General features: G+C 71.2%; 45 protein-coding genes and 2 pseudogenes (1 of these 47 only partly in view). 26 read left to right on the forward strand and 21 right to left on the reverse strand.

Going from position 1 to position 52,022, the window contains the following annotated elements:
- A protein-coding gene (locus J2X68_RS24805) for a VOC family protein (protein ID WP_310434773.1) crosses the window boundary here: on the forward strand, positions 1-309 show its 3' portion. Its footprint begins 120 nt before the window's first position; only the last 309 of its 429 coding nucleotides appear in the window; its start codon lies off the left edge, out of view; it ends in the stop codon at positions 307-309.
- A gap of 126 nt (positions 310-435) precedes the next feature.
- Here J2X68_RS24805 and J2X68_RS24810 read toward each other — a convergent pair whose 3' ends face one another.
- The 3 genes from J2X68_RS24810 to J2X68_RS24820 form a co-directional block, all read right to left on the reverse strand.
- On the reverse strand, positions 436-1,824 hold the full coding sequence (locus J2X68_RS24810; protein WP_310434774.1) for an MFS transporter: 1,389 nt from the start codon (positions 1,822-1,824) through the stop codon (positions 436-438).
- 68 nt (positions 1,825-1,892) lie between these two features.
- Complete coding sequence (locus J2X68_RS24815) at positions 1,893-2,447, reverse strand: methylated-DNA--[protein]-cysteine S-methyltransferase (RefSeq protein ID WP_310434775.1); 555 nt, start codon at positions 2,445-2,447, stop codon at positions 1,893-1,895.
- Between the two features lie 87 nt (positions 2,448-2,534).
- On the reverse strand, positions 2,535-3,407 hold the full coding sequence (locus J2X68_RS24820) for a glycerophosphodiester phosphodiesterase family protein (RefSeq protein ID WP_310434776.1): 873 nt from the start codon (positions 3,405-3,407) through the stop codon (positions 2,535-2,537).
- 274 nt (positions 3,408-3,681) lie between these two features.
- Here J2X68_RS24820 and J2X68_RS24825 point away from each other — a divergent pair, with 274 nt between their 5' ends.
- The 7 genes from J2X68_RS24825 (at position 3,682) to J2X68_RS24855 (ending at position 12,462) form a co-directional block, all read left to right on the forward strand.
- A complete protein-coding gene (locus tag J2X68_RS24825; RefSeq protein ID WP_310434777.1) occupies positions 3,682-4,545 on the forward strand; it encodes an MHYT domain-containing protein in 864 nt (287 codons plus the stop codon).
- Positions 4,546-4,632: 87 nt separating this feature from the next.
- Complete coding sequence (uvrB, locus tag J2X68_RS24830; RefSeq protein ID WP_310434778.1) at positions 4,633-6,777, forward strand: excinuclease ABC subunit UvrB; 2,145 nt, start codon at positions 4,633-4,635, stop codon at positions 6,775-6,777.
- Between the two features lie 160 nt (positions 6,778-6,937).
- Positions 6,938-7,516: a TerD family protein gene (locus tag J2X68_RS24835; protein ID WP_310434779.1), complete on the forward strand. Its 579-nt coding sequence runs from the start codon at positions 6,938-6,940 to the stop codon at positions 7,514-7,516.
- Positions 7,517-7,571: 55 nt separating this feature from the next.
- Positions 7,572-9,581 (forward strand): TerD family protein, encoded by a 2,010-nt coding sequence (locus J2X68_RS24840; protein ID WP_310434780.1) that lies wholly within the window; start codon positions 7,572-7,574, stop codon positions 9,579-9,581.
- A 225-nt stretch (positions 9,582-9,806) separates the two neighbouring features.
- The gene (locus tag J2X68_RS24845) at positions 9,807-10,808 is read left to right on the forward strand and encodes a TerC/Alx family metal homeostasis membrane protein (protein ID WP_310434781.1); all 1,002 of its coding nucleotides are present in this window, start codon (positions 9,807-9,809) and stop codon (positions 10,806-10,808) included.
- 125 nt (positions 10,809-10,933) lie between these two features.
- Positions 10,934-11,248 carry a hypothetical protein gene (locus J2X68_RS24850; RefSeq protein ID WP_310434782.1) on the forward strand — a complete coding sequence of 105 codons (315 nt, stop codon included), beginning with the start codon at positions 10,934-10,936 and terminating at the stop codon, positions 11,246-11,248.
- Between the two features lie 113 nt (positions 11,249-11,361).
- Positions 11,362-12,462, forward strand: coding sequence for an ionic transporter y4hA (locus J2X68_RS24855; RefSeq protein ID WP_310434783.1), 1,101 nt, complete (start codon positions 11,362-11,364; stop codon positions 12,460-12,462).
- Here J2X68_RS24855 and J2X68_RS24860 read toward each other — a convergent pair.
- Complete coding sequence (locus tag J2X68_RS24860; protein WP_310434818.1) at positions 12,452-13,723, reverse strand: MFS transporter; 1,272 nt, start codon at positions 13,721-13,723, stop codon at positions 12,452-12,454. The genes J2X68_RS24855 and J2X68_RS24860 overlap by 11 nt on opposite strands.
- A 101-nt stretch (positions 13,724-13,824) precedes the next feature.
- Positions 13,825-14,871 carry an LD-carboxypeptidase gene (locus J2X68_RS24865; RefSeq protein WP_310434784.1) on the reverse strand — a complete coding sequence of 349 codons (1,047 nt, stop codon included), beginning with the start codon at positions 14,869-14,871 and terminating at the stop codon, positions 13,825-13,827.
- Between the two features lie 98 nt (positions 14,872-14,969).
- On the opposite strand from J2X68_RS24865, the gene aroQ reads away from it, so the two are divergent.
- Entirely contained in the window at positions 14,970-15,443 is a 474-nt protein-coding gene (aroQ, locus tag J2X68_RS24870) for a type II 3-dehydroquinate dehydratase (RefSeq protein WP_310434785.1), read from the forward strand.
- 37 nt (positions 15,444-15,480) lie between these two features.
- On the opposite strand, the pseudogene J2X68_RS24875 reads toward aroQ, so the two are convergent.
- The 3 genes and pseudogenes from J2X68_RS24875 to J2X68_RS24885 form a co-directional block, all read right to left on the reverse strand.
- Positions 15,481-15,870: pseudogene (locus J2X68_RS24875) on the reverse strand (ATP-binding cassette domain-containing protein); the annotation flags it as partial.
- 197 nt (positions 15,871-16,067) lie between these two features.
- Positions 16,068-16,256: pseudogene (locus J2X68_RS24880) on the reverse strand (MBL fold metallo-hydrolase); the annotation flags it as partial.
- Positions 16,257-16,376: 120 nt separating this feature from the next.
- On the reverse strand, positions 16,377-17,000 hold the full coding sequence (locus J2X68_RS24885; protein ID WP_310434786.1) for a TetR/AcrR family transcriptional regulator: 624 nt from the start codon (positions 16,998-17,000) through the stop codon (positions 16,377-16,379).
- A 382-nt stretch (positions 17,001-17,382) separates the two neighbouring features.
- On the opposite strand from J2X68_RS24885, the gene J2X68_RS24890 reads away from it, so the two are divergent.
- Entirely contained in the window at positions 17,383-18,426 is a 1,044-nt protein-coding gene (locus tag J2X68_RS24890) for an NAD(P)/FAD-dependent oxidoreductase (RefSeq protein ID WP_310434787.1), read from the forward strand.
- A gap of 94 nt (positions 18,427-18,520) precedes the next feature.
- Entirely contained in the window at positions 18,521-20,152 is a 1,632-nt protein-coding gene (locus J2X68_RS24895; protein WP_310434788.1) for an MFS transporter, read from the forward strand.
- Positions 20,153-20,621: 469 nt separating this feature from the next.
- On the opposite strand, the gene J2X68_RS24900 is transcribed toward J2X68_RS24895, so the two are convergent.
- The 5 genes from J2X68_RS24900 to J2X68_RS24920 form a co-directional block, all read right to left on the reverse strand.
- Complete coding sequence (locus tag J2X68_RS24900) at positions 20,622-20,753, reverse strand: hypothetical protein (RefSeq protein WP_399040748.1); 132 nt, start codon at positions 20,751-20,753, stop codon at positions 20,622-20,624.
- Between the two features lie 348 nt (positions 20,754-21,101).
- Positions 21,102-21,884, reverse strand: coding sequence for a heliorhodopsin HeR (gene heR, locus J2X68_RS24905; protein ID WP_310434789.1), 783 nt, complete (start codon positions 21,882-21,884; stop codon positions 21,102-21,104).
- A 375-nt stretch (positions 21,885-22,259) separates the two neighbouring features.
- Positions 22,260-23,318: a TerC family protein gene (locus J2X68_RS24910; RefSeq protein WP_310434790.1), complete on the reverse strand. Its 1,059-nt coding sequence runs from the start codon at positions 23,316-23,318 to the stop codon at positions 22,260-22,262.
- Between the two features lie 140 nt (positions 23,319-23,458).
- The gene (locus J2X68_RS24915) at positions 23,459-23,584 is read right to left on the reverse strand and encodes a hypothetical protein (protein WP_310434791.1); all 126 of its coding nucleotides are present in this window, start codon (positions 23,582-23,584) and stop codon (positions 23,459-23,461) included.
- A complete protein-coding gene (locus J2X68_RS24920) occupies positions 23,584-24,198 on the reverse strand; it encodes a universal stress protein (RefSeq protein WP_310434792.1) in 615 nt (204 codons plus the stop codon). The genes J2X68_RS24915 and J2X68_RS24920 overlap by 1 nt, the downstream gene beginning before the upstream one ends.
- A gap of 159 nt (positions 24,199-24,357) precedes the next feature.
- Between J2X68_RS24920 and J2X68_RS24925 the strand changes: the two genes are divergently transcribed.
- Positions 24,358-24,696 carry a helix-turn-helix domain-containing protein gene (locus J2X68_RS24925; RefSeq protein WP_310434793.1) on the forward strand — a complete coding sequence of 113 codons (339 nt, stop codon included), beginning with the start codon at positions 24,358-24,360 and terminating at the stop codon, positions 24,694-24,696.
- A 100-nt stretch (positions 24,697-24,796) separates the two neighbouring features.
- Here the strand turns inward: J2X68_RS24925 and J2X68_RS24930 are convergent, their stop codons facing one another.
- The 3 genes from J2X68_RS24930 to J2X68_RS24940 all read right to left on the reverse strand — a co-directional run bounded on the left by J2X68_RS24930 (position 24,797) and on the right by J2X68_RS24940 (position 26,733).
- Positions 24,797-25,099, reverse strand: coding sequence for a hypothetical protein (locus tag J2X68_RS24930; RefSeq protein ID WP_310434794.1), 303 nt, complete (start codon positions 25,097-25,099; stop codon positions 24,797-24,799).
- Positions 25,100-25,383: 284 nt separating this feature from the next.
- Entirely contained in the window at positions 25,384-26,037 is a 654-nt protein-coding gene (locus J2X68_RS24935) for an MBL fold metallo-hydrolase (RefSeq protein WP_310434795.1), read from the reverse strand.
- 9 nt (positions 26,038-26,046) lie between these two features.
- Positions 26,047-26,733: a maleylpyruvate isomerase family mycothiol-dependent enzyme gene (locus J2X68_RS24940; protein WP_310434796.1), complete on the reverse strand. Its 687-nt coding sequence runs from the start codon at positions 26,731-26,733 to the stop codon at positions 26,047-26,049.
- Positions 26,734-26,956: 223 nt separating this feature from the next.
- Between J2X68_RS24940 and uvrA the strand changes: the two genes are divergently transcribed.
- On the forward strand, positions 26,957-30,019 hold the full coding sequence (uvrA, locus tag J2X68_RS24945) for an excinuclease ABC subunit UvrA (RefSeq protein ID WP_310434797.1): 3,063 nt from the start codon (positions 26,957-26,959) through the stop codon (positions 30,017-30,019).
- Positions 30,020-30,212: 193 nt separating this feature from the next.
- Here the strand turns inward: uvrA and J2X68_RS24950 are convergent, their stop codons facing one another.
- A complete protein-coding gene (locus J2X68_RS24950) occupies positions 30,213-31,136 on the reverse strand; it encodes a carbohydrate kinase (protein ID WP_310434798.1) in 924 nt (307 codons plus the stop codon).
- A 279-nt stretch (positions 31,137-31,415) separates the two neighbouring features.
- A complete protein-coding gene (locus tag J2X68_RS24955) occupies positions 31,416-32,384 on the reverse strand; it encodes a hypothetical protein (protein WP_310434799.1) in 969 nt (322 codons plus the stop codon).
- 139 nt (positions 32,385-32,523) lie between these two features.
- Between J2X68_RS24955 and J2X68_RS24960 the strand changes: the two genes are divergently transcribed.
- The 13 genes from J2X68_RS24960 to J2X68_RS25020 all read left to right on the forward strand — a co-directional run bounded on the left by J2X68_RS24960 (position 32,524) and on the right by J2X68_RS25020 (position 48,389).
- Entirely contained in the window at positions 32,524-32,679 is a 156-nt protein-coding gene (locus J2X68_RS24960) for a hypothetical protein (RefSeq protein WP_310434800.1), read from the forward strand.
- Positions 32,680-32,689: 10 nt separating this feature from the next.
- A complete protein-coding gene (uvrC, locus tag J2X68_RS24965; RefSeq protein WP_310434801.1) occupies positions 32,690-34,792 on the forward strand; it encodes an excinuclease ABC subunit UvrC in 2,103 nt (700 codons plus the stop codon).
- Positions 34,789-35,856 (forward strand): RNase adapter RapZ, encoded by a 1,068-nt coding sequence (gene rapZ, locus J2X68_RS24970; protein WP_310434802.1) that lies wholly within the window; start codon positions 34,789-34,791, stop codon positions 35,854-35,856. Before uvrC ends, rapZ begins: the two co-directional genes overlap by 4 nt.
- Complete coding sequence (gene yvcK, locus J2X68_RS24975) at positions 35,853-36,920, forward strand: uridine diphosphate-N-acetylglucosamine-binding protein YvcK (protein ID WP_310434803.1); 1,068 nt, start codon at positions 35,853-35,855, stop codon at positions 36,918-36,920. The genes rapZ and yvcK overlap by 4 nt, the downstream gene beginning before the upstream one ends.
- Positions 36,911-37,900 carry a DNA-binding protein WhiA gene (gene whiA / locus J2X68_RS24980; protein WP_310434804.1) on the forward strand — a complete coding sequence of 330 codons (990 nt, stop codon included), beginning with the start codon at positions 36,911-36,913 and terminating at the stop codon, positions 37,898-37,900. Before yvcK ends, whiA begins: the two co-directional genes overlap by 10 nt.
- Before the next feature lie 160 nt (positions 37,901-38,060).
- Positions 38,061-41,015 carry a M14 family zinc carboxypeptidase gene (locus J2X68_RS24985; protein WP_310434805.1) on the forward strand — a complete coding sequence of 985 codons (2,955 nt, stop codon included), beginning with the start codon at positions 38,061-38,063 and terminating at the stop codon, positions 41,013-41,015.
- A gap of 229 nt (positions 41,016-41,244) precedes the next feature.
- Positions 41,245-42,255, forward strand: coding sequence for a type I glyceraldehyde-3-phosphate dehydrogenase (gene gap, locus J2X68_RS24990; protein ID WP_057580303.1), 1,011 nt, complete (start codon positions 41,245-41,247; stop codon positions 42,253-42,255).
- A gap of 155 nt (positions 42,256-42,410) precedes the next feature.
- The gene (locus J2X68_RS24995; RefSeq protein ID WP_310434806.1) at positions 42,411-43,622 is read left to right on the forward strand and encodes a phosphoglycerate kinase; all 1,212 of its coding nucleotides are present in this window, start codon (positions 42,411-42,413) and stop codon (positions 43,620-43,622) included.
- Positions 43,623-43,628: 6 nt separating this feature from the next.
- Positions 43,629-44,405, forward strand: coding sequence for a triose-phosphate isomerase (gene tpiA, locus J2X68_RS25000; RefSeq protein WP_310434807.1), 777 nt, complete (start codon positions 43,629-43,631; stop codon positions 44,403-44,405).
- A 127-nt stretch (positions 44,406-44,532) separates the two neighbouring features.
- Positions 44,533-44,763, forward strand: coding sequence for a preprotein translocase subunit SecG (gene secG / locus J2X68_RS25005; protein WP_020131907.1), 231 nt, complete (start codon positions 44,533-44,535; stop codon positions 44,761-44,763).
- Between the two features lie 211 nt (positions 44,764-44,974).
- Entirely contained in the window at positions 44,975-45,310 is a 336-nt protein-coding gene (locus tag J2X68_RS25010) for an RNA polymerase-binding protein RbpA (protein WP_006373288.1), read from the forward strand.
- Between the two features lie 404 nt (positions 45,311-45,714).
- Entirely contained in the window at positions 45,715-47,367 is a 1,653-nt protein-coding gene (gene pgi / locus J2X68_RS25015; RefSeq protein ID WP_310434808.1) for a glucose-6-phosphate isomerase, read from the forward strand.
- Between the two features lie 143 nt (positions 47,368-47,510).
- Positions 47,511-48,389: a hypothetical protein gene (locus tag J2X68_RS25020; protein WP_310434809.1), complete on the forward strand. Its 879-nt coding sequence runs from the start codon at positions 47,511-47,513 to the stop codon at positions 48,387-48,389.
- A 78-nt stretch (positions 48,390-48,467) separates the two neighbouring features.
- Here J2X68_RS25020 and pgl read toward each other — a convergent pair whose 3' ends face one another.
- The 3 genes from pgl to zwf are packed head-to-tail and all read right to left on the reverse strand — an operon-like array spanning position 48,468 to position 51,915.
- On the reverse strand, positions 48,468-49,250 hold the full coding sequence (gene pgl / locus J2X68_RS25025; protein ID WP_310434810.1) for a 6-phosphogluconolactonase: 783 nt from the start codon (positions 49,248-49,250) through the stop codon (positions 48,468-48,470).
- On the reverse strand, positions 49,247-50,395 hold the full coding sequence (opcA, locus tag J2X68_RS25030; protein WP_310434811.1) for a glucose-6-phosphate dehydrogenase assembly protein OpcA: 1,149 nt from the start codon (positions 50,393-50,395) through the stop codon (positions 49,247-49,249). Before opcA ends, pgl begins: the two co-directional genes overlap by 4 nt.
- On the reverse strand, positions 50,392-51,915 hold the full coding sequence (gene zwf, locus J2X68_RS25035) for a glucose-6-phosphate dehydrogenase (protein WP_310434819.1): 1,524 nt from the start codon (positions 51,913-51,915) through the stop codon (positions 50,392-50,394). Before zwf ends, opcA begins: the two co-directional genes overlap by 4 nt.
- Positions 51,916-52,022 lie beyond the last annotated feature (107 nt).

The raw sequence follows: 52,022 nt of genomic DNA on the forward strand, positions 1-52,022 counted from the left end.
GCGGGCGAGGAACCGTTTCCCTCCGTACGCATCAACGAGGAGGCCCTCCTCGACCTCATGCCGTTGCCGATGGCCGAACGGATGAAGATGCTTCCGGGCGCTGCCGAGAGCGCGGGGCACCCCGTGAACCACGTCTGCCTCGCCCTGCCGCGCACCGGCTTCGACACGCTGCTGGCCCGCCTGGAGGAGCGCGCCGTCCCCGTGTCCGACGTCTCGACGGGCTCCTTCGGCGCCCGCGGCGAGGCCACACGCAGCTTCTACTTCCGCGACCCGGACGGCAACGTCATCGAGGCCCGGCACTACGACTGACCTGACCAGGCCTGACCGCAACGGACGGGAACGGACGGGACCGGACCGGACCGTAGGGGGTGCGGCCGGCACCGACCCTGCCGCCCCTGGCCTGCCTGGCACCGACCCCGGCCACGACCGACGTGCCTACGTCTGCCGTACGCCCGGCGGGCTGTCCTCCGGTGCCGTCCCGCTTCCGCCGTCGTTCCCGCGTCCGTCCTCGGCCACGGTCCTGTTCCCGGTCGCGTTCTTGTCCCCGGTCCCGGTCCGGCCGCTCCCGGTCCCGCTCCGGGTGAACAGCACCAGGGCGGCCAGCGGGACGAGCAGGCTCGCCGCGGCGACGTTGAGCCAGGCGTAGCTCGCCTGCGCGACGATCAGCCCGGCGATCGCTCCGCCGAACCCCGCCGAGGTGTTCATGGTGAGGTCGGAGATCCCCTGGGCGGCGGCCCGCGCCGACTGCGGCACCGCGTCCGTGAGCAGCGCGGAACCCGAAACGAGCCCGGCCGACCAGCCCAGCCCGAGCACGAAGAGCCCGGCGGCGGTCTGCCCGTGACTGTCGCCCGCCGTCCCCGCCAGGAACATCGCGACGGCCAGCAGCCCGGCCGCGAGTCCCACGACCGAGAGCCGTCCCACCCGGTCCGCCAGGCGTCCCATCAGCGGCGCGAACGCGTACATGCCCGCGATGTGCCCGCTGATGACCAGACCGATCAGATCGATGCTCGCGCCGTGGTGGGTGAGGTCGAGCGGAGTCATCGACATGACCGAGACCATCGCCGTGTGCGACACGGCCACCGTCACGAGCGCGAGCCGCGCGCGGGGCGAGGCGGCGACGGCCGCCAGACCGGCACGCAGGGAACGGGCCTGCGGGGACCGCTCCTCCTGCGGCGCGAGCGCGCGGGCCGTCAGCAGCGGGTCGGGGCGCAGCAGGACGGCCACCAGGACCGCGGCCAGGACGAAGATCCCGGCGGCCCACAGGAAGGGGCCCGCCGCCGCGGGAATGCCGAGACCGGCGACGCTCCGGCCGGCGGGCGCGGCGATGTTCGGGCCCAGGACGGCCCCGATGGTGGTCGCCCACACCACGTTCGAGATGGCCCGGGCACGCCGCGCCGGTTCGGCGAGGTCGGCGGCGGCGAACCGCGCCTGGAGGTTCGCCGACGACGCCGCGCCGAAAGCGGCCATGCCGCACAGCAGCAGCGGGTAGTTCCCGGCCCGAGCCGCCACCACGACGACACAGGCGCCCAGGGCGCCGACCAGATAGGCCAGCACCAGTCCGGGCCGGCGCCCGCGCGCGGTCATCAGCGCGGCCATCGGCACGGACAGCACGGCCGTACCGGCGACGGTGGCGGTGGGCGCGAGCCCGGACAGCGCCTCGGTGCCGCTGACCTGCCGGGCCAGCACGGCGGACAGCGCGATACCGGTGGCGACGCCGAGCCCGCCGAGGATCTGGCTCGCGACCAGCACCCCGGTCGTGCGGCGCCGCAGCGCGGGCAGGAGGGCGGCGTCGACGGGTGCGGCGGCCCGCTCGACGGCGGTCACGGCCCACACCGGACCGTCGCGCGGCCGTGGCGACGAGCGGGGAATATGGTCACCGGCGCAGTGTCCCCTCAGAACAGCGGCTCGGGTAGTACCCCTTCCAGCGCGAGCAGCTTCCGCTTCGTCTCCAGTCCGCCCCCGAACCCGCCGATGCCGCCGTCGCTCTCCACCACCCGGTGACAGGGCACCACGACCGGCAGCGGATTGGCGCCCATCGCCACCCCCACCGCCTGCGCGGCCAGCGGCTGTCCCACCCGCCTGGCGAGATCGCCGTAGCCGACGACCGCCCCGTACGGGACACCGGACGCCAGCTCGCGGAGCACCTGCCGGTTGAAGCCCGAGATCAGCGACCAGTCCAGGGGCAGCTCGAAGTCCCGGCGCTCACCGGCGAAGTAGGCCTTCACCTGGCGTATCGCCTCGGCCAGGAGCGGGGAGTCGGGCGCTTCGACGGGCTCCGTGCCCCGCCGGGCCGCGAGCCGGGCCAGCGCCTGGTCGCGTACCGCGTCGGTGGCGTGGAACACGACGTTGAGCAGACCCTCGCCGGTCGCTGCCAACAGCAGCGGACCGATGTCGGTGCCGACGAGGGTCCACACGACCCGCTGCTCGTCCTGTCCATGGCTGTCCATGCGCCCACCGTACGACTCCCCACTGACAACGCCCCCGGGCGGCGGCGCGGCCCGCGCCCGGACCGTGCCGCCCGGGGCCGCCGGGCGTCAATACCCGTACAGGGCCCGCCGCACCACGTCGGGCTTGTTGGTGATCACGCCGTCGACGCCGTACCCCGCGACGGCCTCGGCGGTCGCGGGGTCGTCGACGGTCCAGGCGAACACCTTCATCGGCTTGCCGTGCGGTCCGGTGAGCGCGTGCACGACGGAGACGTAGGCGGGGGAGAGGCCGGTGTACGACGGGTTGACCAGATCGGCGAAGCCCGCGCAGCGGGGCAGGTCCGCGAGGGCGGGCCTGCCGAGCAGACCGGTCCGCACCGCGGGCTTCAGGTCGTGGACGGTGCGCAGGCTGTCGGCGCTGAAGCTCTGCACGATCAGCCGGTTTGTGAGGTGCCGCCGGTCCAGCCAGCCCTCGTTGCTCAGCAGCTCGAGGGTCTGCCGCTCGATCCCCGGATACAGCTCGGGGTTCTTGACCTCCAGCAGCAGCTTCTGGTGGTGACTCTCGACACGGTCGACGTACTCCTTCAGCGTCGGTACGCGCGCGCCCGTGTACGCGGCGCCGAACCAGCTCCCCGCGTCGAGCCGGGCTATCTCTGCCGCCGTGAAGTCCCGTACCTTCCACGGGGACCGGCCGGGGAAGACCTCCTCGGCGTCGGTCGTGCGGCGCAGACTGTCGTCGTGGATCACCACGAGTTCGCCGTCCTTGGTGCGCTGGACGTCGTTCTCCACCCACCGGATGCCCAGCGAGGCCGCCTCGTCGACGGCGGCCAGGGTGTTCTCTGGGGCGTGGGCGGAGGCCCCCCGGTGGGCGATCACCGCCGGCCGGAAGGTGCTGCCGGCCCGGGCGTCGTGAACGGGGAGCAGCAGGGCGACGACGCCCAGGATCGCGGCGGACATGGCGGCAACCACGCGTGCGTGCATGCGTACTCCTCGCGTCGGGCCATCACTTACAGCTCAACAGTGACAGCAGAGGGTCGACGGCGGAGGGGGCGCAGGACGACCACACATCGAAAGGGGGACCCGGAGGCCGCTCACTGATGCCGCACATGTGCGACAAGGGCGTGTTTCTTTGCCGGAAAATCGTTCGACCATTCCGGTGGGGGTCATACTCTCTCTCAGCCTTGACCGCGCTCAGCGGTCGTGGGGAGGGGCGCGTTCCAGGACAACCAGGCAACAGGGCGAAGGGCAACCGCGCATGCACGGCACGGTCGACGGTTTCAGCTACGGACTCGTCACACCGCTGGTGGCCTACCTCATGGCCTGCCTCGGCGGTGCCCTCGGTCTGCGCTGCACCACGAGAGCCCTGCTCGTCGCCCAGTCCTGGCGTCCCGGATGGCTCGCCCTCGGCTCGGCGGCCATCGGCTCAGGCATCTGGACCATGCACTTCATCGCGATGATCGGCTTCACGGTCGACGGCGCCCCGATCCACTACGACAAGCCGATGACCTACGCGAGTCTGGGCATCGCCATCGTCATGGTGGGCGTGGGGATCTTCATAGTCGGCTACCGGGGCGCGACCGGGACGGCGCTGTTCACCGGCGGCACCATCACCGGCCTGGGCATCGCGTCGATGCACTACCTGGGCATGGCCGGAATGCGCTTCAACGGCGCCTTCGAGTACAACACCCTCACCGTCGCCACCTCCGTCGCCATCGCCATGGTGGCCGCCACCGCCGCCCTGTGGGCCGCGGCACAGGTCAGGGGCTTCCTGTGGAGCGTGGGCGCCAGTCTGATCATGGGACTGGCCGTGACCGGCATGCACTACACGGGGATGGCCGCCCTGAGCGTCCATCTGCACACGGGGACACCGACCGCGGGCGACTCTCCCGCCGCCCTCCTCGCGCCGATGCTGATCGGCCCGCTCGCCTTCCTCTGCCTCGCCGGCGTCGTCGTGCTGTTCGACCCGCTGATGGTCGTCGGCAAGCCCGACTGGACTCCCGCCGAGCACAAGCCCGGCGTCCCGGCGCACCCGCCGGCCCCGTACCCGTCGCGCCGCACCCCGCTCCGCAGCCGCGGCAAGGTGACGCACCGCGAGTCCCGGACCCCGCAGAACCGCTGATCCCCGTATCCGCTCCGCCCCGGGGCCGGCCCCCGCGAAACCCCTGATCGGACCCCGTTGTCAGTGGGGGGTCGTACGGTTGATGGCATGCGGCCCGTTTCCCACATCGAACGCACGGTGGCGCCTTTCGAGGTCGTCAGTCCCTACCAGCCCAGCGGCGACCAGCCGGCGGCCATCGCCGAGCTGGCCAAGCGCGTCGAGGCGGGTGAGAAGGACGTCGTCCTGCTCGGCGCGACCGGCACCGGAAAGTCCGCGACCACGGCGTGGATGATCGAGAAGCTCCAGCGCCCCACCCTGGTGATGGCGCCGAACAAGACCCTGGCCGCCCAGCTGGCGAACGAGTTCCGCGAACTGCTGCCGAACAACGCGGTCGAGTACTTCGTCTCGTACTACGACTACTACCAGCCCGAGGCGTACGTCCCGCAGTCGGACACCTACATCGAGAAGGACTCCTCGATCAACGAGGAGGTCGAGCGCCTGCGCCACTCGGCGACGAACTCACTGCTCACCCGCCGGGACGTCGTCGTGGTCGCCTCGGTCTCCTGCATCTACGGCCTCGGCACCCCGCAGGAGTACGTGGACCGCATGGTCCCGCTCCGCGTCGGCGACGAGGTCGACCGCGACCAGCTGCTGCGCCGCTTCGTCGACATCCAGTACACGCGCAACGACCTGGCGTTCAGCCGGGGCACCTTCCGGGTGCGCGGTGACACCATCGAGATCTTCCCGGTCTACGAGGAGCTCGCCGTCCGCATCGAGATGTTCGGCGACGAGATCGAGGCCCTGTCCACGCTGCACCCGCTCACCGGCGAGATCATCAGCGACGACCAGCAGCTGTACATCTTTCCGGCCACGCACTACGTGGCGGGCCCCGAGCGCCTGGAGCGGGCCGCCAACGACATCGAGAAGGAGCTGGGCGAGCGCCTGGCCGAGCTGGAGAAGCAGGGCAAGCTCCTGGAGGCCCAGCGCCTGCGCATGCGCACCACCTACGACCTGGAGATGCTCCGCCAGATCGGTTCCTGCTCCGGCGTCGAGAACTACTCGATGCACTTCGACGGCCGTCTGCCCGGCTCCCCGCCGAACACCCTGCTCGACTACTTCCCGGACGACTTCCTGCTCGTCATCGACGAGTCGCATGTCACCGTCCCGCAGATCGGCGCCATGTACGAGGGGGACGCCTCCCGCAAGAGGACCCTCGTCGACCACGGCTTCCGGCTGCCCTCCGCGCTGGACAACCGCCCGTTGAAGTGGGAGGAGTTCCAGGAGCGCATCGGGCAGACCGTCTACCTGTCGGCGACCCCCGGCAAGTACGAGCTCTCCCGCGGGGACGGCACCGTCGAGCAGATCATCCGCCCCACCGGTCTGATCGACCCGGAGGTCGTCGTCAAGCCGACCGAGGGCCAGATCGACGACCTGGTGCACGAGATCCGCACGCGGGTCGAGAAGGACGAGCGCGTCCTGGTCACCACGCTCACCAAGAAGATGGCCGAGGACCTCACGGACTACTTCCTGGAGCTCGGCATCCACGTGCGCTACCTGCACAGCGACGTCGACACGCTGCGCCGGATCGAGCTGCTGCGCGAACTGCGCGCCGGCGAGTTCGACGTCCTGGTCGGCATCAACCTCCTGCGGGAGGGCCTCGACCTGCCCGAGGTGTCCCTGGTGGCGATCCTCGACGCCGACAAGGAGGGCTTCCTGCGCTCCGGCACCTCGCTGATCCAGACCATCGGCCGCGCGGCGCGCAACGTCTCCGGTCAGGTCCACATGTACGCGGACAAGATCACCCCGGGCATGGAGCGGGCCATCGAGGAGACCAACCGCCGCCGGGAGAAGCAGGTCGCCTACAACACGGCCCACGGCATCGACCCGCAGCCGCTCCGCAAGAAGATCAACGACATCGTCGCCCAGATCTCCCGCGAGGAGGTCGACACCGAGCAGCTGCTCGGCTCGGGCTACCGCGCGAAGAAGGACGGGCGGGGCACCAGGGCCCCGGTGCCCTCCCTCGGCGAGAAGGCGGCCAAGGGCGCCAAGTCCAGGTCGGCCAAGGGCACATCCAAGGAGACAGTGCCGACGGACCGCCCGGCCGCCGAACTCGCCGGGCAGATCGAGGAGATGACGGAGCGCATGCGGGCCGCCGCCGCCGACCTCCAGTTCGAGGTCGCCGCCCGGATCCGCGACGAGGTCTCCGAAATGAAGAAGGAACTGCGCCAGATGAGGGAGGCGGGTCTGGCCTGACGGACCCCTGCGACTGCTGTGCCCGGGCCCCGCACGTGCTGTGTTGCAAGACCGACACAAAGTGCGGGACCGGGTACGGCACTGTCAGTGCCTTTGCGTAGGGTTTCCGTCAACCGCGGGCTCGCGGCAACAGGGGACAGCTCGAGAGGGGAATCAGCGCGTGACCGTCAACATGACCAAGGGTCAGGCCATCAGTCTTCAGAAGAACGACGGGGGCAGCCTGACCGCGGTGCGCATGGGTCTCGGGTGGCAGGCGGCCCCGCGGCGCGGCCTGTTCGGCTCCCGGACCCGGGAGATCGACCTCGACGCCTCGGCCGTCCTGTTCGCCGACAAGCAGCCGGTCGACGTCGTCTTCTTCCGCCACCTGGTGAGTGACGACGGCTCGGTCCGTCACACCGGTGACAACCTCGTCGGCGGTGTCGGTCAGGGCGGCGACGACGAGGCGATCCTCGTCGACCTCGCGCGCGTGCCGGTCCACATCGACCAGATCGTCTTCACGGTGAACTCCTTCACCGGCCAGACGTTCCAGGAGGTGCAGAACGCGTTCTGCCGTCTGGTCGACGAGACCAACGGCCAGGAGCTCGCGCGCTACACGCTGGCGGGCGGCGGCGCCTACACGGCCCAGATCATGGCGAAGGTGCACCGCGTCGGCGGGGGCTGGAACATGACGGCCCTCGGCGCTCCGGCCAACGGCCGCACCTTCCAGGACCTGATGCCCGCGATCCTGCCCGCGCTGTAGGGCGGAGAGCGGCACCCGAGACAACACCACACGCGACGCAGGGGGACGACAGTCGATGACGGCCGAGCTGGTGCGGGGGCAGAACCACCCGCTCTCCCAGGTCCGCCTCGAGATCCGGGTCTCGGCCGGCAGGCCGGTCATGGCGGTTGCCACACTCGGTGACGAGAACGGCAAGGTCCCCGGCGTCGAGTGGGTGGCCCATCCCGGCGTGCCCACGCTCCCCGGCGTGGAGGTCTCCCGGCAGGCCGCCGCCGACCACCGCCTCGCGGTGGACCTGGACGCCGTGTCGGCTGCCGTGCACCGGGTCAGCGTGCTGCTCGCGCTGCCCACCGGCGTCGGGGGGCCGGTCAGCTTCGGCTCGGTCGCGGCCCCCTTCGTCGCGGTCACCGGCCTGGACGGCACCGAGGTCGCCACCTACACGATCACCGGCCTGGACGCGGAGTCGGCGGTCGTCGCCCTGGAGCTGTACCGGCGGCAGGGCGCCTGGAAGGTGCGCGCCGTCGGACAGGGCTACGCGGGCGGCCTCACCGAACTCCTGACCGACCAGGGCCTGTCGCAGGCGCACCGCCTCGCGGCGGGCATCAACGACGCCGTGGTCCAGGGCCTGGCCCGCTCGGTGCAGGCGCCGCGCACGGCGGACGGCGACCGCTCCCGGCAGGCGGCCGCGTCCGCCCTCGGTCCGGACCAGGGCGGCTCGCCCTACGGCGCGCAGGGCACCCAGGGCGGTGCCGGCCCGTACGGGGCGACCCAGAACCCGCAGGGCCCCTCGGGCACGGGCTACCCGGCAGGCGCCACGCCCACCGATCCCGACACCACCCAGCCGACGCCCACGACCCCTGCCACCGGTGGTCCGATCGACTACAGCCACCCGCGCCGGCAGAACGCCGCTCCGCCCCCGCCCGCACCCACCGCGCCCCCGGCACGGCCCGGAGAGCCCGCCCGGCCGGTCGCCGGTGACGCGACCGGCTGGTCCATGGACGAGCGGCTCTACAACCAGGTCTGGGGGATGTTCGAGGACCTGGCCCGCAGCACGGCCGCGTACCGCAGCGCCGTCGACTTCGCCGACACGCGGATGGAGAAGGAGCTGGACCAGGTCCTGTCCGACCCGCGCAGCAGGATGGGCGGCCAGGGCGAGGCCGCCCGCGAGGCGGCCCAGGCCAAGCACATCCAGCTCGTCGACCAGGCCCGGGAGGCCCTGGACCGGGATCTCGTCCAGCTCGGCGCCGAGGCCGACGTGGTCGAACCGGCGCTGCCCGCGGCGTACGCGCGCTGGGACAACCCGGTCTGGCACGCCTACCGCGTCCCGATGGAGATGCCCATGGCCGTGCGCCTGGGCGACCTGCACCTTCCCGAGAGCGATCCGCTGCGCATCCCGATGCTGGTCAGGCTCCCGCTCGAACGGGGCCTGTGGATCGACAGCGGGCGGTCGGGCCTGTCCGACGGATCGTTCGCCGACTCCCACGAGCTGCGCCGCCTCGCCATGGAGTCGGCCGTGGCGCACACGGCCCGGCTGCTGGCGGTGCATCCGGCGGACGAGTTCACCGTGCATGTCATCGATGCGGCCGGTTCGGGGGCCAGGGAACTCGCGCCGCTGGTGCAGAGCGGCGTGCTCGCGGCCCCGCCCGCGGTCGGCGCGGCCGGAGTCGCGGCGGTCCTGGGCCGGCTCACCGAACGGGTCGACCTGGTGCAGATGGCGGTGCGCGGCGGGATGGCCGACTCGCTGCCGCCCGGCTTCGACACGGCCCAGCAGCTGCTGGTCGTCAACGACTTCCCGCACGGCTTCGACGACCGTGCCGTGACCCAGCTGCGCTACCTCGCGGACGAGGGGCCCGGCGTCGGCGTCCACCTGATGATGGTCGCCGACCGGGAGGACGCCGACAGTTACGGTCCGTTGCTGGATCCGCTGTGGCGGGCGCTGCTGCGGCTGACGCCGGTGGCCGAGGATCATCTCGCCGACCCCTGGGTGGGGCACGCCTGGACCTATGAGCCGAGCCTGGTGCCGCCCGGCAGCCAGGTGCTCCAGCAGGTCCTCGCTCAGGTCGCGGCGGCTCGCGCCAAGTACTAGTAAAGGGCCCTGACCAGGGAACTTGGTCTTTCTTTTGCCAATCGCTTTACCTTTTCTTGGTGGTTGGGGTACTGTTTTCCTCACGGAGGGGAGTACTCCCTGCTGCGGCGTACCCGTCAATACGGATCAGGCCTGATCCCGGGGCGCCGGCCCGAACCGGGTGGAAGAGACCTCCGGCAGCGCGACGACGCTGATCACCTGCCGTTACGTACTGTCGGAGGCGCAGTGGATGTTTCCTTGGCCCTATGGGTCTTCACCATCGTGGGCCTTGCCGCCCTCATCGGGGTCGATTTCTTCATCGGCCGCAAACCGCACGACGTGTCGATCAAGGAAGCGGGCATCTGGACCGTCGTCTGGATCGCCCTCGCCGGGCTCTTCGGGGTCGGGCTGCTCGTCTTCGGCGGCGGTGAGCCGGCCGGCGAGTTCTTCGCGGGCTTCATCACCGAGAAGTCGCTCAGCGTGGACAACCTCTTCGTCTTCGTCCTGATCATGGCGAAGTTCGCGGTCCCGTCGCAGTACCAGCAGCGGGTGCTGCTCATCGGTGTCCTCATAGCCCTGGTCCTGCGGGCGATCTTCATCGCCGCGGGCGCCGCGATCCTCGCCAGCTTCGCCTGGGTGTTCTACCTCTTCGGCGCCTTCCTGATCTGGACCGCCTGGAAGCTCATCCAGGAGGCCCGGGCCGACGAGGAGGACGAGGAGTTCGAGGAGAACAAGCTGCTCAAGGCCGTGGAGAAGCGCTTCGGCGTCGCCGACCGCTATCACGGCACCAAGCTGTGGATCGAGCAGAACGGCAAGCGGGTCATGACCCCGATGCTGGTCGTGATGCTCGCGATCGGCACCACCGACGTGCTCTTCGCCCTCGACTCGATCCCCGCGATCTTCGGCCTGACGCAGGACCCGTACATCGTCTTCACCGCCAACGCGTTCGCGCTGATGGGTCTGCGACAGCTGTACTTCCTCATCGGCGGCCTGCTGAGGAAGCTGGTCCACCTCAGCTACGGCCTGTCGATCATCCTCGGCTTCATCGGCGTGAAGCTGGTGCTGCACGCCCTGCACGAGTCCGGGGTCCACGTTCCCGAGATCAGCATCCCGGTCTCGCTCGGCGTCATCTGCTCCGTCCTGATCGTCACCACGATCACCAGCCTGCGGGCCTCGAAGAAGCAGGCGGCGGCCGAGGCGGCGCACACCGAGAGCGAAGGCGCTCCGAAGGACAGCATCGGGGCCTGACCACGCAGGACGTAGGAACAACCATCCCCGGGAGCGGCGCGCGGTGAATTGCCGGGCACCGCTCCCGGTGCTTCGTTGGAGCGTGGCGTCCCCGCCCGGGGACGCCGGTTCCGGGTGGAGGCACGATGGGCACATCGCAGAGGTTCGTCCAGATCCTCGAGTTCGAGACCGACCGCATCGACGAGATGCGCGCGCTGGCCGAGGAAGGGGACCAGCGCATGACGGGCCGGGCCGGCGGCCCGACGCGCCGCCTCGTCCTCGAGGACCGCGACCGGCCGAACCGCTATCTCGTGGTGATCGAGTTCGACTCCCACGAGGAGGCCATGCGCAACAGCGACGATCCGGAGACGGCCAAGTTCGCGGAGCGGATGGCCGCCCTCTGCACCCGGCCCCCGTCCTTCACCGACTGCGACGTCCAGGACACGACCGAGTTCAGGTGACGTCAGCCGCGCGCCGCCCTTCCGGCCCGCACGGGTCGGAAGGGACGGGCAGGGGGGCGCAGGGCGGGACGGGCCGGAATGCGGAGCCCCTACGGCTCTGCGACGATCGCTGCATGATCGCTAGGCTCAGGTCGGTCACGACCCGGTGGACAGCGCTCGTGCCCGTGCTGGCGGTCGTCCTGCTGGCCCTGACCTGGGGACGCGACCTGCCCGGCGCGGTCGTCGCCGTGGTGACGCTGGTCCTCGCCGGAGCGGTCCTGGCCGCCGTCCACCACGCGGAGGTCGTCGCCCACCGGGTCGGTGAACCCTTCGGATCCCTCGTCCTCGCGGTCGCCGTGACGATCATCGAGGTGGCGCTGATCGTCACGCTGATGGCGGACGGCGGGGACAAGAGCTCGACCCTGGCCCGGGACACGGTCTTCGCGGCGGTGATGATCACCTGCAACGGCATCGTCGGCCTGTGCCTCCTGGTCGCCTCGCTGCGCCACGGCACGGCGATCTTCAACCCGGAGGGCACCGGTGCGGCGCTCGCGACCGTGGCGACCCTGGCCACGCTCAGCCTGGTCCTGCCGACCTTCACCACCAGCAAACCGGGCCCGGAGTTCTCCACCGTCCAGCTCACCTTCGCGGCACTGTCCTCCCTGATCCTGTACGGACTGTTCGTGGCGACCCAGACCGTCCGGCACCGCGACTACTTCCTGCCCGTCACCCGCCAGGGAGACGTGATCACCGCCGACGACCACGCCGGCGCCCCCACCTCCCGGGCCGCCCGGATCAGCCTCGGGCTGCTCGGCCTGGCCCTGATCGGCGTCGTGGGCCTGGCCAAGGGCGTCTCGCCGACGATCGAGTCCGCAGTGGAGGCCGCCGGACTGCACCAAGCGGTGGTCGGTGTGATCATCGCGCTGCTCGTGCTGCTCCCCGAGACGATCGCCGCGCTGCGCTCCGCCCGCCGGGACCGGGTGCAGACCAGCCTCAACCTGGCGCTCGGCTCCGCGATGGCCAGCATCGGGCTCACCATCCCCGCGGTGGCCCTCGCCTCGCTCTGGCTCTCCGGGCCGCTCGTGCTCGGCCTCGGCCCGACCCATATGGTGCTGCTCGCGCTGACCATCGTGGTCAGTTCGCTGACGGTGGTCCCCGGACGGGCCACGCCCTTGCAGGGCGGCGTGCACCTCGTGCTGTTCGCGGCCTACCTGGAACTGGCGATCAATCCGTAGCCGGCCGCACGGCGGCCACCCGCACCGGCCGGGTCTCCGGCAGCAGCGCGAAGCAGCCGAGACTGAGCAGTGCGATCCCCGTCAGATAGGCGCCCACACCCCACGGGATGCGCCCCGAGCGCTCCGCGAGGGCGGTCGCCACGATCGGCGTGAGCGCGCCCCCGAGAACCCCGCCCAGGTTGTAGCCGACCGCCGCCCCGGTGCAGCGCACGCGCGGCGCGTAGAGCTCCGGCAGATACGCCGAGATCACCGCGAACATCGTGACGAAGGCCAGCAGCGCCCCCAGGAAGCCGAGGAACATCGGCAGCGGCTCGCCGGTCGAGAGCAGCGCGACCAGCGGGAACATCCACAGCGCGGCCGCCGCGCAGCCCACGAGGCACAACGGGCGGCGGCCGAAGCGGTCGCCGAGCAGCGCCATCACGGGGGTCAGCGAACCCTTCACCACCACGGCGGCCATGATGCAGACCAGCATGACCGTGCGGCTGACCCCGAGCCGTTCCGTCGCGTACGCCAGGGACCAGGTCGTCACGGCGTAGAAGATCGCGTACCCGGCGGCGAGCGCGCCGGCGGTCAGCAGGACGAGTCGCCAGTGGTCGCGCACGACCTCGGCGAGCGGCACCCGCGCGTGGTCGTCGATCTCCAGGAACCGGGGGCTCTCGGGCAGCGACGACCGGAGCCACAGCCCGAGCACGGCCAGCACCCCGGCCGCCCAGAAGGGCACCCGCCACCCCCACCGCGCGAACTGCGCCTCCGTCAGCGTCACCGACAGGACCAGCACCACCCCGTTGGCGAGCACGAACCCCACCGCCGGCCCCACCTGCGGGAAGCTCGACCACAGACCGCGCCGCTCGACGGGCGCGTGTTCCGCGGTCAGCAGCACCGCGCCGCCCCACTCCCCGCCGAGCCCCAGCCCCTGGAGGAAGCGCAGGACGAGCAGCAGCAGGGGAGCGGCCACCCCGATCGTGCCGTACGTCGGCACGCAGCCGACCGCGACCGTCGAGGCGCCGGTCAGCAGCAGGGAGACGACCAGGACCGGCCGGCGGCCGCGCCGGTCCCCGATGTGCCCGAACAGCACCGAGCCCAGGGGTCGCGCCACGAACCCCACGCCGAACGTCGCGAACGCGGCGAGGGTGCCCGCGAGCGGCGAGAACGTCGGGAAGAACAGCGGCCCCAGGATCAGCGCGGCCGCGGTCCCGTAGACGAAGAAGTCGTAGAACTCGATGGCCGTCCCGGCGAGCGAGGCGGCCGCGAGCCGCGGCATGGACGGCTTCACGGTGTGTACGTCGTGCATGCCGCGTCAACTACCCACAGTGATCACGGGTTACGGGGGCGTGCGGGGGGCGCGGGCCCCCGCGCGGGCGCTCAGTAGGTCACGGTGATGCGCCGGGCGGGACCGTCGACGCGGATCGTGCCGCCGTAGGGGAGGACGAGCTGCGGGTCGGTGTGGCCGAAGTCCACGTCGAAGACGGCCAGGGTGTCGGGGGCGTACGCCCGCAGCGCGCGCTCCACCGCCGCGCGCTGATCGGCCGCGTAACGGGCGGCTTCCTCGGGGCTGTTGCGGTGCTCGAAGGACCAGCTCTTGGCCCGGGCCATCAGCAGCGCGGGGAAGCGCCGCAGCAGACCGCGCTCGCCCATGTTGCGCAGGATCCGGAAGACCTCCGTGGCGCTGGGCAGTTCCTCCGACGTCTCCAGGACCAGCACCCCGCCGTCGTACGCCGCGGGGTCGCGGGCGATCTCGCGGTCGGCCATCAGCAGCCAGGAGAGGATCTCCAGGTTGCCGCCCCAGCTGCGGCCCTCCACCACGCGGTCGGCGTTGACCCAGCTCCAGCCGGCGCCGGGCCGGCTGCCGGGCTCCGAGGCGAAGGTCGCCGGGTCGCCCCAGTCGCCGCTGACGTCGTTCCACCGCTCGGCGGGCCGCAGTTCGTAGGGGCCCGAGGTGAACAGCGCGGCGCGCAGCGAGTCGGCGGTCAGCGGGTGCATGGCTCCCGGGCGTCCCAGCTCGCACATCACGCTCGCGCCGTGGTAGGCGACGACACCGGAGTTGTACAGGAACGCCAGCAGGTTGGTGTTGTCGCTCCACCCGAAGAACGGCTTCGGGTCGGCGCGCAGCAACTCCCGGTCCAGCAGCGGCAGCACGGTGATCTGGTCCTCGCCGCCGATCGACGCGATGACCGCCCGCACGCTCGGGTCGGCGAACGCGGCGTGGATGTCGTCGGCGCGCTCCTGCGCCGTGGCCCCCGTCCGGCGCGTCGTCGGGTACTCGACGGGCTCCAGGCCGATCTCCCCGCGCAGCCGCTCCAGGCCCAGCTCGTAGGGGCGCGGGAAGAGCCCGGGCAGACCGGCGGAGGGCGAGATGACGGCTATGCGGTCGCCGGGCCTCGGCTTCGGGGGATACGAGGGCGCTGTCATGCCGGGAGGGTACGGCCTGCTGCCCTGCGGTTTCACCGTGATAAACCGGTGCGAGCGGTGGCCTGGGACGGGCCGCCCACGAACGGACCGGAGGAACCGTGCCCCGCAGCCTGGCCAACGCCCCGATCATGATCCTGAACGGCCCCAACCTGAACCTCCTGGGCCAGCGGCAGCCGGAGATCTACGGTTCCGACACGCTCGCCGACGTCGAGGCGCTGTGCGTCAAGGCGGCGGCCGCGCACGGCGGCACCGTGGACTTCCGGCAGTCCAACCACGAGGGGCGGCTGGTCGACTGGATCCACGAGGCGCGGCTGGGCCACTGCGGCATCGTGATCAACCCGGGCGCCTACTCGCACACGTCGGTCGCGATCCTGGACGCCCTCAACACCTGTGACGGCCTGCCGGTGCTGGAGGTCCACATCTCCAACATCCACCAGCGCGAGTCCTTCCGGCACCACAGTTACGTCTCGCTGCGCGCCGACGGCGTCATCGCGGGCTGCGGGGTGCAGGGATACGTGTTCGGCGTGGAGCGCGTGGCCGCGCTCGCGGGGTCGGGCACGGCCGACGCGTAAGCATCGCGCTCCTGGCGGGCGCCCCTTACCGCGCTCCTCAGCGGCGGCCGGCCGCCACGGTCCGCCGCGGGAAACGCCGTGTGCGTTCCTGCTGCGGATCGCCGAACAGCTGCTCGGCGGCGCCCCGTTCCCGCACGACGCCTCCGTCCAGGAAGCGGACCTGGTCGGCGACCTCGCGCGCGAAGCCCCTCTCATGGGGGGCGAGCACCATGGTCATGCCGTCGGCGTTCAGGTCGCGGACGACGTTCGGGACCTCGCCCGCCAGCTCCGGGTCGAGGACCGCCGTGACCTCGTCGAGCAGCGGCAGCCGGGGTCGCACGGCGAGCGCGCGCACGATCGCGACACGCTGCTGCTGGACGCCGCTGAGCCGGTCGGGATACTCGCCCGCCTTGTCGGCCGGCCCGAGCCGCTCCAGGAGCTCCCCGGCGGACCGCCTGGGCCGCCGGCCGAGGGCGGGGATCGTAGACCGGCGGCCCGGTCCGCGCCGGAGCCGTCATCCCGCGCGGAACTGCCACCAGTTGACCGCGCGGCTCCGCCTGCGGGGAGCGCGCGTGGGGGACCGGCGTGGGCGCGCGATTCACACGGGGCGCGCGTCCGGCGACGCGCGCCCCGTGCCGTGCGCACTCACCAGCCGCGCGCGTGCCACTCCGGCAGGTGCGGCCGCTCCGCGCCCAGCGTGGTGTCGTCGCCGTGGCCCGGACAGACCCAGGTCTCGTCCGGCAGCACGTCGAAGATCTTCGTCCCGACGTCGTGGATCAGACGGGCGAACGCCTCGGGGTCCTTACGGGTGTTGCCCACGCCGCCCGGGAACACCACAGCACGCGCCAACACACGAGGTCACGGCGGCGCGTAATCCTACGGGCCGCGCCTCCGCGGCGTCGAAGTGGGCCGACCGCATCAGATGCCTGTGCAATGAGGCCGGCCGTGCTCTTCTCAGCGGTGGCGCGGGCGAGGCAGCAAGGCGAACGCGCTCTCCGCGATCGAGGTCAGGCGGTCGGGGCTGTGGCCGTACGCGCCTACGACATCGGTCCCGCGGATGACGGTCAGCAGAAGGTAGGCAAGGTCGTCGGGGTCCGCGTCGGGGTCGATGTCGCCGTTGCGCTGCGCCGCTCGCACACACTCGGCGACCGCCGTCCGGACTACGGAGAAGCAGTCGTTGGCCAGGCGTTTCACCTCGGGGTCGGAGGCGCCGATCTCCAGGGCCATCTTGGCGGCGAAGCAGGCCGCCCCCGCTCGGTCAGACGCGGGGGGTACGTCGGCGGCGAGTGGCACCCCATGGACGGCGCGGAGCAAGTACGCGTGCAGTCGTTCCAGGGCGCCCTCGTCCGGTCCGGCGAGCATCTTCCGCGGACCCTGTCCCAGCCGGGCGAAGTAGCCGGCCATGGCCTGGAGCAGTACGCCGTGTTTGCCGTCGAACGCGGCGTAGAGGCTGCCGCGGCCCAGGCCGGTGGCGGCGCTGATGTCGTCGACGCTCGTGCCGTTGTAGCCCGAGGTGCGGAACTGCCGCTCGGCGGCATGCAGGACGTGGTCGGGGTCGAAGCTTCGTGGTCTCGCCATACAGCGAAGGTAAAGCCGACCCAACGTATTTGACAACCTAGTACAGAACCGCCTAGGTTTCTGACTGTTCAGTACACAACGGTCCTGAGCTCACCGGACAGGCTGCGTGCACGCCTGGCGCGATTGAGGGCCACCCATGCCTTGAACTCCTCCGCGCCGCCCGGCGTTGCGACGCCTTCCAGGCCGGCAAGGCGCGGTCTGATCCTCGCGATCCTGGCGACGGCGAGATTCGTCGCCGTACTGGATCTGTACATCACGAACGTCCCAAGCAAACCGGGGCCGGACTCTCCACAACAGCCCAAGACGGTCGCCGACCACATCCTCGGCCTTCTGAACAGCTGACCCCCTCCAACCACCCAGAACTCGAAGGGTTGACCGAACCATGACTGACAAGGAAACGCAGGAGGCCAAGGCTGTGGCGACTCCTCCGTACGCGAGCGACGCACTGGCCGAGGGGACCGTCGACGCGGTGGTGATCGGCGGGGGCGCCGCGGGGCTGAACGGTGCACTGATCCTCACCCGCTCCCGCCGCTCGGTCGTCGTGATCGACAGCGGCTCCCCGCGCAACGCGCCCGCGGAGGCCGTGCACGGCTTCATCGTCTTGGACGGCACCCCGCCGTCCGAGATCCTTCGACGGGGCCGGGAGCAGGTGCGCCAGTACGGCGGACGCGTCGTGTTCGGCGAGGTGGTCTCGGCCGAGTCCGCCGCCCCGTCGGCGGACGGGGACCTGCGCTTCACCGTCACCCTGGCCGATGGCCGCAGCATCACCGCCCGCCGCATCCTGGTGGCCACCGGCCTCAGGGATGTGCTGCCACAGGTGCCCGGACTCGCCGAGCACTGGGGCCACAGTGTGGTGCACTGCCCGTACTGCCACGGCTGGGAGGTGCGCGACGAGCCCATCGGCATCATCGCCACCGGCCCCGCCTCCATCGGCCACGCGTACCTGTTCCGTCAGCTGACCGAGGACCTGACCTACTTCACCCACGGCACTGACCTGGACGAGGACAGCCGCGCCCGCTTCGCCGCCCGCGGCATCCGCGTCATCGACACCCCGGTCACCGAGGTCGTCAACGACGAGGACGGTGCCCTCGCCGGGGTGCGCCTGGCCGACGGCCAGGTCGTGGCCCGCCGCGTCGTCGCGGTCGCCGCGCCGATGCAGGCCCGCACCCAGGGTCTGGAAGGTCTGGGCCTGCTTGTGCGGGACCTGCCGACGGGCCGCGGTTTCGCCTCCGGTATGGCCGGCACCACCGAGGTGCCGGGTGTGTGGGTGGCCGGCAACGCCACCGATCTGGTCGCCCAGGTGGGGGCCTCCGCAGCGGCCGGCGCACTGGCCGGCGCCGACATCAACAGGATGCTGGCCATCGCGGACACCGACGCGGCCCTCCAGGGGATCGCCGGGGGAAGCGCACAAGGGGCCACAGGATGATCTCGAAGCCCGGAGATCTCAGCCCGCCGCCCGCTCGCCTCACGGGCAATTGCGTGATTCCGCTCGTCCGCCCCGTCCCGCTCAGGAGCTACTGATGCCCTTCCTTGCAAGCACCCCCGTGGAGAAGATGACCGGGCCTTACGCGCGGCGCTGGTGGGCGCTGCTAGTGCTGTGCCTGAGCCTGCTGATCACGGTGATGGCGAACACGTCGCTGATCGTCGCCGCCCCCGACATGACCACCGAGCTGGGCCTGAGCAGCAGTGATCTGCAGTGGGTCGTCGACGGCTACACCGTTCCGTACGCGGCGCTGATGCTGGTGCTGGGCGTGATCGGCGACAAGTACAGCCGGCGTGGCGCGCTGGTGCTGGGTCTGCTGATATTCGCCGGCGGTTCGGTGATGGGGAGCATGGTCGACGAGACCTCGCTGGTCATCGTGGCCCGCGCGATCATGGGTGTCGGTGCCGCGGTCGTGATGCCGGCCACGCTGTCCCTGGTGGTCGCGACCTTCCCCCGGAGCGAGCGGACCAAGGCCATCACCGCCTGGGCCGCGACCTCCGGGGTGGCGGTGGCCGTCGGCCCGCTGGTCTCCGGCTGGCTGCTTGAGGACCACGCCTGGGGCTCGACCTTCCTGATCAACGTGCCGATCGCCGTCCTCGCCGTGTTCGGCGCGCTCGCCCTGGTACCGCCGTCCAAGGCGGAGGGAATGGGCCGGATCGACTACGTCGGTGGTCTGCTGTCGATCGTCACCGTCGGCTCCCTGATCTATGCCGCCATCGAGGGCCCGCACTTCGGCTGGGGCGCCGGCCCCGTCACCGCCGCCGTGGTCGCCGGTGTCGGTCTGGTCGCCTTCGTCGCCTGGGAGCTGCGGCACCCGCACCCGATGCTGGACGTCCGGAAGTTCGCGCTGCGGCCCTTCAGCGGCTCGATGCTCGCGGTGATGTTCTTCTTCTTCGGTATGTTCGCCGTGCTCTACTACTCGACGCAGTTCCTGCAGTTCGTCCTCGGCTACGGCGCCCTGGACACGGGCCTGCGGCTGCTGCCGCTGGGCGGTGCGGTGTTCCTCGGGTCCGCGCTGACCGGGTTGTTCACCCCGAAGCTGGGGGTGAAGGTGATGGTCGTGACCGGCATGGCCATCGGCACGGCGGGCATGTTCCTGCTCACCCAGATCGACAAGGGGTCGACGTACGGGGACTTCCTGGTGCCGCTGATGATGCTGGGCCTCGCGCTCGGACTGGCCATCTCCCCGGCGACCGACACGATCATGGGGTCCTTCCCCGAGTCCGAGCTGGGCGTCGGCGGCGGTGTCAACGACACCGCCCTGGAGCTGGGCGGGGCGCTGGGCATCGCGGTGCTGGGCTCGCTGCTGGGCACGGCCTACCGGGACGAGCTGACCGACCTGGTGGGCAACCGGCTCCCGGCGGAGGCGATGGAGACCGCCAAGGACTCAGTCGGCGCCGGCCTGGCCGTCGCGCAGCGGGTCGCGCAGGATCCCTCCGCCGGGCCCCAGCAGGCCCAGGCCGCCGTCGACGCCGTCCACCAGGCCTTCGCCCACGGAGTCGCCCAGACCAGCCTCATCGGCGGGATCATCATGGCCGCCGGAACCCTGATCGTCCTCGCGGTCATGCCGGGCCGGCGCGGCTTCGCGAAGCAGAGCGCCGAGCCGGGAGCCGCGACGACGGCGAGCGAGGCGGCCACTGTGCGGGAGCACACCGGGTCCACCCGCTAGATCGCCGACGGGGCGTCCACTGGATCGCCGGGACGCGTCCGCCGGGTCGCCTGGCACCGCCACCGCCGGATCGCCCGCCAGGCGCGTCAGGCAGGAGCCCGGCCGCCGCGAGAGGCGCAGGGCGCGGGCGTGGTCCACGGTCCACGGCCAGCGGGTCTCCCGCCGGAACGCCTCACCGTCCTCGGCCTCCGGGCCGCCCCGGGGCTCTCCTCCGGGGCGGCCCGGAGGTCAAGGGCCGTGCGGTGACAGCGGCGATCGCAGCCCGCTTGAGCGCGGTCTCCAGCAAACCGCCCGGCAGACCGCAGTCCATGCAACAGTCCCCCTGAGCATGGCGGTCACCGCTGCCGGCGTCGGTGCGGTGCTCTGGAGGCCACCGTCCGTGGGGCATGACCCTCCCGAGCGCGGAACGGGCCTGAATGCTCGACCGCCCCGCCTCGGTTTCGAAACTGGAGCGGTCGTCGTTGGACGGTTACCAGCCTCGTGCGCGCCACTCCGCGAGGTGGGGCCGCTCCGTGCCGATGGTGGTGTCGTCGCCGTGGCCGGGGTAGATCCACGTCTCGTCGGGCAGGACGTCGAACAGCTTGGTCTCCAGGCCGCCCATCAGGGAGTCGAACTCTTCCGGACGTGTTGTCCGACCAGGACCCCCCGGGAGTCCTGGGTTCCTCTGAACACCAGGATGCTCCCCGCGTCGTACCCTCGTCTTCCCTTACGCGCGGATCTCCGGGGGCCCGCGCGTACCGTCGACGGGGCGTCAACCGGCAGATCAGCGACCTGTGGCCGTTCTCCGAGGCGAACGGCCGGGAGGCCGGTGGCGAGTACGTCGAGAACGATGTGAGCGCGCACTCGGGTGAGGAACGCCCCGCGTACGACGGCTGACGGCCGATGCCGTCGAGGCCGCCCGCGAAGCGGGTGTTCGGGTCTTGCCGATGGGGCTTCGGACAGAAGAGGTTCAGTCAGCCAGCGAGCCGGCGAAGATCTGCCACGCCAGGAGGGACTTCGCCACGAGGCTGAGGACCAGGTAGGCCTTTTCGCCGTATGCGTAGTCGGACCACCGGCCGACACCGCGGTACTGGAGCCACTGGTTGAGACCGAAGCTGAAGAAGAGGGCGGCCTGGACGAGAACGATTCCGTACACGAAGCCGGGGACGGTCTCGGCCGCGACGGTGTTGTACGCGATGGAGACCCACGGCGTGACGCCGACCAGCGTCCCGCACCAGAACGGCAGCATCCTGGTCCTCGCCCGCCCCGGAGGGTTCATCACTTCCTCGACCCAGCCGAAGAGAATCATCCCGACGTTGGCGCCGACGACGGCGATGACGGCATTGAGGCCGGTAATGCCCGCGTAGAAGCCGATGAGGAGCACCATCAGGGTTGCGCTCAGCGCGTACTCCAGCCACCGGAAACGGTTGATGCCGCGTCTGAGGTCGCGTTCGTAGGTGTCGCGGCACACTGTCGCCGTCAGCAGGTGGTCTGCTGCCGCGAGGGCGAGGAAGACGGCGACGGCCCAGCCGATCGGCACGTCGAACAACGCTTCCGGGGCGGGCGCTGCCGTTCCCGGTGGCCCCTGGGGGACGGAGGAGGTCACGGTGACCGAGAAGCTTCCGGCGAGCAGGACGACGGCCACGGCTTGGATCAGGTGCAGCAGTGTGAGCCCCAGGTTCCACCTGCGGAGCCCGGTGAGACGCTCGGTGGTGACACCGGTGGCCACCGTTGTGCCGTCCGCTCGCTCCACAGGTCCTCCCCATTGGCTGGTGCCGCGGTACGTCAGCATGGTCGTACCGGTCGGCCGGGAATCACGGCAGTCACGCCACCGCCCCGTCGGAAAGTCGCCCGAGTGGCGACCGGGAATCCGCCGTACCCGCTGGTCTGCGGGCCCCCGGAGGTCTCTCCCCGGAACGCCGTTGGAGCGGAAGGCGACCGCGGCGGTGGCCGTGCGGCCGGTGCGGGCGGCGAGCCGGCCCGCGTGGGCGGCCACGTCCGCATCGGCGTGGGCGCCGGTCAGGATGGCCAGGACGCCACCGCCTTCCGGGCCGGCGGCGACGGTGCAGGCGTGGACGGGGGAGGTGCGGGGCGGGCGGGTGTGCTGCGGCGCTGGGGCTGAGGGTGGTCATGACGGCCGTCCTCGCGGATGGTGCGGGCCGGCGGAGGGGGCCGAGGTGTGGGCGCCGGTGGCCGGGTGTGGCTGCGTGTCGGCCGTGTGGTCTGGCCGGGATGCGGTTTCGCCGCTGTCGCTGTCCTCGCCGCGGGTGGCGATGAGGGACCAGGCGATGGAGACGGTGATGGTGACGGCGATGACGCCGAGGGTGAGGGGAATGGGCAGCTTGCCGACGGGCGTCTCCGAGAGGATGAGCTTGACGCCGGCGAACGCGAGCAGCACCGCCAGTCCGTAGTGCAGGTATCGGAAGCGGCGCAGCAGCCCGGCGAGGCAGAAGTACAGGCTGCGCAGGCCGAGGACGGCGAAGGCGTTGGCGGTCCAGACGATGAAGGTGTTGGTGGTGATGGCCAGGACGGCGGCGACGGAGTCGACCGCGAAGATGAGGTCGGTGGCCTCGACCGCGACCAGGACCACGAACAGCAGCGTGGCGATGCGCTTGCCGCTGACGCGGATGAAGAACTTGTCGCCGTGGAATCGCGGATGGGTGGGGATGATCTTCTTGACGAGGCGGACGACGGGGTTGCGGTCGGGGTGGACCTCCTCGTCCTTGGAGACGGCCATTCTGTAGCCGGTCCAGATCAGGAATGCCCCGAAGAGGTAGGCGGTCCAGAAGAAGACCTGGAGCAGTTCGGCGCCGACGAAGATGAACAGCAGCCGGGCCGCGAGCGCGCCGATGACGCCCCAGAACAGGACCTTGTGCTGGTAGGCGTCGGGCACGGCGAAGAAGGAGAAGACCAGCGCGAAGACGAAGACGTTGTCGATCGACAGGGCCTTTTCGATCAGGTAGCCGGCGTAGTACGTCGACGATGCCTCGCCGCCCTGCCACGCCCACAGGATCAGGCCGAAGCCGAGGCCGATGGCGATCCACAGGCCGCTCCACAGCGCGGCCTCGCGGAAGCCGATCACGTGGTTGTCGCGGTGGGCGATCAGGTCGACGGCGAGCATCACGCCGATGCCGAGCGTGACCGCAGCCCATACCCACAGCGGGACGGCGAACGACAGTTCATTCATGGTGGATCGGCTTCCTCGTGCGGGGCGTAAGGGCAAGGGCGGACAAGAAGGTGGGGAGTGGTGCCCCGGGCCTGGCGGGCTTCGGAGGGCTGCCGGGCCCGGGCGCTGATTCAGTTCGTCCAGGCGTTCACCTCCCCGGTTCAGGCGGGTCGGCGGACAGCGGTGCGGCGGCGCGGGCGCAGGGCGAGGGCGAGGCACAGGCCGCTGACGGCCAGGTCCACGAGCGCCAGCAGCCACCAGGGTGCTAGCGCGTGCAGGCCGTTCATCACGCCTCGATCCGTCGGGCCGTGGGCAGGCGGCGCTGGGCGAGCGTCCACACAGTGCGCACCCCCGCGGGCGGCAGGTGGGCCGGATCCAGCCCCGCGTCGGCGACAGGTACGGCCTGGCGGGTGGGTGCGACGGCGTGGACGAAGGGGCCGCCGCGTACGGCGGAGGCTTCGATCAGGCTGTGCGCGTCCAGACCGGCCGGTCCCCGGCTGGAGGCCACCACCCGCGGTGAATGGTGGCGTCCGGCCAGCGCCAGCACATCGCCAGCGGCCCGCAGCCCGGGCTGCCCGCCGCTCTCGGCCGGGACGCGGTGAGCGACCGGGATGCAGCCGACCCCGGCCGCACGCAGCCGGGGCAGCACCCGGGCCAGGAACACCCGCGCCGCCTGCGCGTCCACACGGGCGCGGTCCGGGATCTGCGACGGCGCGGGCAGGACGGCGACCAGCAGCACCGGAGCCTTGCGGGGAGCGGCCGGCCGCACGGTCGCGTCCACCACGGCCAGGTCGTCGGGACGGTTGGTCACCAGCGCGGTGACCGGGTGCGGCAGGGACAGCGGCGGTATCGGAGAGCCGTTGTCTGGCGGGCGGGTCAGGGTGGAGGTCTGGGAGGACATCGGGACCTCCTTTCAGCAGGGTCGAAGAGGCTGGTGAGGGTGCGTCCGGCGTCACCTGCCTCTCTGATTCCCGTCCACGGTTACGCGAAAACTTTTTCGTCAATTCATTTTCGCGAAATAGTATTGATCATGCGAAGTCGGCTTCGTATGATGAAGGCCATGAGTCAGCCCTCCAGCACGCGCGGCGACCAGTGGACCTTCCTGACCAACCACGCCCGGGTCCTGATCGCCCTCGCCCGCGACCCCGATGCGCGCGGACGCGACGTCGCCGACGCCATCGGCATCACCGAACGCGCCGTCCAACTGATCGTCGCCGACCTCGAAGCGTCGGGATACCTCACCCGCGAGCGCGTCGGCCGCCGAAACCGCTACACCATCGATCCCACCGTCGCCCTGCGCCATCCCAGCGAGGCCGACCACCCCGTCGGTGACCTCCTGTCCACTTTCCTGCATCGCGAGGACACCCCCGTCGCCGATTCCGAACGCACCGCCTCGTAACGGGCGCTCATCGGGTGGGCGACACCAGGGTGTGCAGCAGCCGGTCCCGGCCGTCCTCTCCCCCGTGGGGCGGCCGGGACCGATTCCTTTTGCCCGGGGCTCAGCGGGGCGGGCAGGGCACGGCCGGCGGCGCCCACGGCACCGGCGAGGCCGCGTGCACGCACGGGCCGCCACGGATGGCGGCGGCCTCCATCACCGTGCACGCATCCAGCCCCGTCGGCCCGCTGCGCGATACCACCAGCAGCGAGCAGCCGTTGAGGACCGCCGTGTCCAGCAGCGCCTTCGCCGCATGCAGCCGCCCGCCGCCGCGCCCGGAGGGACGGTGATGGACGGCCGACCGATGGGTGATTCCCGCGCGGGCCAGCCGCGGCAGGGCCCGCCCGACCACCGCACGGACCGCCATCGAGTCCGGGCGGAGGGGCTTGGTCCTGGGTGGCGGTGGAGGCAGCACCGCGATCAGGGCGGACGACGTCGTGGCGGCGCTGCTGGCGCAGGCCCGACAGGAAGGGGAGGACGCGTGCTCCCGCCGCCGCACCGTACGACAGGGCCCGGTGTGCTTGGAGCTGAAGGCCCGGGCCAGGCCGGGCCGTTCGGCCGCCGGCTCGGCCCCCCCCGAGCGCGGAACGGGCCTGAACGCGCGACCGCCCCCGCTTCGGTTTCGAAACAGGGGCGGTCGTCGTCGGACGGTTACCAGCCTCGTGCGCGCCACTCCGCGAGGTGGGGTCGCTCCGTGCCGATGGTGGTGTCGTCGCCGTGGCCGGGGTAGATCCACGTCTCGTCGGGCAGGACGTCGAACAGCTTGGTCTCCAGGCCGCCCATCAGGGAGTCGAACTCTTCCGGACGTGTTGTCCGACCAGGACCCCCCGGGAAGAGGCAGTCGCCGGTGAAGACATGGGGATGCCCGTGCGGGTCGTCGTAGACCAGGGCGATCGAGCCGGGGGTGTGCCCGACCAGGTGACGCGCGGTGAGCTCCACGTTGCCCACGCGGATGACGTCCCCGTCGTCGACCAGGACGTCGGTCGTCACCGGGATGCCCTCGGCGTCCTCCCGGCCGGCGTAGGTACGCGCGTGCGTGGCCGCCACGACCTCACCGAGCGCCTGCCAGTGGTCGCCGTGCTGATGGGTGGTGACGACGGACGCGATGCCGTCGTCACCGATCGTGCCGAGCAGGGCGTGCGCGTCGTTGGCCGCGTCGATCAGCAGCTGCTCGTCCGTGGCCCGGCAGCGCAGCAGATAGGCGTTGTTGTTCATCGGGCCGACCGCGATCTTGGTGATCATCAGGTCCTTGAGCTCGTGCACGTCCGCCGGTCCGCCGACCGTCACCTCACCGCTGTACGTCATGGCGGCAGCCTATAGCGGCGGAAGGGCGGGCAGCGGCCCGCCGTCCGCCTTCAGCCCGGAACCGTCGCGGCGCCCGGCGAGCCAGCCCAGGAGGTCCGCGGGGGCGCCGGTGACGGTCACCTCGGGCTGCTCGGCCGCGCGGCCCGTGTGCCACGCGCGCGTGCCGTCCGTCAGGCGTGTCGGCGGCACGTCGGGACGCCCGGTGAACCGCTCGGCGAGAAACTCGATCTCCCGCGCGGTGAACTCCTCCGGCAGGTTCTCCAGCTCGTAGCCGATGCCGAGGTCCACGGCGTGCAGCTCCACCTCCACCCACCGCCGGAACGGCACGCGGGCCGCCGTGTCGACGACGCCGTTGCGCAGCTGCACCGTGCGCGACCAGTCCGCGGGCGCGGCCCCCGTCGCCTGGAAGCGGGCCGCGCTCTCCCGGACGTCCGCGAGCTGGACGTCCAGGGGGCGCGGGGCGTCCCGCTCGATGTCGGCGTCGCGGACGTGCGCGTCGGCGTACATGGGACGGCCTTCGAGAACGTTCACGAGGGCGTCCGCGTTGCGGGCGATGTGAGCGAGGACATGTCCGCGGCTCCAGCCGGGCAGGCGTGACGGCTCGGCCGCCGCCGCGTTGTCCAGTCGGGCGGCTGCGGTGAGGAGCCGATCGGTCGCTTCCCGTACAGACTCCAGGTCATGAGCGTGATCAATCATGGTGCTGACCCTAGCTCCGCCATCCCTTCGGGTGAAGGTGGCGGACTCCGCCCGCAAATCGAATGCGCGTGCTATATGGTCGGTGGCGGCGTCGGGCATGCTGGAAGGCCGGGGATTGTTGTGAACCGGTGAATCCCGACCGGCGTTGTCAGTGGCTCGCCCTAGTCTGAGAAAGACGGGGGCCCCGCCCCTGTCACTTCTCTCAAGAAAGGTGCGGACCGGCGTGGCCGACCGTCTCATCGTCCGTGGCGCGCGCGAGCACAACCTCAAGAATGTCTCGCTCGACCTGCCACGCGACGCGCTCATCGTCTTCACGGGCCTGTCGGGGTCGGGCAAGTCCTCGCTGGCCTTCGACACCATCTTCGCCGAGGGCCAGCGGCGCTACGTCGAGTCCCTCTCCTCGTACGCCCGGCAGTTCCTCGGCCAGATGGACAAGCCGGACGTCGACTTCATCGAGGGCCTCTCCCCGGCCGTCTCCATCGACCAGAAGTCGACCTCGCGCAACCCGCGCTCCACCGTCGGCACCATCACCGAGGTCTACGACTACCTGCGCCTGCTCTTCGCGCGCATCGGCAAGCCGCACTGTCCCGAGTGCTCCCGGCCGATCACGCGCCAGTCGCCGCAGGCCATCGTCGACAAGGTCCTGGAGCTGCCCGAGGGGAGCCGCTTCCAGGTGCTGTCGCCGCTCGTGCGCGAGCGCAAGGGGGAGTTCGTCGACCTCTTCGCCGACCTCCAGACCAAGGGCTACTCCCGCGCGCGGGTCGACGGCGAGACCATCCAGCTGTCCAGCCCGCCCACGCTGAAGAAGCAGGAGAAGCACACCATCGAGGTGGTCATCGACCGCCTCACGGTGAAGGACTCCGCCAAGCGCCGGCTCACCGACTCGGTGGAGACCGCCCTCGGCCTGGCCGGCGGCATGGTCGTGCTCGACTTCGTCGACCTCCCCGAGGACGACCCCGAGCGCGAGCGCATGTACTCGGAGCACCTGTACTGCCCGTACGACGACCTGTCCTTCGAGGAGCTGGAGCCCCGCTCCTTCTCCTTCAACTCGCCCTTCGGCGCCTGCCCCGAGTGCTCCGGCATCGGCACGCGCATGGAGGTCGACCCCGAGCTGATCGTCCCGGACGAGGACAAGTCCCTCGACGAGGGCGCCATCCACCCCTGGTCGCACGGCCACACCAAGGACTACTTCGGCCGGCTGATCGGCGCCCTCGCGGACGCCCTCGGCTTCCGTACGGACATCCCCTTCGCGGGGCTGCCGCTGCGCGCCAGGAAGGCCCTGCTGCACGGCCACAAGACCCAGATCGAGGTCCGCTACCGCAACCGGTACGGGCGTGAGCGCGTCTACACGACCCCCTTCGAGGGCGCCCTGCCGTTCGTGAAGCGCCGGCACGGCGAGGCGGAGAGCGACGCCAGCCGGGAGCGCTTCGAGGGCTACATGCGCGAGGTGCCCTGCCCGACCTGCGAGGGCACGCGCCTCAAGCCGCTGGTCCTGGCGGTCACGGTCATGGGGAAGTCCATCGCCGAGGTCTCCGGGATGTCCATCAGCGATTGCGCGGACTTCCTGGGCGAGCTGAAGCTCGACGCCCGCGACAAGAAGATCGCCGAGCGGGTCCTGAAAGAGGTCAACGAGCGGCTGCGGTTCCTCGTCGACGTCGGCCTGGACTACCTCTCGCTCAACCGGGCGGCCGGGACGCTCTCCGGCGGCGAGGCCCAGCGCATCCGCCTGGCCACCCAGATCGGCTCCGGTCTCGTCGGCGTCCTGTACGTCCTCGACGAGCCGTCCATCGGTCTGCACCAGCGCGACAACCACCGGCTGATCGAGACCCTGGTCCGGCTGCGGGACATGGGCAACACGCTGATCGTGGTCGAGCACGACGAGGACACCATCAAGGTCGCCGACTGGATCGTCGACATCGGTCCGGGCGCGGGCGAGCACGGCGGCAAGGTGGTGCACAGCGGCGGCCTGAAGGAGCTGCTCGCCAACACCGAGTCGCAGACCGGGCAGTACCTGTCCGGCAGGAAGGCCATCCCGGTACCCGACATCAGGCGCCCGCAGGACCCGTCCCGCCGGCTCACCGTCCACGGCGCCCGCGAGAACAACCTGCAGGACATCGACGTGTCCTTCCCGCTGGGCGTGTTCACCGCGGTCACCGGCGTCTCCGGCTCCGGCAAGTCGACGCTGGTCAACGACATCCTGTACACGCACCTGGCCCGCGAACTGAACGGCGCGAGGAACGTGCCCGGGCGGCACACGCGCGTGGACGGCGACGACCTCGTCGACAAGGTCGTGCACGTCGACCAGTCGCCGATCGGCCGCACCCCGCGATCGAACCCGGCCACGTACACCGGTGTCTTCGACCACGTCCGCAAGCTGTTCGCGGAGACGACCGAGGCGAAGGTCCGCGGCTATCTGCCCGGCCGCTTCTCCTTCAACGTCAAGGGCGGCCGCTGCGAGAACTGCTCGGGCGACGGCACGATCAAGATCGAGATGAACTTCCTCCCGGACGTCTACGTCCCGTGCGAGGTCTGCCACGGCGCCCGCTACAACCGGGAGACCCTGGAGGTCCACTACAAGGGCAAGTCCATCGCCGACGTCCTGAACATGCCGATCGAGGAGGCGACGGAGTTCTTCGACGCGGTCCCCGCGATCGCCCGCCACCTCAACACCCTGAAGGACGTCGGCCTCGGCTACGTCCGGCTCGGCCAGTCGGCGACCACCCTGTCCGGCGGTGAGGCGCAGCGGGTGAAGCTCGCCAGCGAACTCCAGCGCCGCTCCACCGGCCGCACGGTGTACGTCCTGGACGAGCCGACGACGGGCCTGCACTTCGAGGACATCAGCAAGCTGCTGAAGGTGCTCGGCGGCCTGGTCGACAAGGGCAACACGGTCATCGTCATCGAGCACAACCTCGACGTGATCAAGACCGCCGACTGGGTCGTCGACATGGGGCCCGAGGGCGGCGCCGGCGGCGGTCTCGTCATCGCCGAGGGCACGCCGGAGGAGATCGCCGGAGTGTCGACCAGCCACACCGGCAAGTTCCTGCGGGAGGTGCTCGGCGCCGACCGGATCAGCGACGCGGCTCCGGTGAAGGCCCCGCGCAAGGCGGCGGCGAAGAAGACGGTCGCGGCGAAGACGACGGCGCGCAAGACCGCCACCGCCAAGGCCACGACCGCCAAGACGGCCACGGGCCGGACGACCGCCGCGAACAACACGGCGGCCAAGAAGGCCGCCGGGGCGACGAAGGCGACCTCCGCCAAGAAGACCACGCGGGCCCGCAAGGCCTGACGGGACCAGGGCCGTGTGGCCCGCTCACGACCCGGGCCGCGAGGCCCGGCGAACCGGATGGAAGGACGGCGCCCGGCGGGTACTCCCCGCCGGGCGCCGTCCGTCGTTCCCGCCGTCCGTTCCGGCCGCCCCGGCCAGGTCCGCGAAGTCCCGCGCGGCTCCCCGGGCGGGCGGCGGCACCGGCGGGCACGCCCTAGCGCAGGTCCGGGAAGCCGCCCAGTTCGCAGGCGTACGGCGGCTCCGCGCCGGCCCGGGAGCAGGTGATCGCCGCCGCGCGGGCGGCGAACCGCAGCAACCGCTCCCACCCGTCGGCGCCCAGCCCCGCGAGGCCCGCCGGCGACAGCGCGTCCCGCACCGAGAGGCCGTGCAGCAGAGCCGCGTTCACGGTGTCCCCGGCGCCGATGGTGTCGACGACGTCCACCTCCTCGCCCGGCACCGCGTGGACCGCCCCGTCCCGGGTGAAGGCGGTCAGTCCGTCGCCGCCCTGGGTGATCACGACGGCCGACGGACCGGCGGACAGCCATTCGCGCGGGGTGCCGCCCAGCCACCCGGCGTCCTCCTCGGAGAGCTTCAGCAGGGACACCGAGGGCAGCCAGCTCTTGAACCGGGTGCGGTAGGCGTCGGCGTCGGGGATCAGCCCGGCCCGGATGTTCGGGTCGAGCGCCGTGAACAGTCCCCGCGCCGCGGCGGTCCGCATCAGCTCCTCGTAGGCGCTCGCACCCGGTTCGAGGACCAGCGAGCAGGTGCCGAAGGACACCGCGCGCGTGCCCGCGGGCAGGGTGTCCGGAGCCGTGAACAGGCGGTCCGCGGTGCCCTCGACATAGAAGGAGTAAGCGGCCGAACCGTCGCCGTCGAGGGTGGCGACCGCGAGCGTGGTCGGCTCCGTGCCGCGCTGCACCGCGGACACGTCCACGCCCGAGTCCCGCAGCCCGGCGAGCAGCGCCTCGCCGAAGGCGTCCCGCGAGACGCGGGAGCAGAAGGCCGTGGGGGAACCCAGGCGGCCGAGGGCGACGGCCGTGTTGTACGGGCCGCCGCCGAGTGCCGGACGGAGGTTTGCGAGGGCGCCCGTGCCCTGCGGCACCAGGTCGATCAGGGCCTCACCGGCGACGACGATCACGGGGCGGTTCCTCTCTCCGGCTGTCTGCGGCTCTGCGGCTCTGCGGCCCTCCGCGGCCGGCCGGCCCGCGCCCGCGGGGCGGCCGGGGCGGTGCGGCGGTCGCGGAAGCGGGTGAACCGCCGGCCGGGAAGCTACCCCATTTCGCAGCGGCGCGTAAAAGCCCCGGGGCGGGCGACCCCGGGCGGGCCGGACCGTCCCGGGCGATCAGGAGCGTTCACGAAGCCGCCGGGGGCCGTCGAGGGCCGCCGACGGTCACCGCCGGCTGCCGACGGCCGTCCTTCACTCCCAGTCCCAGCCGATGCCGACCATGCCCGACCGCACCCGCGGCTCGACGAGGTGCACCGAACGGTGCCGACCGCTGAGCGGCAGCTCCTGGCGGCCGCCGCGCGGGGCCGCCGCCGAGTGCTGGGTGAACCGGTGGCAGCGCACCGGCAGGGTGTTCTCGGCGAAGCGGACCTGCAGGGCGTACTGGCCGCCCGCGGCGCCGAAGCCGCGGACGTACTCACGGGACACGTCGGCGGTGCCGTCCTCGACGGCGTAGCGGAAAAGGAAGGTGTCGCCGGCCCTCAGCCGGGTGTCGAAGTGGAGCTCGGCCACCAGCACGCCGGTGTCGTGGTGGCTGCGGACCCGGCCCGCCCGGCAGTTCTCCAGGGCGTGCACCGTCATCCGTTCCGGTGAGCAGCCGGGGTCGCCGTGATGGACGGCCACGAAGCGGTCGACGCCGTCGCGGTGGGCGCGCACGATGTGCTGCGACTCGCGCCCCAGCAGCTCACGGCGCGACCCGATGCGGACCCGCTCGTGGTGGCCCAGGGTGTGCAGCCCCCCGTCGACCGGGCACTCCAGTTCGCCGAGCAGCTGTTCGAGAATCCCGGATGCCTCGAGGAGCGAGCGGTAGGAGCGGCCCGCGTACGGCCCGGCCGCCGTGCCGCCGCCCCCGCCGCCGGGCTCCGCGAGCAGGCGGATCAGGGACTCGTCCGGCAGGTGCAGGATCTCCTCCAGCGCGCGCACGGCCCGCAGCGACTCGGGGCGCTGCGGCCGCCGGGCGCCCTGCTGCCAGTAGCTCAGGCTGGTCACGCCCACCTTCACCCCGTACCGCGACAGATGGTGCTGGACGCGTTGCAGGGGCAGGCCACGGGCGGCGATCGCGGCACGCAACGCCACGTGGAAGGGACCGCCTCGCAGGGCCGTGTCCAGTTCCGCGGAGGCGGCGTCGACGGCGGCGTCCGCGTGCTGGGTGGCGTGCGGCATGCAGGGGCCTCTCTGTGAAAGCCCACGACGGCTGGTCGGACCGTTCGTGGGGGTGGTCGGGGCCTTTCCGGCGTCGCCGGAGCTCCTTCACATCCGTAGGGCGGCCCTCAGGGCCCGAGTCCCCCCGCATTGAAGCGTGTTGACCAAGTCCCGACAACACCTGATGCCCGAGTGGCACGTGCGCGTGGCCGAGTCGATGCCCGTGGGTCCCGCCCTCGGCGCCCCGGTCGTCCACAGCCCCGCGGACACCCGGCCGTCGTCCACGGCCCACCGGAGTGTCACCCCGCGCCAGTAGGGTGTGAGACATGGCCGACCCCTCCAGCTACCGCCCCAAGCCGGGACAGATCCCGGACTCTCCCGGGGTGTACAGGTTCCGCGACGAGCACCGCCGGGTGATCTACGTCGGGAAGGCGAAAAGCCTGCGTCAGCGCCTGGCGAACTACTTCCAGGACCTGTCGGGCCTCCATCCGCGCACCCGCACCATGGTGACCACGGCGGCGTCGGTGGAGTGGACCGTGGTGTCCACGGAGGTCGAGGCGCTCCAGCTGGAGTACTCCTGGATCAAGGAGTACGACCCCCGGTTCAACGTCAAGTACCGCGACGACAAGAGCTACCCCTACCTCGCGGTGACCATGAGCGAGGAGTTCCCGCGCGTCCAGGTGATGCGCGGCCACAAGAAGAAGGGCGTCAGGTATTTCGGACCGTACGCGCACGCGTGGGCGATCCGGGACACCGTCGACCTGCTCCTGCGGGTCTTCCCCGTACGCACCTGCTCCGCCGGCGTCTTCAAGAACGCCGCCCGCACCGGCCGGCCCTGTCTGCTCGGCTACATCGGCAAGTGCTCCGCGCCGTGCGTCGGCCGGGTCTCCGCCGAGGAGCACCGCGAACTCTGCGAGGAGTTCTGCGACTTCATGGCCGGCCGGACGGGCACGTATCTGCGCCGGCTGGAGAAGCAGATGATGCAGGCGGCCGACGAGATGGAGTACGAGCGGGCGGCCCGCCTGCGCGACGACATCGAGGCCCTGAAGAAGGCCATGGAGAAGAACGCGGTCGTGCTCGCCGACGCGACCGACGCCGACCTGATCGCAGTCGCCGAGGACGAGCTGGAGGCGGCCGTCCAGATCTTCCACGTGCGCGGCGGGCGCGTCCGCGGCCAGCGCGGCTGGGTGACCGACAAGGTCGAGGACGTCACGACCGGCGCCCTGGTCGAGCACGCCCTCCAGCAGCTGTACGGCGAGGAGCGGGGCGACTCCGTGCCCAAGGAGGTCCTGGTCCCGGCCCTGCCCGAGCCCGTCGAACCCGTCCAGGAGTGGCTCACCACGCGCCGCGGGTCCAACGTCTCGCTGCGCATCCCGCAGCGGGGCGACAAGAAGGCCCTGATGGAGACGGTCGAGCGCAACGCGCAGCAGGCGCTCGTCCTGCACAAGACCAGGCGGGCCTCCGACCTGACCACGCGCTCGCGCGCCCTGGAGGAGATCGCCGACGCCCTCGACCTGGACAGCGCGCCGCTGCGGATCGAGTGCTACGACATCTCGCACCTCCAGGGGGACGACGTGGTGGCCTCCATGGTCGTCTTCGAGGACGGCCTCCAGCGCAAGAGCGAGTACCGCCGCTTCCAGATCAAGGGCTTCGAGGGCCAGGACGACGTCCGCTCGATGCACGAGGTGATCACCCGCCGCTTCCGGCGCTACCTCGCCGAGAAGGAGCGCACGGGGGAGTGGACCGACGGCGAGAACCCGCTCGACGACACCACCGGGCCCGGGTCGCCCCTCACGGACGTCGGCGAAGCGCCCCTCACCAGCAGCCTCAAGGACGACGACGGGCGCCCCAGGCGCTTCGCCTACCCGCCCCAGCTCGTCGTCGTCGACGGCGGGCAGCCGCAGGTCGCGGCGGCCAAGCGGGCCCTCGACGAGCTCGGCATCGACGACATCGCCGTCTGCGGCCTCGCCAAGCGCCTGGAAGAGGTCTGGGTGCCGGACGACGACGACCCGGTCGTGCTGCCCCGCAGCAGCGAGGGGCTCTACCTGCTCCAGCGCGTCCGCGACGAGGCCCACCGCTTCGCCCTCACCTACCAGCGCACCAAACGGGCCAAGCGGTTCCGGGCCGGCCCCCTGGACGAGGTGCCCGGCCTCGGCGAGACGCGCAAGCAGGCGCTGATCAAGCACTTCGGCTCGGTGAAGAGGCTCCGGGCCGCGACGATCGACCAGATCTGCGAGGTTCCGGGCATAGGCCGCAAGACGGCCGAGACCATCGCCGCGGCCCTCGCCCGGGCGGCCTCGCCCGCCCCCGCCGTGAACACGGCGACCGGAGAGATCATTGATGATGAGGAACCCGGGACGACGGCGGGTTCCCCCGGAGATCCCGTGACGACGGGCGCCCCGGAAGAACGACGGGGGCAGGAGACATGACCGAGCACGACGCACACCCCACGGCGGAGCAGGAACAGGCGCCCACTACTGTGCCCACAGCCGCGCCCCAGCAGGGACCCAGGGAATCAGGCGAGGATTCCACCACGCACCCCGCGGTCCCCGACAGCCCTCAGCAAGAAGTACGCCAGGAAGACGGAGCACAGGTGAGTACGGACGCCACACCGCCCGGGATCCCCGACGCGGCCATCCCCGAGCTGGTGATCATCTCCGGCATGTCCGGAGCCGGCCGCTCGACCGCAGCCAAGTGTCTGGAGGACCTCGGCTGGTTCGTCGTCGACAACCTCCCGCCCGCCCTGATCCCCACCATGGTGGAGCTGGGCGCCCGCTCCCAGGGCAACGTGGCGCGGATCGCGGTCGTCGTCGACGTCCGCGGCCGGCGCTTCTTCGACAACCTCCGCGAGTCCCTCGCCGACCTCGAGTCGAAGAGCGTCACCCGGCGGATCGTCTTCCTGGAGTCCTCCGACGACGCCCTGGTGCGCCGCTTCGAGTCGGTGCGCCGCCCGCACCCCCTGCAGGGCGACGGCCGCATCGTCGACGGCATCGACGCCGAGCGCGAGCTGCTGCGGGAGCTGCGCGGCGACGCCGACCTGGTGATCGACACCTCCAGCCTCAACGTGCACGAGCTGCGCGCCAAGATGGACGCCCAGTTCGCCGGCGACGAGGAGCCCGAGCTGCGGGCCACCGTGATGTCCTTCGGCTTCAAGTACGGTCTGCCGGTCGACGCCGACCTGGTCGTCGACATGCGCTTCCTGCCCAACCCGCACTGGGTCCCGGAGCTGCGCCCCTACACCGGCCTCAACGAGGAGGTGTCGGCGTACGTCCTCAACCAGCCCGGCGCCAAGGAGTTCCTCGACCGGTACGCCGAGCTCCTGCAGCTGGTCGCGGCGGGGTACCGCCGGGAGGGCAAGCGCTATGTGACCATCGCGGTCGGCTGTACGGGCGGCAAGCACCGCTCGGTGGCCATGTCGGAGAAGCTCGCCGCGCGTCTCGCGGCCGAGGGCGTGGAGACGGTGGTCGTGCACCGGGACATGGGACGGGAATGACAGGACGTTCTCCACGGCTCGGCCGACTGCGCAGGAACGCGGCCGACGGGCGCGTGGTCCGGTCGGTCGAGGCACGCGGCGGCAAGCCGCGGCGCCGCGGCACCCAGCCCAAGGTCGTCGCCCTCGGCGGCGGCATGGGGCTGTCGGCCTCGCTCACCGCGCTGCGCCGGATCACCGGCGACCTCACCGGCGTCGTCACGGTGGCGGACGACGGCGGTTCCAGCGGACGGCTGCGTGAGGAGCTGGGCGTGCTGCCGCCCGGTGACCTGCGCAAGGCGCTGGCCGCGCTGTGCGGTGACGACGACTGGGGCCAGACCTGGGCCAGGGTCATCCAGCACCGTTTCCAGTCGCAGGGCGAGATCAACGGCCACGCGGTGGGCAATCTGCTGATCGTCGCCCTGTGGGAGCAGCTCGGCGACCACGTCCAGGCGCTGGACCTGGTCGGCAAGCTGCTGGGCGCGCAGGGGCGGGTGCTGCCCATGTCCGCCGTGCCGCTGGAGCTCCAGGCGCTGGTCAAGGGCCACGATCCGGAGCGGCCGGACGACGTCGACACCGTCCGCGGACAGGCGACGGTGGCGTTGACGCCCGGCGAGGTGCAGTCGGTGCACCTGGTGCCGAACGACCCGCCGGCGGTCCCCGAGGCGGTCGAGGCCGTCCTGGACGCCGACTGGGTGGTGCTCGGGCCCGGGTCCTGGTTCTCCTCGGTGATGCCGCACCTGCTGGTGCCGGATCTGCTGGACGCGCTCATGGAGACGAAGGCGCGTCGGGTGCTCTCCTTGAACCTCGCCCCGCAGCCCGGAGAAACCGACGGCTTCTCCCCGCAGCGTCATTTGGAGGTTTTGGGACGACACGCCCCTAAACTCGCCCTGGACGTGGTGCTGGCCGACGTGGCCGCCGTGCCCGACCGCGACTCGCTGACCGACGCCGCCACACGGTTCGGCGCCGCGGTCGAGCTGGCGCCGGTGGCCCGGCCCGACGGAACCCCGAGGCATGACCCGGAGCTGTTGGCTGCCGCGTACGACCGTATTTTTCGGATGCATGGAAGGATCGGCCCATGGCGATGACGGCAGCGGTGAAGGACGAGATCTCCCGGCTCCCCGTCACCCGGACCTGCTGTAGAAAGGCGGAGGTCTCCGCTGTTCTGCGGTTCGCCGGCGGCCTCCACCTGGTGAGCGGGCGGATCGTGATCGAGGCGGAGCTGGACACCGCGATGGCGGCCCGCCGGCTCAAGCGGGACATTCTGGAGATCTTCGGCCACAGCTCGGAGCTGATCGTGATGGCCCCGGGCGGTCTGCGGCGCGGCTCGCGCTATGTGGTGCGGGTGGTCGCGGGCGGCGACCAGCTGGCCCGGCAGACGGGACTCGTCGACGGCCGCGGTCGCCCCATCCGGGGGTTGCCCCCGCAGGTGGTCTCCGGCGCGACCTGTGACGCGGAGGCGGCCTGGCGCGGGGCCTTCCTGGCACACGGCTCGCTCACCGAGCCCGGCCGCTCGTCCTCACTCGAGGTGACCTGCCCGGGCCCGGAGGCGGCGCTCGCGCTGGTCGGCGCCGCCCGGCGGCTGTCCATCGCGGCGAAGGCCCGTGAGGTGCGCGGGGTCGACCGGGTCGTGGTCCGAGACGGCGACGCGATCGGCGCGCTGCTCACCCGCCTGGGGGCGCACGAGTCGGTGCTGGCCTGGGAGGAGCGCCGGATGCGCCGCGAGGTGCGGGCCACGGCGAACCGTCTCGCGAACTTCGACGACGCCAACCTGCGCCGCTCGGCGCGGGCGGCCGTCGCCGCCGGGGCCCGTGTCCAGCGGGCGCTGGAGATCCTTGGCGACGACGTGCCCGAGCACCTCGCGGCGGCCGGCCGGCTCCGCATGGACCACAAGCAGGCCTCCCTGGAGGAGCTGGGCGCGCTCGCCGACCCGCCGCTGACGAAGGACGCGGTCGCCGGGCGGATCCGCCGGCTGCTGGCGATGGCCGACAAGCGGGCCTCCGACCTCGGTATCGCGGGCACGGACGCGAACCTCAGCGACGAGCTCGCCGACAACCTGGTCGGCTGACCCACGGTTCCGCTGACGCCTTCTCAGAACGCCGGTGGTATCGCCCTTTCGGGTGATACCACCGGCGTTTGCGTGGCTTTGAGGCGCTCTTGACTGGATCATGAACTGTCATGAGCCTGGCAGAGTTCGCTGCTGGGGCGGACTCAGGCTAGGGGGGTTCATGAGACGAAGAGCGAGATCGATCCTCGCTGTCGGCGCGCTGCTGCTCGGCGGAGCGGCACTCGCGCCCATCGCCCAGGCACAGCCCGGCACCACACCGGAGCCCGACGCGGACGAGGTCAAGGTCTTCCGCGCCGAGGTCACCAAGCAGCAGGTACCCCTGCTGCTGGCGGCCGGCCAGGACGGTCACGAACTCAGCGAGCAGGCGCCCGAGAAGGGCGCCGCGACGGTCGAGGTCTACCTCACCGACAAGCAGGCGAAGAAGCTGGAGAAGCAGGGCGTCGCCCTCACCGAGCACACGCTCTCGGCCAAGGCGGAGAACCGCGTCGAGGCCGCCGCCGACGGCGTTTTCCGGCCGTACAGCGGCAGCGGCGGTCTCCAGGAGGAGATCCTCCGCACCGCCCGGGAGAATCCCGGCCTCACCAAGGTCGTCTCCATCGGCAGGACGGTCGGGGGCCAGGACATCCTCGCGCTCAAACTGACCAAGAACGCGAAGAAGTCCGCGGACGGCTCCAAGCCCTCGGTCCTCTACATGTCCAACCAGCACGCGCGGGAGTGGATCACGCCGGAGATGACCCGGCGGCTCATGCACTACTACCTGGACGGCTACCGGACCGACCGGCGCGTCAAGAAGATCGTCGACTCCAGCGAGCTGTGGTTCGTCCTGTCGGCCAACCCCGACGGCTACGACTACACCTTCGCGGACACCGACAACCGCCTGTGGCGCAAGAACCTGCGGGACGTCAACGGCGACGGCGCGATCTCCACCGGCGACGGCGTCGACCTCAACCGCAACTTCCCCTACAAGTGGGGCTACGACGACGAGGGTTCGTCCCCGAACCCCACCAGCCAGACCTACCGCGGCGCGAGCCCCGGCTCCGAACCCGAGACCAAGGCGCTCGACGCGTTCGAGAAGCGGATCGGGTTCACGTACGGCATCAACTACCACTCCGCCGCCGAACTGCTGCTCTACGGCGTCGGCTGGCAGGTCGCGACCGACACCCCGGACGACGTCGTCTACAAGGCGCTCGCCGGCACCCCCGACAACTCCGCGGTCCCGGGCTACCACCCGCAGGTCTCCTCGGAGTTGTACACGACGAACGGCGAGGCCGACGGGCACGCGGCGAACGTCAACGGCACGGCGATGTTCACCCCCGAGATGTCGACCTGCCAGACCGCGTCGGGCATCGACCCGAACGACCAGTGGAACGCCTCCGACTGCCAGTCGGTCTTCAACTTCCCGGACGACGAGAAGCTGATCCAGGACGAGTTCGCCAAGAACGTCCCGTTCGCGCTCTCCGTCGCGGAGTCCGCGGCGCGGCCCGACCAGCCGAAGTCCTCGGTCGGCCTGTCCGCCGCCGACTTCACCCCGGCGCCGTTCACCACCTCGTACGCGCGCGGCACCGACCAGGAGGTCTCCGTCGTCGCGCGCAAGGCGGTCCGCGACAAGGAACTCAAGTACCGCGTCAACGGCGGCCGCACGCGGGACCAGGCGCTCAGGGCCTGGAAGGGCGGCGAGACCTTCGGCGGTGACGACAACCTCTACTACGACGAGTACCGGGCCAAGGTGCGGGGCGGCGCCCCCGGCGACAAGGTCGAGGTGTGGTTCACGGGCGAGACCAGGAACGGCAAGAAGGTCTCCAGCGCCCACTTCACCTACACCGTCGCCGCGCGGTCCAAGGCCGACACCCTCGTCGTGGCCGAGGAAGGCGCCGCAGCCACCCAGGCGCAGACCTATGTCGACGCGCTGAAGGCCAACGGCCGCAGGGCGATCGTCTGGGACGTCGCCACCCAGGGCGCGCCCGACGCGCTCGGCGTGCTGAGCCACTTCGACACGGTCGTCCACTACACGGGCGCGAGCGTCCCCGGCAATCCGACCCAGCTCGAACTGCGCGCCTTCCTCAACGAGGGCGGCAAGCTGATCGAGGCCGGCGAGCTGGCCGGCGGCAGCGTCGACCTCGGCGACGGCACCCCGTCGAACGACTTCAGCCAGTACTACCTGGGCGCCTACTCCCGTACGTCCACTCCGGGCGCCACCGGCTTCACCGGCTCCGGCGGGCTGGCGGGCGCCGGCGGGGCCCTCGGCCCGGCCGCCGGCAACCCGCTCGACCGGGCGGGCACCTACGGGGTCACCTCGGACGAGCTGCCGGCCGCCACGTACCCGCAGTTCGCCAGCGCGGGAGCCGGCCAGTTCGCCGGGACGGTCAACCCGTACGGGCCGTTCACGGGCTCGTACATGGCCGCCGCCGTGCACACCGACGACGCCTACAAGCGCCTCACCCGCACCGTCGACCTCACCGGTGTCGGCGCGGCGAGCAAGCCGGCGCTGCGCACCCGGCTGCTGTGGGACACCGAGCCCGGCTACGACAACGCGATCGTCGAGATCCACACGGTCGGCGCCGACGACTGGACGACGCTCCCCGAGGCGGGCGGCGCCAGCAGCACCGCCGTCCCCGCGGAGTGCGGCGGCGGCTTCTACATCGGGGAACACCCGTGGCTGCGGCACTACCTGACCCTGGGCGCGGGCGACTGCACCGCGACCGGCACCACCGGGTCCTGGAACGCCCTCACCGGCGCCTCCAGCGGCTGGCAGCAGGTGAACTTCGACCTGAGCGGCTACGCGGGCAAGCAGGTCGAGGTCTCGATCGCCTACGTCACCGACCCCGGCAGCGGCGGCCACGGCGTCCTCGTGGACGACGCCTCGCTGGTCGTCGGCGGCGCCGCCACCGAGACCGAGGGCTTCGAGACCTCGCTCGGCGCCTGGCGGGTCGCGGGTCCGCCCGCGGGCAGCCCGGCCGTCCTGAAGGACTGGACGCGCACCGGCGCCCTGTTCCGGACGTACGGAGCGGTCACCACCGACGACACCGTGCTGCTGGGCTTCGGCCTGGAGCACCTCACCGCGGCGGCCGACCGGGTCGCGCTCATCGGAAAGGCGCTCGACTCACTTGAGGACTGAGCACCGGTTGTCAACTCGGGGTGGCCGTTCGTAACCACATCGGGCGATCGGCCCTTCCGGTCCGGGCGGTCCGTACCCCTACTGACGGGTACGGGCCGCCGTGCCGTGTATGGGCGAAGTCGATGTCACTCCGGCGGCCTCGGAGAGGTAGGGTCGTGGGTGGTCGGGGACATCCCAAATACAGCTCGCCGGCACCGCATAGCCGGCGTACCAACGAGGAGATCGGTTCGTGACGATCCGCGTAGGCATCAACGGCTTTGGCCGCATCGGTCGTAACTACTTCCGCGCGCTGCTGGAGCAGGGTGCTGACATCGAGATCGTGGCTGTCAACGACCTGGGTGACACCGCGACCACCGCACATCTGCTCAAGTACGACACCATCCTGGGCCGCCTCAAGGCCGAGGTGTCGCACACCGCCGACACGATCACCGTCGACGGTCACACCATCAAGGTGCTGTCCGAGCGCAACCCGGCGGACATCCCGTGGGGCGACCTGGGCGTCGACATCGTGATCGAGTCGACCGGCATCTTCACCAAGAAGGCCGACGCCGAGAAGCACATCGCAGGCGGCGCCAAGAAGGTCCTCATCTCGGCTCCGGCCAAGGACGAGGACATCACCATCGTGATGGGCGTCAACCAGGACAAGTACGACGCGGCCAACCACCACGTCATCTCCAACGCCTCCTGCACCACCAACTGTGTGGCGCCGATGGCCAAGGTCCTCGACGAGAACTTCGGCATCGTCAAGGGTCTGATGACGACGGTCCACGCGTACACCAACGACCAGCGCATCCTGGACTTCCCGCACTCGGACCTGCGTCGCGCCCGCGCCGCCGCCGAGAACATCATCCCGACCACGACGGGCGCCGCCAAGGCCACCGCCCTGGTCCTTCCCCAGCTCAAGGGCAAGCTGGACGGCATCGCCATGCGCGTCCCGGTCCCGACCGGCTCGGCCACCGACCTGGTCGTGACGCTCCAGCGCGAGGTCACCAAGGACGAGGTCAACGCCGCGTTCAAGAAGGCCTCCGAGGACGGCGACCTCAAGGGCTACCTGGCCTACACCGAGGACCCGATCGTCTCCTCCGACATCGTCAGCGACCCGGCCTCCTGCACCTTCGACTCCTCCCTGACCATGGTCCAGGAGGGCAACTCGGTGAAGATCCTCGGCTGGTACGACAACGAGTGGGGCTACTCCAACCGCCTCGTCGACCTGACGGTCTTCGTCGGCAACCAGCTCTGATCGTCGGATCAGGCACCTTGATGTGAGTTCAGGGCTCGGGCGGCGCAGGGACGCGCCGCTTGAGCCCTGACGCACGTACGGATCAGCCTTTCTCACGGTCGCCGGCGACCACGAGTGATCACGAGCACCACGAGCCCTCCTCAGGAGCCCCCGTAATGAAGACGATCGACGAACTTCTCGCCGAAGGCGTCGCAGGCAAGCGGGTCTTCGTCCGCGCCGACCTCAACGTGCCGCTCGACGGCGGCACCATCACCGACGACGGCCGCATCCGCGCCGTCCTGCCCACCGTCAAGGCCCTCGCGGACGCGGGCGCCAAGGTGGTCGTCGCCTCGCACCTGGGCCGCCCCAAGGGCGCGCCGGACCCGGCCTTCTCCCTCGCCCCCGCCGCCGACCGGCTGGGCGAACTCCTCGGCTCCGCCGTGGCCTTCGCGACCGACACGGTCGGCGAGTCCGCGCGGTCCACGGTCGCCGGCCTCGCCGACGGCCAGGTCGCCGTCATCGAGAACCTGCGTTTCAACGCGGGCGAGACCAGCAAGGACGACGCCGAGCGCGGCGCCTTCGCCGACCTGCTCGCGGAACTCGCCGACCTCTACGTCGGCGACGGGTTCGGGGCGGTGCACCGCAAGCACGCCTCCGTCTACGACCTCCCGGCGCGGCTGCCGCACGCGGCCGGCTTCCTGATCGCCACCGAGGTCGGCGTCCTGAAGCGGCTCACCGAGGACGTCAAGCGGCCCTACGTCGTCGCCCTCGGCGGCGCCAAGGTCTCCGACAAGCTCGCCGTCATCGACCAGCTGCTCGGCAAGGCCGACCGCATCCTCATCGGCGGCGGCATGGCCTACACCTTCCTCAAGGCCCAGGGCCACGAGGTCGGCATCTCGCTCCTCCAGGAGGACCAGGTCCCGGCCGTGCGGGAGTACATCGCGCGCGCGGAGAAGACCGGCGTGGAGCTGGTCCTGCCCGTCGACGTGCTCGTCTCCACCGAGTTCCCGGACCTGAAGGCCAAGGCCCCGACGAACCCCACCACCGTCGCCGCGGACGCGATCCCCGCCGACCAGGAGGGTCTGGACATCGGTCCCGAGACCCGCAAGCTGTACGCCTCGAAGGTCGCCGACGCCGGCACCGTCTTCTGGAACGGCCCCATGGGCGTCTTCGAGCACCCCGACTACGCCGAGGGCACCAAGGCGGTCGCCCAGGCCCTCATCGACTCCCCGGCTTTCACGGTCGTCGGCGGTGGCGACTCCGCCGCGGCCGTCCGCCTCCTGGGCTTCGACGAGAACGCATTCGGCCACATCTCGACCGGTGGTGGCGCCTCCCTCGAATACCTCGAGGGCAAGACGCTCCCCGGCCTCGCCGCACTGGAGGGCTGACCCCGTATGACCACTCGTACGCCGCTGATGGCGGGCAACTGGAAGATGAACCTCAACCATCTCGAGGCCATCGCCCACGTCCAGAAGCTCGCCTTCGCCCTGGCCGACAAGGACCACGACGCCGTCGAGGTCGCCGTCCTGCCGCCCTTCACCGACCTGCGCTCCGTGCAGACCCTGGTCGACGGCGACAAGCTGAAGATCAAGTACGGCGCCCAGGACATCTCGGCGCACGACTCGGGCGCCTACACCGGTGAGATCTCCGGCTCGATGCTCGCCAAGCTGAAGTGCACGTTCGTGGCGATCGGCCACTCCGAGCGCCGTCAGTACCACAACGAGACCGACGAGCTCGTGAACGCCAAGGTCAAGGCCGCCTACAAGCACGGCCTGACCCCGATCCTGTGCGTCGGCGAGGAGCTGGACGTCCGCGAGGCGGGCAACCACGTCTCCCACACCCTCGCCCAGGTCGAGGGCGGTCTGAAGGACCTCCCGGCCGAGCAGGCCGAGACCATCGTGATCGCCTACGAGCCCGTCTGGGCCATCGGCACCGGCAAGGTCTGCGGCGCCGAGGACGCGCAGGAGGTCTGCGCCGCCATCCGCGGCAAGATCGCCGAGCTCTACACCCAGGAGCTGGCCGACAAGGTCCGCATCCAGTACGGCGGCTCCGTGAAGTCCGGCAACGTCGCCGAGATCATGGCGCAGGCCGACATCGACGGCGCACTGGTCGGCGGCGCCTCGCTGGACGCCGACGAGTTCGTCAAGATCGTGCGCTTCCGCGACCAGTGATCCGAGCTGTGAGTATGCGGTAGCGGCGATCCGTCGTACCCTTGCGGGGGCATAGCGGTTGTCGCTATGCCCCCGTCGTTCGTCCGAGTCGTTATCCGAATCCGAGGAAGTTGGTCCAGCCGTGGTTTTGGGGTTCTCGATCGCCCTGATCGTCTTCAGCCTGCTGCTGATGCTGCTGGTGCTGATGCACAAGGGGAAGGGCGGCGGCCTCTCCGACATGTTCGGTGGCGGCATGCAGTCCTCCGTCGGCGGCTCCTCGGTCGCCGAGCGCAACCTCGACCGCATCACCGTCGTGATCGGTCTGCTGTGGTTCGCCTGCATCATCGTTCTCGGCATCGTGATGAAGACGAACAGCTGATCAGCTTCACACAGTCACACACATTCCGGTACGTAAGGCCCCATGTACGGTACGCGCAGCTGAGCGCGGCCTATCATGGGGCTTGCGTCTAGGTGTGGGAGCTGTAACTCCAATCACTGGACGCGCGTTGGGCCTTACGTAGACTGAGGCGCTCGCAGCGAAGCGAAACGCCGACTCGCTTTGCGGCACCATCACGCAGGGAGTTACGACCGTGGCAAGTGGCAACGCGATCCGAGGAAGCCGGGTCGGGGCGGGGCCGATGGGCGAGGCCGAGCGGGGCGAGTCCGCGCCGCGTCTGCGCATCTCCTTCTGGTGCTCCAACGGACACGAGACGGTGCCCAGCTTCGCCAGCGACGCGCAGGTTCCCGACACCTGGGACTGCCCGCGCTGCGGCTTTCCCGCCGGGCAGGACCGGGACAACCCTCCGGCCCCCCCGCGCACCGAGCCCTACAAGACGCACCTCGCCTATGTGCGGGAGCGGCGCAGCGACGCGGACGGCGAGGCGATCCTCGCCGAGGCGCTCGCCAAACTGCGGGGCGAGATCTGACGATCGAGACCGGCCGGGTACCCGAGGGTGCCTGGCCGGATGTGTTTCGCGCACGGACGCGCGGTCGACCGTGGACCGTCCGTCCGTCGTGCCCTCCACCCGCCCGTGCGGCGCGCCCCGGCGACCCCGGGGCACTCGGCGGGGCTCCGCCCGCCTGATGACCCGTCACCCGGCCGGGGATCGCCGGGCGGTCCGTTCCCGCGTGCCGCACCGCCGCCCGATCTTGCGCCCGTGCGCACTCGCCGGCGCCGCGTTGATACCCGTGGGCCGGGCGGACGTATCTGTTGGTGCCCTGTACGACCGTGGCACGTCCGCTCACCCGACGCGCTGATCAACTAGGTTGGAACCGGCGGGGCAAGGCGTGCGCAGCACGGACAGATGAGGAAAGAGGGCTGAAGTCCGACATGAACGCAGACGGCCGTACGAGGCTCAACCAGACGCCCGAGTGGACCGCTCTGGCCAAACACCGCGAGGAACTCGGCGAGGTGCGGCTGCGGGAGCTGTTCGCCGCCGACCCCGAGCGCGGCGCGGGATACACCCTGCGGGTCGGTGACCTGCACATCGACTACTCCAAGCACCTCGTCACCGACGAGACGCTGCGGCTCCTGCGCGAACTGGCCGTCACCACCGATGTCTTCGGCCTCAGGGACGCGATGTTCCGGGGCGAGAAGATCAACACCACCGAGGACCGTGCCGTTCTGCACACGGCCCTGCGCGCCCCGCGCGACGCGGTGATCGAGGTCGACGGGGAGAACGTCGTCCCGGCGGTGCACGCCGTCCTCGACAAGATGGCCGGCTTCGCCGAGCGCGTCCGCTCCGGCGCCTGGACCGGCCACACCGGCCGGCGTATCCGCAACGTGGTGAACATCGGCATCGGCGGCTCCGACCTCGGCCCGGCGATGGCCTACGAGGTGCTGCGCGGCTTCACCGACCGTGACCTCACGGTCCGCTTCGTGTCCAACGTGGACGGCGCCGACCTGCACGAGGCCACCCGCGACCTGGACCCGGCGGAGACGCTGTTCATCATCGCGTCGAAGACCTTCACCACCATCGAGACGATCACCAACGCGACCTCGGCCCGCAGCTGGCTGCTGGACGCGCTCGGTGGTGACGACACGGCCGTCGCCCAGCACTTCGTCGCCCTGTCGACGAACGCCGAGAAGGTCGCGGACTTCGGTATCGACACGGCCAACATGTTCGAGTTCTGGGACTGGGTCGGCGGCCGCTACTCCTACGATTCGGCGATCGGCCTGTCGCTGATGATCGCCATCGGGCCGGACCGCTTCCGCGAGATGCTGGACGGCTTCCACCTCGTCGACGAGCACTTCAGGACCGCGCCCGCCGAGTCCAACGTGCCTTTGCTGCTCGGCCTGTTGGGCATCTGGTACGGCAACTTCCACGACGCCCAGTCGCATGCCGTGCTGCCCTACAGCCACTATCTGTCCAAGTTCGCCGCCTACCTCCAGCAGTTGGACATGGAGTCCAACGGCAAGTCCGTCGACCGGGACGGCAAGCGGGTCGACTGGCAGACCGGCCCGATCGTCTGGGGCACGCCGGGGACCAACGGGCAGCACGCCTACTACCAGCTCATCCACCAGGGCACGAAGCTCATCCCGGCCGACTTCATCGGCTTCGCCGAGCCGGCCGCCGAGCTGAGCGACGAACTGAAGGCGCAGCACGACCTGCTCATGGCGAACTTCTTCGCGCAGACCCAGGCGCTGGCCTTCGGCAAGACGCCCGAGGAGGTGCGCGCCGAGGGCGTGCCGGAGGAACTGGTCGCCCACAAGACGTTCAAGGGCGACCACCCCACGACCACGATCCTCGCCCGTGAACTGACCCCCTCGGTCCTCGGCCAGCTCGTCGCGCTCTACGAGCACAAGGTCTTCGTGCAGGGCGCGGTGTGGAACATCGACTCCTTCGACCAGTGGGGCGTGGAGCTCGGCAAGGTGCTCGCCAAGCGCGTCGAACCCGCCCTCACCGAGGGCGCCGAGGTCCCCGGCCTGGACGCGTCCACCAAGGCCCTGGTCGCCAAGTACCGGGAGCTGCGCGGCCGCTAGCGGTCACCGGTCGTACGCGCGCCCGCCGGGCAGGCGCACGGACGGGCGGCGGCCAGACGGAGCGGGAAGCGGGCGGCGGTCGGCCGTCCGCTTGCCGTAGACTCCCCGGCGATCATGCGTCCGATCTCTCGGGGGAGAGCAACGTGACCGGTACACGCAGGAGTTGGACGGACGGCTCGCTGTCCGTCCGCTCGTTCCTGAAGCCCCACAAGGTGGCCTGGGCGGTGTTCCATCCGGCGTGGATACCCGCGGCGCTCGATCCGACGGTGGAGCGGCTCAAGCGCGGCAGGGTCGTCGCCGGGGCGGTTGCGGCGGTCGGCGTCTACACCTTCGTCGAGGGCGGCTTCGCCTTCGAGGAGATGCTGGAGAACACGGCGATCGCCTCTGCCGTGCTGTTCTTCCTCACCCCGGTCACGGTCGGCGCGATGCTCTTCGTGTGGCGGCGCACCGGCACCGTACGGCAGCTGAGGACGCCTCTCGTCGACTCGCTCAAGCTGCTGCTGCTCTTCATCGGCTGCGTCCTGACGACCGTGGGGATCTTCCGGTCGAGCGAGATGGCCGGGCTGGTGCCGCGGATGCTGCTCACCCTGGTGGGCCTCTGGATGGCCTTCTTCGTGATCGCCGGGGCCGTGCGGCTCTCCGGGAACTTCTTCGGCTCCGCCGCGGTGCACCGCTGTCTGCCGCCGCTGCTCGCCACGGTGACGACCTGGCTGATGGCCGTCCCCGATCTGGTCACCGGTGACCTGCACGGCCTCAGCCTCACCATGGGCGTCGTCTTCATCCTGGGCGCACCGGTGACGGTCACGGCGATCGCCCTGCTGGAGATCCGCCGGCTGAAGCGGCGGTACGGCATCCGGCTGGCGGCCCACCCGGCCACCCTGCCGCCGACGCCTGCCGGGGCGCATGCCGGGATCCCGCCGCAGCGAAACCCGTACGGCCACCCGCACGGCGCACCGTACGGTCACCCCTGCGCGCCGGGCCAGGGGCAGCCGTACACCCGGGGCAACCCGTACGGGTCGTAGTCCTGGGCGGGCCCGCAACGCGCGGAACCCGTACGGCGGTCGACCGTACGGGTTCCGTGGAGCGAGCGGCGCCGACCGTCAGGCGGACGCCGCGGGGTACAGCGATCTCGGGAGCCGGGAGGCGGCCGCCGTGTCCAGCAGCCACAGGGTGCGGGAGCGGCCCCGGGCGCCCGCCGCGGGGGCCTGGATCTCGCCCGCGCCCGACAGCGCGATCGCCGCGGCCTGTGCCTTGTCCTCGCCGGCCGCGAGCAGCCACACCTCACGGGCCGCCCGGATCGCCGGGAGGGTCAGCGTGACCCGGGTCGGCGGGGGCTTGGGCGCGCCGCGCACGCCCACCACGGTGCGCTCGGTCTCCCGCACGGCCGGCAGCTCCGGGAAGAGCGAGGCCACATGGGTGTCCGGGCCGACGCCCAGCATCAGGACGTCGAAGGCGGGCACGTCGCCGTGGTTCTCGGGGCCGGCCGCGCGGGCCAGCTCCTCCGCGTAGGCGGCCGCGGCCGCCTCCACGTCGGCGCCGTACGGACCGTCGGACGCGGGCATGGCGTGCACGCGCTTCGGGTCCACCGGCACGGAGTCCAGCAGGGCCTCACGGGCCTGCGTGACATTGCGCTCCGGGTCGCCCTCGGGCAGGAAGCGCTCGTCGCCCCACCACAGGTCGAGCCGCGCCCAGTCGACGGCGTCACGGGCGGGCGCGGCGGCCAGCGCGGCCAGCAGGCCGTTGCCGTTGCGACCGCCCGTGAGGACCACGGACGCCTGGCCACGGGACGCCTGGGCATCCACGATCTTCGTGATGAGGCGGGCCGCGGCGGCCTGCGCCATCAGTTCCTTGTCGTGGTGCACGACCAGCTGGGGAGTGCTCACTGCGGATCCGCTTTCCTGACCGGGGGCATCTGCGCCGGAGACGGCCGGTCGGCGTCGCCGTGGCCCGCGGGGGCGGCGGACGCCGGGGCGGCGGCCGGCGGGGCCGGCACGGCGTCACGGTCCGCGGACGCCGGGTCCGGCACCGCGCGCACCGGGAGGGACGGGGCGGGACGGCCGGCGGCCGAGGCCCGCTCCGCCTCGCGCTCGGCGGCCGACTGGATACCGCCCAGCCGGTCCACGCCGAACCGCAGGGCGGACGCGTACGTGTCGTCGGGGTCGAGCCTGCGCAGCTCCTCCGCGAGCAGCTCGGACGTCTCGCGGCGCTTGAGCGCCACCGCGCGGTCCGGCTGGCCCGGCAGCGCCAGCGTGGCCATCGCGCCGTCCGACCGGTGCAGGGTGATCGGACCGCCGGTGGTCTCCATCCGGACCTGGGTGAGACCGGGACCGGCCGAGATCGCGCGGCGGACGTGCACGTGGAGCCGGTCGGCGAGCCACATGGCGAGCAGCTCGACGCTCGGGTTGGACTCCTCGCCCGCCACCTCGGCGGAGACGATCTCGCAGCTGACCTGGTCGAGGGCGGCGGCCAGCATCGAGCGCCACGGCGTGATCCGGGCCCACGCCAGGTCGGTGTCGCCCGGTTCGTAGCTCTCGGCACGGGCCCGCAGCTCGTTGACGGGCTTCTCGGCGGCGTAGCTGTCGGTGACCCGGCGCTGGCCCAGGGCGCCCAGCGGGTCGCCCGCCGGGTCGCGCGGGGCGTCCACCGACCACCAGACCACCACCGGCGCGTCCGGCAGCAGCAGCGGCAGGACGACGGACTGGGCGTGGTCGGAGACCTCGCCGTACAGCCGGAGGATCACCGTCTCGCCGCTGCCCGCGTCGGCGCCCAGCCGTACCTCGGCGTCGAGGCGGGACTGGGTGCGGCCCCGGGGGGAACGCGAGACGCGCTTGATGACCACGAGGGTGCGCGAGGGGTGCTCGCGCGACGCGTCGTTGGCGGCCTTCAGGGCGTCGTAGGCGTTCTCCTCGTCCGTGACGACGACGAGGGTGAGCACCATCCCGACCGCGGGCGTGCCGATCGCGCGCCTGCCCTGCACCAGGGCCTTGTTGATCTTGCTGGCGGTGGTGTCCGTGAGGTCTGTCTTCATGGCCGGCGCCAGCTCCGTCCGTCTCGCTCGAGCATCTCGTCGGCCTCGACCGGCCCCCACGTGCCCGACGGGTACTGGGCGGGCTTGCCGTTCTTGTCCCAGTAGCGCTCGATCGGGTCGAGGATCTTCCAGGACAGCTCCACCTCTTCCGTGCGGGGGAAGAGGTTCGAGTCGCCCAGCAGCACGTCGAGGATCAGGCGCTCGTACGCCTCGGGGGAGGACTCCGTGAACGACTCGCCGTAGGCGAAGTCCATCGACACGTCCCGGATCTCCATCGAGGTGCCGGGCACCTTCGAGCCGAAGCGGACCGTGATGCCCTCGTCCGGCTGGACGCGGATGACGATCGCGTTGGCGCCGAGCTCCTCGGTGGCCGTGGAGTCGAAGGGCGAGTGCGGGGCGCGCTGGAAGACCACCGCGATCTCGGTGACCCGGCGGCCGAGGCGCTTGCCGGTGCGCAGGTAGAAGGGGACGCCCGCCCAGCGGCGGTTGTCGACGCCCACCTTGATCGCCGCGTAGGTGTCGGTCTTCGACTTGGGGTCGATGCCGTCTTCCTCGAGGTAGCCGACGGCCTTCTCGCCGCCCTGCCACCCGGCCGCGTACTGGCCGCGCACGGTGGCGCTGCCCAGGTCCTTCGGCAGCCGCACGGCGCCGAGCACCTTGGTCTTCTCGGCGGCCAGCGCGTCCGCGTCGAAGGAGGAGGGCTCCTCCATGGCCGTGAGCGCCATCAGCTGGAGCAGGTGGTTCTGGATGACGTCGCGGGCGGCGCCGATGCCGTCGTAGTAGCCGGCCCGGCCGCCGATGCCGATGTCCTCGGCCATGGTGATCTGCACGTGGTCCACGAAGGACCGGTTCCAGATCGGCTCGAACATGGTGTTGGCGAAGCGGAGCGCCAGGATGTTCTGGACGGTCTCCTTGCCCAGGTAGTGGTCGATGCGGAAGACCTGGTCCGGCGCGAAGACCTCGTGGACGACCTTGTTGAGCTCCTCGGCCGAGGCGAGGTCGTGCCCGAAGGGCTTCTCGATGACCGCGCGGCGCCAGGAGCCGTTCTTCTGGTCGGCCAGCCCGTGCTTCTTCAGCTGCTGGATGACGACCGGGAAGGAGCGCGGCGGCACGGACAGGTAGAAGGCGAAGTTGCCACCCGTGCCCTGCGCCTTGTCGAGCTCCTCGATCGTGCCGCGCAGCCGCTCGAAGGCCTCGTCGTCGTCGAAGGTGCCCTGCACGAAGCGCATGCCCTGGACGAGCTGCTGCCAGACCTCCTCGCGGAAGGGCGTACGGGCGTGCTCCTTGACGGCGTCGTGGACCTCCTGCGCGAAGTCCTCGTGCTCCCACTCGCGGCGGGCGAAGCCGACCAGCGAGAAGCCCGGCGGCAGCAGACCCCGGTTGGCGAGGTCGTACACGGCGGGCATGAGCTTCTTCCGGGACAAATCGCCCGTGACGCCGAAGATGACCAGGCCCGACGGCCCCGCGATACGCGGGAGCCGTCGGTCGGCGGGGTCACGCAGCGGATTGCTGCTCGACAGAGTTCAGCCCTCCGAGGGGGCGAGGCGCTGAAGCTCCGCCTCGGTCGACTTGAGCAGGTCGTTCCAGGACGCCTCGAACTTGTCGACGCCCTCGTCCTCGAGGAGCT

Source organism: Streptomyces sp. 3330 (assembly GCF_031456635.1).
Classification (GTDB): domain Bacteria; phylum Actinomycetota; class Actinomycetes; order Streptomycetales; family Streptomycetaceae; genus Streptomyces.

Excerpts from the sequence above, each read along its gene's own strand:
- J2X68_RS24935 (WP_310434795.1), bottom strand. The coding sequence starts at position 26,037 with ATGACGTACAGCGGTGAGGTGACGGTCGGCGGACCGGCGGACGTGCAC.
- J2X68_RS24930 (WP_310434794.1), bottom strand. The coding sequence starts at position 25,099 with ATGGCGGTCCGTGCGGTGGTCGGGCGGGCCCTGCCGCGGCTGGCCCGC.
- J2X68_RS24820 (WP_310434776.1), bottom strand. The coding sequence starts at position 3,407 with ATGCACGCACGCGTGGTTGCCGCCATGTCCGCCGCGATCCTGGGCGTC.
- J2X68_RS24840 (WP_310434780.1), top strand. The coding sequence starts at position 7,572 with ATGACGGCCGAGCTGGTGCGGGGGCAGAACCACCCGCTCTCCCAGGTC.
- J2X68_RS24900 (WP_399040748.1), bottom strand. The coding sequence starts at position 20,753 with ATGGGCGGCCTGGAGACCAAGCTGTTCGACGTCCTGCCCGACGAGACG.
- J2X68_RS24920 (WP_310434792.1), bottom strand. The coding sequence starts at position 24,198 with ATGTCCTCCCAGACCTCCACCCTGACCCGCCCGCCAGACAACGGCTCT.
- J2X68_RS24865 (WP_310434784.1), bottom strand. The coding sequence starts at position 14,871 with ATGACAGCGCCCTCGTATCCCCCGAAGCCGAGGCCCGGCGACCGCATA.
- pgi (WP_310434808.1), top strand. The coding sequence starts at position 45,715 with ATGAACGCAGACGGCCGTACGAGGCTCAACCAGACGCCCGAGTGGACC.
- J2X68_RS24940 (WP_310434796.1), bottom strand. The coding sequence starts at position 26,733 with ATGATTGATCACGCTCATGACCTGGAGTCTGTACGGGAAGCGACCGAT.
- J2X68_RS24910 (WP_310434790.1), bottom strand. The coding sequence starts at position 23,318 with ATGAATGAACTGTCGTTCGCCGTCCCGCTGTGGGTATGGGCTGCGGTC.
- J2X68_RS24825 (WP_310434777.1), top strand. The coding sequence starts at position 3,682 with ATGCACGGCACGGTCGACGGTTTCAGCTACGGACTCGTCACACCGCTG.
- whiA (WP_310434804.1), top strand. The coding sequence starts at position 36,911 with ATGGCGATGACGGCAGCGGTGAAGGACGAGATCTCCCGGCTCCCCGTC.
- opcA (WP_310434811.1), bottom strand. The coding sequence starts at position 50,395 with ATGAAGACAGACCTCACGGACACCACCGCCAGCAAGATCAACAAGGCC.
- J2X68_RS24955 (WP_310434799.1), bottom strand. The coding sequence starts at position 32,384 with ATGCCGCACGCCACCCAGCACGCGGACGCCGCCGTCGACGCCGCCTCC.
- J2X68_RS24915 (WP_310434791.1), bottom strand. The coding sequence starts at position 23,584 with ATGAACGGCCTGCACGCGCTAGCACCCTGGTGGCTGCTGGCGCTCGTG.
- tpiA (WP_310434807.1), top strand. The coding sequence starts at position 43,629 with ATGACCACTCGTACGCCGCTGATGGCGGGCAACTGGAAGATGAACCTC.
- J2X68_RS24925 (WP_310434793.1), top strand. The coding sequence starts at position 24,358 with ATGAGTCAGCCCTCCAGCACGCGCGGCGACCAGTGGACCTTCCTGACC.
- uvrC (WP_310434801.1), top strand. The coding sequence starts at position 32,690 with ATGGCCGACCCCTCCAGCTACCGCCCCAAGCCGGGACAGATCCCGGAC.
- J2X68_RS24855 (WP_310434783.1), top strand. The coding sequence starts at position 11,362 with ATGATCGCTAGGCTCAGGTCGGTCACGACCCGGTGGACAGCGCTCGTG.
- rapZ (WP_310434802.1), top strand. The coding sequence starts at position 34,789 with ATGACCGAGCACGACGCACACCCCACGGCGGAGCAGGAACAGGCGCCC.
- J2X68_RS24885 (WP_310434786.1), bottom strand. The coding sequence starts at position 17,000 with ATGGCGAGACCACGAAGCTTCGACCCCGACCACGTCCTGCATGCCGCC.
- J2X68_RS24850 (WP_310434782.1), top strand. The coding sequence starts at position 10,934 with ATGGGCACATCGCAGAGGTTCGTCCAGATCCTCGAGTTCGAGACCGAC.
- J2X68_RS24860 (WP_310434818.1), bottom strand. The coding sequence starts at position 13,723 with ATGCCGCGGCTCGCGGCCGCCTCGCTCGCCGGGACGGCCATCGAGTTC.
- uvrB (WP_310434778.1), top strand. The coding sequence starts at position 4,633 with ATGCGGCCCGTTTCCCACATCGAACGCACGGTGGCGCCTTTCGAGGTC.
- J2X68_RS24985 (WP_310434805.1), top strand. The coding sequence starts at position 38,061 with ATGAGACGAAGAGCGAGATCGATCCTCGCTGTCGGCGCGCTGCTGCTC.
- J2X68_RS24815 (WP_310434775.1), bottom strand. The coding sequence starts at position 2,447 with ATGGACAGCCATGGACAGGACGAGCAGCGGGTCGTGTGGACCCTCGTC.
- J2X68_RS24995 (WP_310434806.1), top strand. The coding sequence starts at position 42,411 with ATGAAGACGATCGACGAACTTCTCGCCGAAGGCGTCGCAGGCAAGCGG.
- yvcK (WP_310434803.1), top strand. The coding sequence starts at position 35,853 with ATGACAGGACGTTCTCCACGGCTCGGCCGACTGCGCAGGAACGCGGCC.
- J2X68_RS24890 (WP_310434787.1), top strand. The coding sequence starts at position 17,383 with ATGACTGACAAGGAAACGCAGGAGGCCAAGGCTGTGGCGACTCCTCCG.
- J2X68_RS24895 (WP_310434788.1), top strand. The coding sequence starts at position 18,521 with ATGCCCTTCCTTGCAAGCACCCCCGTGGAGAAGATGACCGGGCCTTAC.